The sequence below is a fragment of the Jeotgalibacillus marinus genome (assembly GCF_040801915.1).
In the GTDB taxonomy this organism is placed as follows: Bacteria; Bacillota; Bacilli; order Bacillales; family Jeotgalibacillaceae; genus Jeotgalibacillus; species Jeotgalibacillus marinus.
Genome location: NZ_JBFMIA010000008.1, coordinates 57,672 through 115,342, shown reverse-complemented (window position 1 = coordinate 115,342; position 57,671 = coordinate 57,672). Strand labels below are relative to the sequence as shown.

Annotated in this window: 41 protein-coding genes, 2 pseudogenes and 2 riboswitches (2 of these 45 cut by a window edge); of the genes and pseudogenes, 10 read left to right on the top strand and 33 right to left on the bottom strand. The window is 37.9% G+C overall.

Annotation, left to right across the window (positions count from 1 at the left end; all coding sequences use genetic code 11):
• From AB1471_RS10560 to AB1471_RS10540, 5 genes are all read left to right on the top strand, one after another.
• Window positions 1-278: the final stretch of a GerAB/ArcD/ProY family transporter gene (locus AB1471_RS10560; RefSeq protein WP_367779725.1), read on the top strand. Its footprint begins 841 nt before the window's first position; 278 of the gene's 1,119 nt are visible here — the last part of the coding sequence; its start codon lies beyond the left edge, outside the window; the stop codon is at window positions 276-278.
• Between the two features lie 426 nt (window positions 279-704).
• Window positions 705-2,288 (top strand): spore germination protein, encoded by a 1,584-nt coding sequence (locus tag AB1471_RS10555; RefSeq protein ID WP_367779724.1) that lies wholly within the window; start codon window positions 705-707, stop codon window positions 2,286-2,288.
• Window positions 2,285-3,505: a Ger(x)C family spore germination protein gene (locus AB1471_RS10550; protein WP_367779723.1), complete on the top strand. Its 1,221-nt coding sequence runs from the start codon at window positions 2,285-2,287 to the stop codon at window positions 3,503-3,505. The genes AB1471_RS10555 and AB1471_RS10550 overlap by 4 nt, the downstream gene beginning before the upstream one ends.
• A gap of 277 nt (window positions 3,506-3,782) precedes the next feature.
• Window positions 3,783-4,901: a GerAB/ArcD/ProY family transporter gene (locus tag AB1471_RS10545; protein WP_367779722.1), complete on the top strand. Its 1,119-nt coding sequence runs from the start codon at window positions 3,783-3,785 to the stop codon at window positions 4,899-4,901.
• A 573-nt stretch (window positions 4,902-5,474) separates the two neighbouring features.
• Window positions 5,475-5,825 carry a helix-turn-helix domain-containing protein gene (locus AB1471_RS10540; protein WP_367779721.1) on the top strand — a complete coding sequence of 117 codons (351 nt, stop codon included), beginning with the start codon at window positions 5,475-5,477 and terminating at the stop codon, window positions 5,823-5,825.
• A gap of 14 nt (window positions 5,826-5,839) precedes the next feature.
• On the opposite strand, the gene AB1471_RS10535 is transcribed toward AB1471_RS10540, so the two are convergent.
• From AB1471_RS10535 to AB1471_RS10485, 11 genes are all read right to left on the bottom strand, one after another.
• A complete protein-coding gene (locus AB1471_RS10535; protein WP_367779720.1) occupies window positions 5,840-5,998 on the bottom strand; it encodes a hypothetical protein in 159 nt (52 codons plus the stop codon).
• Window positions 5,999-6,386: 388 nt separating this feature from the next.
• Complete coding sequence (gene map, locus AB1471_RS10530; RefSeq protein ID WP_367779719.1) at window positions 6,387-7,127, bottom strand: type I methionyl aminopeptidase; 741 nt, start codon at window positions 7,125-7,127, stop codon at window positions 6,387-6,389.
• 450 nt (window positions 7,128-7,577) lie between these two features.
• Complete coding sequence (locus AB1471_RS10525; protein ID WP_367779718.1) at window positions 7,578-8,957, bottom strand: SLC13 family permease; 1,380 nt, start codon at window positions 8,955-8,957, stop codon at window positions 7,578-7,580.
• 16 nt (window positions 8,958-8,973) lie between these two features.
• Entirely contained in the window at window positions 8,974-10,473 is a 1,500-nt protein-coding gene (locus AB1471_RS10520) for a tripartite tricarboxylate transporter permease (protein ID WP_367779717.1), read from the bottom strand.
• Window positions 10,474-10,489: 16 nt separating this feature from the next.
• Window positions 10,490-10,948, bottom strand: a complete 459-nt coding sequence (locus AB1471_RS10515; protein ID WP_367779716.1) for a tripartite tricarboxylate transporter TctB family protein — start codon at window positions 10,946-10,948, stop codon at window positions 10,490-10,492.
• A 73-nt stretch (window positions 10,949-11,021) separates the two neighbouring features.
• Complete coding sequence (locus tag AB1471_RS10510; RefSeq protein WP_367779715.1) at window positions 11,022-12,032, bottom strand: tripartite tricarboxylate transporter substrate-binding protein; 1,011 nt, start codon at window positions 12,030-12,032, stop codon at window positions 11,022-11,024.
• 154 nt (window positions 12,033-12,186) lie between these two features.
• Window positions 12,187-12,858: a response regulator gene (locus AB1471_RS10505; RefSeq protein ID WP_367779714.1), complete on the bottom strand. Its 672-nt coding sequence runs from the start codon at window positions 12,856-12,858 to the stop codon at window positions 12,187-12,189.
• A gap of 12 nt (window positions 12,859-12,870) precedes the next feature.
• Window positions 12,871-14,457, bottom strand: coding sequence for an ATP-binding protein (locus AB1471_RS10500; RefSeq protein WP_367779713.1), 1,587 nt, complete (start codon window positions 14,455-14,457; stop codon window positions 12,871-12,873).
• 171 nt (window positions 14,458-14,628) lie between these two features.
• Entirely contained in the window at window positions 14,629-14,835 is a 207-nt protein-coding gene (locus AB1471_RS10495; protein WP_367779712.1) for a hypothetical protein, read from the bottom strand.
• A gap of 855 nt (window positions 14,836-15,690) precedes the next feature.
• On the bottom strand, window positions 15,691-16,422 hold the full coding sequence (locus AB1471_RS10490) for a type 1 glutamine amidotransferase (RefSeq protein WP_367779711.1): 732 nt from the start codon (window positions 16,420-16,422) through the stop codon (window positions 15,691-15,693).
• On the bottom strand, window positions 16,419-17,828 hold the full coding sequence (locus AB1471_RS10485) for a MurT ligase domain-containing protein (protein ID WP_367779710.1): 1,410 nt from the start codon (window positions 17,826-17,828) through the stop codon (window positions 16,419-16,421). The genes AB1471_RS10490 and AB1471_RS10485 overlap by 4 nt, the downstream gene beginning before the upstream one ends.
• Before the next feature lie 611 nt (window positions 17,829-18,439).
• Between AB1471_RS10485 and AB1471_RS18345 the strand changes: the two are divergent.
• Window positions 18,440-18,611: pseudogene (locus tag AB1471_RS18345) on the top strand (GntR family transcriptional regulator); the annotation flags it as partial.
• Between the two features lie 341 nt (window positions 18,612-18,952).
• Here the strand turns inward: AB1471_RS18345 and AB1471_RS10480 are convergent.
• The 3 genes and pseudogenes from AB1471_RS10480 to thiT form a co-directional block, all read right to left on the bottom strand.
• Window positions 18,953-19,525 carry a DUF6241 domain-containing protein gene (locus tag AB1471_RS10480; RefSeq protein ID WP_367779709.1) on the bottom strand — a complete coding sequence of 191 codons (573 nt, stop codon included), beginning with the start codon at window positions 19,523-19,525 and terminating at the stop codon, window positions 18,953-18,955.
• Between the two features lie 56 nt (window positions 19,526-19,581).
• Window positions 19,582-19,917, bottom strand: a pseudogene (locus AB1471_RS10475) (transposase); the annotation flags it as partial.
• Between the two features lie 447 nt (window positions 19,918-20,364).
• Entirely contained in the window at window positions 20,365-20,922 is a 558-nt protein-coding gene (thiT, locus tag AB1471_RS10470) for an energy-coupled thiamine transporter ThiT (RefSeq protein WP_367779708.1), read from the bottom strand.
• A gap of 140 nt (window positions 20,923-21,062) precedes the next feature.
• A riboswitch (TPP riboswitch) is annotated at window positions 21,063-21,164 on the bottom strand.
• A gap of 289 nt (window positions 21,165-21,453) precedes the next feature.
• Here thiT and AB1471_RS10465 point away from each other — a divergent pair.
• Window positions 21,454-22,476, top strand: a complete 1,023-nt coding sequence (locus tag AB1471_RS10465; RefSeq protein WP_367779707.1) for an FUSC family protein — start codon at window positions 21,454-21,456, stop codon at window positions 22,474-22,476.
• 273 nt (window positions 22,477-22,749) lie between these two features.
• Here AB1471_RS10465 and metH read toward each other — a convergent pair whose 3' ends face one another.
• The 3 genes from metH to AB1471_RS10450 form a co-directional block, all read right to left on the bottom strand.
• Window positions 22,750-26,196, bottom strand: coding sequence for a methionine synthase (gene metH / locus AB1471_RS10460; RefSeq protein ID WP_367779706.1), 3,447 nt, complete (start codon window positions 26,194-26,196; stop codon window positions 22,750-22,752).
• The gene (locus AB1471_RS10455) at window positions 26,174-28,036 is read right to left on the bottom strand and encodes a bifunctional homocysteine S-methyltransferase/methylenetetrahydrofolate reductase (protein WP_367779705.1); all 1,863 of its coding nucleotides are present in this window, start codon (window positions 28,034-28,036) and stop codon (window positions 26,174-26,176) included. The genes metH and AB1471_RS10455 overlap by 23 nt, the downstream gene beginning before the upstream one ends.
• A gap of 218 nt (window positions 28,037-28,254) precedes the next feature.
• Window positions 28,255-28,388: riboswitch (SAM riboswitch) on the bottom strand.
• Window positions 28,389-28,816: 428 nt separating this feature from the next.
• On the bottom strand, window positions 28,817-29,473 hold the full coding sequence (locus AB1471_RS10450) for a potassium channel family protein (protein ID WP_367779704.1): 657 nt from the start codon (window positions 29,471-29,473) through the stop codon (window positions 28,817-28,819).
• A 1,174-nt stretch (window positions 29,474-30,647) separates the two neighbouring features.
• Here AB1471_RS10450 and AB1471_RS10445 point away from each other — a divergent pair.
• Window positions 30,648-31,205, top strand: a complete 558-nt coding sequence (locus AB1471_RS10445; RefSeq protein WP_367779703.1) for a hypothetical protein — start codon at window positions 30,648-30,650, stop codon at window positions 31,203-31,205.
• Window positions 31,206-31,240: 35 nt separating this feature from the next.
• Here the strand turns inward: AB1471_RS10445 and AB1471_RS10440 are convergent, their stop codons facing one another.
• Window positions 31,241-32,368 carry a DEAD/DEAH box helicase gene (locus tag AB1471_RS10440; RefSeq protein WP_367779702.1) on the bottom strand — a complete coding sequence of 376 codons (1,128 nt, stop codon included), beginning with the start codon at window positions 32,366-32,368 and terminating at the stop codon, window positions 31,241-31,243.
• Window positions 32,369-32,646: 278 nt separating this feature from the next.
• On the opposite strand from AB1471_RS10440, the gene AB1471_RS10435 reads away from it, so the two are divergent.
• Window positions 32,647-33,597, top strand: a complete 951-nt coding sequence (locus AB1471_RS10435; protein WP_367779701.1) for a cation diffusion facilitator family transporter — start codon at window positions 32,647-32,649, stop codon at window positions 33,595-33,597.
• A gap of 535 nt (window positions 33,598-34,132) precedes the next feature.
• Here the strand turns inward: AB1471_RS10435 and AB1471_RS10430 are convergent.
• The 3 genes from AB1471_RS10430 to AB1471_RS10420 all read right to left on the bottom strand — a co-directional run bounded on the left by AB1471_RS10430 (window position 34,133) and on the right by AB1471_RS10420 (window position 39,315).
• Window positions 34,133-35,974 (bottom strand): ABC transporter ATP-binding protein, encoded by a 1,842-nt coding sequence (locus AB1471_RS10430; RefSeq protein WP_367779700.1) that lies wholly within the window; start codon window positions 35,972-35,974, stop codon window positions 34,133-34,135.
• Window positions 35,955-37,694: an ABC transporter ATP-binding protein gene (locus tag AB1471_RS10425; RefSeq protein ID WP_367779699.1), complete on the bottom strand. Its 1,740-nt coding sequence runs from the start codon at window positions 37,692-37,694 to the stop codon at window positions 35,955-35,957. Before AB1471_RS10425 ends, AB1471_RS10430 begins: the two co-directional genes overlap by 20 nt.
• A 163-nt stretch (window positions 37,695-37,857) precedes the next feature.
• Complete coding sequence (locus tag AB1471_RS10420; RefSeq protein WP_367779698.1) at window positions 37,858-39,315, bottom strand: potassium/proton antiporter; 1,458 nt, start codon at window positions 39,313-39,315, stop codon at window positions 37,858-37,860.
• Between the two features lie 268 nt (window positions 39,316-39,583).
• Between AB1471_RS10420 and AB1471_RS10415 the strand changes: the two genes are divergently transcribed.
• Window positions 39,584-39,874 (top strand): DUF6509 family protein, encoded by a 291-nt coding sequence (locus tag AB1471_RS10415; protein ID WP_367779697.1) that lies wholly within the window; start codon window positions 39,584-39,586, stop codon window positions 39,872-39,874.
• Between the two features lie 236 nt (window positions 39,875-40,110).
• Here AB1471_RS10415 and AB1471_RS10410 read toward each other — a convergent pair whose 3' ends face one another.
• From AB1471_RS10410 to AB1471_RS10355, 12 genes are all read right to left on the bottom strand, one after another.
• On the bottom strand, window positions 40,111-41,007 hold the full coding sequence (locus AB1471_RS10410) for an ROK family protein (protein ID WP_367779696.1): 897 nt from the start codon (window positions 41,005-41,007) through the stop codon (window positions 40,111-40,113).
• Complete coding sequence (locus AB1471_RS10405; RefSeq protein ID WP_367779742.1) at window positions 41,004-42,425, bottom strand: glycoside hydrolase family 1 protein; 1,422 nt, start codon at window positions 42,423-42,425, stop codon at window positions 41,004-41,006. Before AB1471_RS10405 ends, AB1471_RS10410 begins: the two co-directional genes overlap by 4 nt.
• Before the next feature lie 103 nt (window positions 42,426-42,528).
• Window positions 42,529-43,980, bottom strand: a complete 1,452-nt coding sequence (locus AB1471_RS10400) for an ABC transporter substrate-binding protein (RefSeq protein WP_367779695.1) — start codon at window positions 43,978-43,980, stop codon at window positions 42,529-42,531.
• A 29-nt stretch (window positions 43,981-44,009) separates the two neighbouring features.
• Window positions 44,010-44,864 carry a carbohydrate ABC transporter permease gene (locus AB1471_RS10395; protein WP_367779741.1) on the bottom strand — a complete coding sequence of 285 codons (855 nt, stop codon included), beginning with the start codon at window positions 44,862-44,864 and terminating at the stop codon, window positions 44,010-44,012.
• Window positions 44,865-45,043: 179 nt separating this feature from the next.
• Complete coding sequence (locus tag AB1471_RS10390) at window positions 45,044-45,982, bottom strand: ABC transporter permease (protein ID WP_367779694.1); 939 nt, start codon at window positions 45,980-45,982, stop codon at window positions 45,044-45,046.
• Window positions 45,983-46,125: 143 nt separating this feature from the next.
• Window positions 46,126-47,646 carry a response regulator gene (locus AB1471_RS10385; RefSeq protein ID WP_367779693.1) on the bottom strand — a complete coding sequence of 507 codons (1,521 nt, stop codon included), beginning with the start codon at window positions 47,644-47,646 and terminating at the stop codon, window positions 46,126-46,128.
• Window positions 47,639-49,423 (bottom strand): sensor histidine kinase, encoded by a 1,785-nt coding sequence (locus AB1471_RS10380; protein ID WP_367779692.1) that lies wholly within the window; start codon window positions 49,421-49,423, stop codon window positions 47,639-47,641. Before AB1471_RS10380 ends, AB1471_RS10385 begins: the two co-directional genes overlap by 8 nt.
• Window positions 49,424-49,443: 20 nt before the next feature.
• The gene (locus AB1471_RS10375) at window positions 49,444-52,560 is read right to left on the bottom strand and encodes an alpha-mannosidase (protein WP_367779691.1); all 3,117 of its coding nucleotides are present in this window, start codon (window positions 52,558-52,560) and stop codon (window positions 49,444-49,446) included.
• 23 nt (window positions 52,561-52,583) lie between these two features.
• The gene (locus AB1471_RS10370; RefSeq protein ID WP_367779690.1) at window positions 52,584-53,192 is read right to left on the bottom strand and encodes a YesL family protein; all 609 of its coding nucleotides are present in this window, start codon (window positions 53,190-53,192) and stop codon (window positions 52,584-52,586) included.
• A 109-nt stretch (window positions 53,193-53,301) separates the two neighbouring features.
• On the bottom strand, window positions 53,302-55,269 hold the full coding sequence (locus AB1471_RS10365; RefSeq protein ID WP_367779689.1) for an endo-beta-N-acetylglucosaminidase: 1,968 nt from the start codon (window positions 55,267-55,269) through the stop codon (window positions 53,302-53,304).
• Between the two features lie 51 nt (window positions 55,270-55,320).
• Window positions 55,321-56,634, bottom strand: a complete 1,314-nt coding sequence (locus tag AB1471_RS10360) for a glycoside hydrolase family 125 protein (protein ID WP_437342358.1) — start codon at window positions 56,632-56,634, stop codon at window positions 55,321-55,323.
• Between the two features lie 2 nt (window positions 56,635-56,636).
• Window positions 56,637-57,671 carry the final stretch of an alpha-mannosidase gene (locus AB1471_RS10355; RefSeq protein WP_367779687.1) on the bottom strand. 1,686 nt of this gene lie beyond the right edge of the window, so the window shows 1,035 of its 2,721 coding nt (coding positions 1,687-2,721); the start codon falls outside the window, past its right edge; it ends in the stop codon at window positions 56,637-56,639.

The window sequence follows — 57,671 nt, the reverse complement described above, 5'->3', positions numbered from 1 at the left end:
TTGGCGCTTTTGTGAAGATTTGTGTTTATCTTTATGCTGTATTGATTGGGCTAGAAACCATCACTAATCGTCGTTATCGAACATTTGTCTATCCATTTGCACTACTTGCTGCTTTTTTGTCAATTATAGAATCTCCGGGTCAGCAAACTAATTTAGCTGTAGCTTTGGAATTTGTATTTATGCTCCACATACCATATGCATTTATCTTTCCTGTCCTACTAGCTGTAATCCTTTGGTGGAAGAGGAAAAAATCGATGAATGCACCTCTGAAATATTAACACTTCTCCATGGTGATTTTGAAGAAATCTGATACAGTGCGCATATAATATGATCGTATGGAAAAAATAAAGTCATTCAACTTTGGAGTGGGTAATATGGTTACAGTTAGCTTCATTCTGGTTTTGATGATATTTACGTTTGTTTATCCAATGATATTGTCCTACGTAGATCCTAACATCACATATTTGGAATACTTCTCTCAAATTCTTCATTTACAAATAGCAGTAAATTCAAAAATTTTTGGCATTATTTTTTTATGTTTAGGCTTGCTTACATCCATTTATTCGGATGTACGGAGGAAAAAGAATGAGGAAAATTAATTTCCTCTAGAACTAACGATTAAGAATTTTTTCTTCAGAAAAAATATTCTTTGTTTTAAGCTTTCCTACGACCAAAAAATCCTAAACTATATGGAGAGATTCATCATGAAATGGACAAAGATGTTATTTACAAGAGAGAAAAATTCAGAAACAAAAAGTTTGTCGACCGAATTGGATGATATCACAGAAAATGTTAAATCAATATTTAAGGATATAGAATCAAATAAGAAAGTACTCAAAAGTCTTTTCGGGGAAACAATAGACTTTGTTATTGATGACGTTCAACTGGGGAAACGAAAAGGTATGATCTGTTATTTTAATACAACAATAAACATAAATCTTTTAACCGATGTTGTTTATAAGCCTATTCAACACAGCAACGAAATTAATCTTAATGATGGAATTGAGAAATTAGAAGAGGTTGTTTTTTCAGGTTTACCTGTAGCCGTTACTGATACATATCGTGATATTATAAAGAATCTTTTGTCTGGTCACATAGTAATATTTATTGAATCTTTTACAAAAGTTTTAAGTATCCAAGTAGCAGACGTAGAAGAACGATCAATAACAGAACCTACATCTCAAACGGTTATTCGTGGACCTAAAGATGGTTTCGTTGAATCAATCCATACAAATCTAAGCCTAATTAGAAGAAGAGTTAAAAGTCAATATCTGCGCTTTGAAAGTATGACAGTTGGTGACGATACATTAACATCTGTAGCTATTTGTTATTTGGAAAATATAACAAATGAGGACATCTTGAATGATGTTCGGAAACGATTGAATGGTATGAAAGTAAAAGGTGTTTTTGATTCCGGCGTTGTCGAAGAATTAATTACTGATCATCCATATTCGCCATTTCCCCTTATGTTTAGTTCAGAACGTCCCGATACAGTGGCGAGCCATTTGATAGAAGGGAAAGTTGCGATTGTCGTGGATGGTTCCCCCTTCGTATTATCAGCACCTACTGTTTTTGTTGATTTTTATCATACGACTGAAGATTATACGAATAAATATTTTTTCGCATCATTTATTCGTATAATCAGCTATGTCGCATTTTTCATGTCGTTGACATTATCTGCCCTTTACATTGCATTCACAACTTTTCACTATGAATTAATCCCAACGCTTCTATTAGTAAGTTTTCAGGTCCAAAGTGATGGAGTTCCTTTTCCAGCTGTAATTGAAATCCTAATGATGGAGCTAACTTATGAAATTCTTCGTGAAGCAGGGACACGGATGCCTCGGGCTATTGGTCCAACAATCTCTATCGTGGGAACGTTAGTGATTGGACAAGCGGCGGTTGAAGCGGGTGTAGTTTCAAGCTTTGTTCTTATTATCGTTGCATTGTCTGCTATTAGCAGCTTTATATCAACAGATTATACTTTTTCAGCTTCTTTAAAACTACTTCGCTTTTTCTTGATTATCATGGCCGGTTTTTTAGGTCTATATGGAATTTTATGGGGATGGTTTATCATTTCTATACATATGGTTAGCCTGAAATCTTTCGGGGTCCCGTATGCATCCCCTATTGCACCTTTTATATTACAAGACCATAAAGATGCTGTTTTAAGACTTCCTAATTTTAAGACTGTAACTCGTCCTAGCTATATGAAAACAAAAAAAACGAACGGGAATAAATCTCAAGACGGTTCTTCTTCAATGAAAGAGGGCGATAATTGGTCATGAATATAATTAAACAACTATTTGTTTTTGTTACTGCTATTGTTTTTTTAACAGGTTGTTGGGATGCGAAGGAATTAAATGACATCGCAATAATAGCAGGTATAGCGCTCGATGAAGCGGAAAATGGAGAAATTATGTTATCCATACAGTCCATGAATCAAAAAGAGTTCGCGGAGGGAGAAAGCCCTAGTAATGCACCGGGAGTGATGTATTCCCTTCAAGGAAATTCGATTTCAAATTTGATGGCAAAGATAAACAACATCGAAGGAAGACAACCTATTTTTTCTCACACAAGGATAATGATTATTAGTGAGAGCATAGCTAAAAGAGGAATAAAGGAATATTTGGATGTATTTGAAAGGAATCCAGAATTTCGCAATAATTTAATTATTTTAATAGCAAAAGATTCACGTGCAAAAGACATTTTAACAGTTACTTCTCCTACACATGGCCTAGCTACTTTAAAATTATCTAAACAAATGGACATGTTTCATAAAAATTGGTCTGGAATTACAAATGTTGAACTCATACATTTTATAGATAATTTAATAAGCAAAGGTCGTCAGCCTCTTATGGGGGCCATTACGTTGAAAAATAAATCAAACATTGACGATTCAACTACAAATTTGCAGAATATTGATCTGAATCAAAATGTCGAATTAGTGGGAGCATCTATTTTTAAAGATGACAAGTATGTTGGGGATCTAAATTTAGAGAACACTCGTAATTATTCGTGGACTCAAACAACTTTTAACGGTACTAATTTAGAAGTTCCTTGTGAGGAGAACAAATTAAAGGAGGAAGATTATACCTCTATAAAAGTGCTACGCGGAAAAAGGAATATAAACACCAAAATAGTGAATGATAAACCTATTATAAATATTACAATATCTGGATCAGGAATCATACAAGAATCCCAATGCTCTGCGAATCTTAGTAGCCAAGATGTCCAGGATGAAATCACAAGAAAATCAGAGACACTAGTAAAAAATAGTGTCGAAAACACCATAAATTTCATTCAGAAAGAATATGGTTTGGATATTTTTGGATTCGGGGAAGTAGTAGAACGGCAAAACTATAAGGAATTTAAAAAATTGGCAGATAATTGGGATGAGCATTTTAAGAATGCTGAGATAAACGTTGATGTCAAAATGTATATACACAGTGAAGGCAAGCAAGTAGAAAGCTTTATAACGAATCTAGACGAGGAAGATGAATAAAAAATCATTAAGTCGATTATGAAAACTGGGTAATACTATACTCCATCATAAGAAAAAACACCTCTCAAAAGTCGTTATTCAATCATTAACGAGGCGGGGGTGTTTTTAATTTTAATTTGGTACTTGTAAGTTTTGGTCAATCATGAGTGTACCCATATATTTATCGTTAGGAATCGAATTATTTTTTATACTAATTTTTACAAATATTATTGTATAGGTTGGGGGTAGCAGGGAAAAATAATGAAAGGATTGTTAAGAAATACGTCGGAGGAATGTTATGAAAAGCATACAAGAAGAAGGTATTTCTCTATGGCAATTATTTGTTTTAATCTTTGTTTTTGGAACCGGTACCACTTTTTTAGTAGGTGTAGGAAAAGGTTTAAATCATGGGGAGTGGCTAGTGCCCTTAATTACTCCGATATTCGCAATTGGTCTAATTTTCCTACATCACTTCATTATTAATTCAGCAGGACAAAACAAAACCTTTTTTCAAATCATTCAAATTTGTTTAGGAAAAAAGCTCGGAAATCTAGTTATTTTTTTTTATACCATTTATTTTCTTTATATGTGTGTATATATTTTAATGAATTTTGTTTTTCTTATGGAAATTACAATGCTTGAAAAAACACCACTAGCCATAATTTCTATTACATTTATTCTTGCTGTTGCTTACACATTGTATCTTGGTTTAGACGTATTGGCACGCTTAACTGAACTATATTTCCCTATATTTTTTTTAAGTGTACTTGGCGTTGCAATCGGTTTAATTTTTTCGAAAGAGATGGACATACAAAACCTCTTTCCTATACTCCCAGATGGTATAGGGCCAATTTTTCACGATATTTTCAAGAGATCATTATTGTTTCCATACGGTGAAATGATTGCATTTACAATTATCTTCCCAAAAGTAATACAAAAAAATTTTATGAGGAGGGTTTCTATTGTTACCATTATCGCCATTGGTCTCTTCTTATCCTTTGGTGTGCTACTTGAGATCCTCACACTAGGTTCTGAATTACGTAACCGTTCACAATATCCTTTTGTATCAACCGTCCGTGAAGTGGAGGTTCTTGAATTTATTGCGAGGATTGATATTTTATATATTTTTCATCTTATGTTTGGATCTTTTGTGAAAATTTGCTTATTTTTTTATGCTGCATTGATTGGGCTTGAAACTATCACTAATCGTCGTTACCGAACATTTGTCTACCCATTTGCACTACTTACTGCTTTTTTTTCTATTATAGAAGCTCCAAGTCAGCAAAGTCATTTAGCTATAGGTATGAAATTTGTATGGATCCTCCAAATACCGTACACTTTCATCTTTCCTGTCATACTTGCTGTAATCCTTTGGTGGAAAAGGAAAAAATCGATGAATGCACCTCTGAAATATTAACACTTCTGCTTATGGGTGATTTTGAAGGGTTCTGATAGAGTGTGGAAAAAAAGTTTGAGCTTTGGAGTGGGTAACCCAAGTGCTAAAAGCACTGATTGACTCTGCGTATCAGCATTTAACGTTATTGGGATGAGTTTGTTCAAAAAGGTTGTACCATAATCAGCAAAACACTTCCCATTAAAAGCGCTATCATAATAAAAAATCCCTGTATAGTATTTAAAACCAATTTGATAATTTAGAGTATTTTAGGTAAACTGATTTATGTGGGCGTGCCATCTAAATAGTACACTTCGTGCTTTAAATATCTAAAAATATTGATCGACTATAGAAGTTAGGTACTTTTATTTTTATTCCGGGAATTCGTCTTCCTTGTGTAAAGCTACTGATTAAATTGAATTCGCTGATGTTTTGTGAGACTTGCTCGCGACTATTAACACCACGTAATGAATTAGTTTTCATGTGTATATTTTATATATGGTCTTCCTAAAAAACACAACATGTATTATTAGCACCCTAATAATATAGCACATTTTATTAAAGTGTCAACAGATTTTTAATTTGAGGTGACAAATAATGAGTACTTTTGGAAAAAGACTACGATTATTAAGAAATGAGAAGAAACTAAAACAAGAAGAGTTAGGTGAAAAAGTAGGTATAACTCAAGGAGCTGTAGGTATGTACGAACGAGGTGAGCGTGAACCATCTCTTGAAATGATTGAAAAACTTCGTGCATTCTTTGGAGTTACAACAGACTATTTATTAGGGGTTTCTACAGAAAGACACCTATCAGTTTCTCAATTTAAAGAAACATCTCGTCTATATACGCTCTTGCAATCAATTACAGATGATAAAGAGCGCAGAGATTTAGAAAGACAAATTCTCGACTATGCTAAGTACCTAACAAACAATAAATTGAAAACGTGATAAGGAGCTACCGATTACGAATATGTAACGGTAGCTTTTTTCTTGATTTTTTGGAAGATTTCAAGACACTTTTTGTCTGAACTTATAACTAACTCTGCTAGAGAGAAAAATGTTTCTGCTTCTGTTTCTCTTTCCAATTTTACCTCTTTTACTTCAACAACACTTTTTTTCATGAATCATCCCTCTTCCCATCAAAAAGTTCATGAAATAAGTTATCAACATTTTAATTTATAAGCTATTTTTAAAGGTATTGTTACTGTTAATCTCAATTTAATATATTATTGCAAAAATTACAAAGGTAATTATTTCTTCTATCGCTAAATATTCCTTTTTTCTATTTTTTAAAAAGGAATACAATGCGGGAAGAACTAGGGGATTATGATAAAAATACAGATTACAGAAAAAAGGTCAAGTGGGATGGATACACTATTTCACTAACGGGCCCTTTATTTAATAGAGACTACGTAAAAAAAACGGGAAGTAAAAATTCTTCCCGTTTCACCTATTATTATTATGATTTTAAAAACTTAGGTCTTGGTTAATTATCTTCATGTCCTTATCTTATTTAGTCAAAATAATTGGCTCACCTTTCGTGATCACGATCGTATGTTCAATTTGAGCAACTAGGCTACCATCTGGAGTTTTGTAGGTCCAGCCGTCACCTTGCTCCTCGACAAAATCCGCGCCCAATGAGATAAATGGTTCGAAGGCTATAACCGTTCCGTTTTGCAATAACTCATTATCCCACGCATCATAGTAGTTAAGCACATGATCAGGTGCTTCGTGCAATGATTTGCCTACACCATGTCCAGTTAAATTCCTGATGACCTTATAACCATTTTCACGTGCGACACGTGAAACAGCTTTTCCTAGTTGATTCTTTTTCGACCCTGCTTTTGCTTTTTTAACTGCTTCCCAAAATGCTTTCTCAGCCGTTTCACAAAGCTTGATTAGTTGTGGGTTTTCTCCAATTAAAAATGAAATCCCTGTATCTGCAAAGTAGCCATCTAGCGAACCAGAAACATCGATATTGACCAGATCACCATCTTTAATCACTCGATCACTGGGGATTCCGTGTGCGACTTCATCATTCACACTAATGCATGTATAGCCTGGAAAATTATATTCACCTTTAGGACCTGAGATGGCACCGTACTCGGCAAATTTTTTCCCAGCAATCTCATCAAGTTCTTTCGTTGTAATACCTGGTTTCGTTGCAGCTCTCATTTCGTCACGAATTTCAGCAACAATCGCGCCAATTTTTTTTAGCGCTTCAAGCTCTTGATCTGTTTTTACAATCATACTTCTCTCTCCTTGCACCTATTATCTGTTCACTATATCATATTTCAACGGTCCCTCAATGTCACTCTTCACGAATACTATGAGTAGATTTTTAGTAGAATTAATTTCAAGTAATAGCAGACTTTATAGGAGTTTCTATTTGTTTATGTTTAAATTATTGTTTGGTCATTTCATTATTACATGACTTTATAAACCTTTCAATGCACTCAAATAATTGTAACGTAGGATGGTGAAAATGTACTAGTAGAAACCAACTTGATCATCAAAAATTATTATGGTTTTAAACACCGCTATTACTAAATCGTTACATCTACTAAAAAACTAGCACTAAGATGAGTCATCTCGGTGCTAGTCGTTTACCTTTTGTAATACTTTTCGCGGTGGTTTTTTCGATTGTTTCGTCTAGGGCTTCGTAGTCGTGGTATTGAATCACATTCAACTTTCCTCCATTCACCATATGAAATATGCCCACAATACAGCCACGCTGACAATTACCACACTCGTGATTACCCCAATTGTATACTGTTCTTTCTTCGTAAACACACCTGTCTCATAGGCATAATATGTCGTCGGTGAATGAATCGGCAATATCATGACACCTCCGATAATCATCACTACTAAAAGCGCAAGAGCTGTCACCGACAACCCCAAAATTTCTGCATAAGAGATGACAATTGGAAATATCACAATCATCGCTGTCGATGGGACGACAAACATGAACCGTAGCACAAATACAAATATCCCGATGAACACAATCTTCGTCAAATCCCCGGCACCTACTGGCAACAACTGAAGCAACTGCTCCGCAAGCACTTGTGCTGTTCCATTGGCTTCAATGATTATCCCAAGTGAAAAAGACGCTCCAAGTAATAAAAAGTTCTCCCAATCATATGTGCGGATTAGTCCGTTTGTTATCCATCCAATTTTCGGCCATGCATAATATGCCACGAGCAGCATGGGTGGCAAAATGAGCGGCACGAAGTCTTGACTCACAACCATCCAACATAGAATCATTACTACAAACGGCACCATCGTTACCCAAAACTTCTCAGGCAAGACTTCTTCAGACTCAATTTCTCTAGCATGACCTAAAATGACCTCATCGCTCGTTGTTTTTTTAAAATAAAACCAGACGATCACGCTAATTAGGATCATTGACAACCACAATGGAGGTGCTATTCGAAGAAACCAGTCCAACCAACTGAGATTTACATGTGCAAAGTCTTGCAACAACTGTGCCGCTAAAATCGTAAATCCACCACCAGTGAACACCACCATCGTCGATTTCTGGTTCATCATGCCAATCACATACATACTATATTTCCGAAAAAAACTATATGCCCCAAAACCATAATGGGTATTCATCCGCTCAATCAACGGAAGCATAATCTTGAACCGGGCCACAGCAGATGGCAAAAAGATTGGCATGACCATAATCAAAAGTGGCATTCCGAGCAAAATGCTCTTCGCACCACCTTTACTTAACCTCAAAATAATTCTAACGAATACTTGGTCTACGCCAGCTCTCACTAAAGCTTGACTCACGAGCGACAAGATCAAGATAAAATACAGCGCAGTTGATGAAAATCCGACGAATGCTTCATCTGGATTTTGGACTAACTGAAAAGCTAAAATGCAAGCTAATAAAAGAATACTTGATGCACCTATTGGCAATGGGGCTACCGTCCACAAATAAATGGCAAATGCTAACAAGCCCAATGTCCACCGTTGTTCTACTGAAAAGTCGCTTAGAAGGCCTGATTGCCACCACCACAATATACCGAACAAAAGTAGGGAGAATAGAAGCAAATGAACTCTTTTTCGAACCATCTACCTCAAATCCTTCCTAGACTTTCGATATGTATCTATTTTTTCTCCACTTTAGGATTCCCGGAACCAAAAATGACAACAATGAAATAATGATCAAGGTCAATGGTAAAGGACTGCTTACAAAAATACTCAAATCACCATTTGAAATGGTCATTGACTGTCTAAATGACTGCTCCATCATACCTCCTAGAATAAACGCCAATATGAATGGCGGTGCAGGGAACGAATAAATCCGCATCAAGAACCCAATCAAACCAAATACCAATAACATGTACAAATCAAATACGTTAAAACTTATGGAATACACACCGATTAAACTAAACATAATTACAAGTGAAATTAACATCGGTCGTGGAATACTTAAAATTTTGGCCAAATACGGAATGAGTGGTAAATTTAAAATCAATAAAAACACATTCCCAATGTACATACTTGCAATAATCCCCCAGAAAATTTCTGGTCGATCCGTCATGAGCAATGGACCCGGTTGTACATCGAGTACTAAAAATGCCCCTAGCATCACAGCTGTTGTACCAGAACCCGGGATCCCTAAACTTAGTAGAGGAACAAAGGCACCATTCGTCGCCGCATTGTTCGAGCTTTCTGGAGCAGCTACACCTTTGATCGATCCCTTTCCAAATTCCTCTGGTTTTTTCGAAATTCGTTTTTCAAAAATATAACTAATAAAGGAAGCAATCGTTGCACCGGCACCTGGTAGCACCCCAAGGATAAATCCAACAAAGGACTGCCTAGTAACTGGTCCACTCATTTCTTTTAAATCCGACTTTGACAATTTCAAACTCCCTAGCTTTTGACTATCACTGAGAGAGCGATTTCGTCGGTTCAACACCAACATACATACTTCCGCTATCGCAAATAACCCTAGCGCAATGATCAGAAAGTCGAATCCATCTAATAAATTAACGCTGTCAAAGGTAAATCGTTGGGTACCTGTTTGCGGGTCAATACCAATTGTTACGACCATAAATCCAACAACTGCAGAGATAAGTGCTTTAATTGTTGACCCTTCTGATAAACTTGAAATCGCCGATAACCCCATTAACATCAGCGCAAAGTACGCCGGTGGTCCAAACGAAATGGCGATGCTTGATAACGCTGGTGCGAGCATCATCAGCAAGATGACGCTGATCGTACCACCTATAAAGGATGAGATTGCAGCTATGGCGAGTGCCTTACCGGCCTGACCATTATTAGCCATGGGGTAGCCGTCAAATGATGTGGCAACCGTACCTGCAATTCCTGGTGCATTTAACAAAATGGAAGACGTTGATCCACCAAATACAGCTCCATAATACACACCCGCCATCATGACAAGTGCAGGGGCAGGGTCCATCCCATATGTAATGGGGATCATAATAGCTATCGCACTAATCGGCCCCAGACCTGGCATCATCCCAATCAGTGTACCAACAACAACACCAATCAACACAAACATAATGCCTTCTATACTTAAAGCGACCTGAAATCCAGTCCATAGACCTTGGAATGCATCCATCACAAGTCTCCTTTCTCTAAATAGGTAAGATTCCTTTTGGTAACACAATTCCTAATGCAAAGACAAAAATACCGTATAACGCCACTGGGAATAAAATAGACACGATCAAATTTGTTTTCCATTTGTCATACCCTAAAAACCACGAACATACGAAGATAAATAGCGCCGTCATGATGACAAAACCAATGAGTTCAAATAATAAAATATATACAAAAATCATTGCAAAGACTGTAACTAACACAAGCACTTCCTTTTTAGGAATCGCTCTCTTCTCTTTCTCCGCATCTGTTTCGATTGCTCTTGAAAAAAATAAGCATACGGACAACACAAGTAGTAACCACCCAAGCCCCTTTGGAATCACATCTGCATCAATGGCTGTATACGGATACGAAGGCAATTGATAACTTAAAAACAAGTAACTAGCCGCCAGTAAAAATAACACCAAACCAATTCGTTGATTCATTGTCTTTAACATCAAAACCCCTCCCAATCAATAGAGAAGATTAAACTAATTGGACATCCAAATAGTTTAATCTTCTAAAGAAGAATTACTCTCCTAGCCCGATCTCATCCAGCAATTCTTTAATCGATTCTTTCTCTTCATCCAAAAACACTTTATATTCCTCATTGTTCATATACATCTCATCCCAGCCATATCTTTTACGAACTTCCGCAAATTCTTCAGATTCACTCAGCTCTTGGAATTTTGCTTCGTAGTAATCGATTGCTGCTTGATCCATGTTCGGAGGTCCAAAGAATCCGCGCCAGTTTACAAATGTCGCATCAATCCCTTGCTCAATAGCGGTCGGGAAATCAGATAGGATATCTCCCTCTAATCTCTCTTCAGAAGTAACCGCTAATACTTTAACGTTTCCTGCACGCACTTGTTCAACCGTTTGCGACACACTAGTTGAATACACATCGACACTTCCATTTAATAATGCCGTCAATGCTCCACCCTCTTGTTCGGATACATAATTTACTCTTGTCACATCCACACCACCTGCTTTTGCAATTCGTATGAACTGCATGTGATCCATACTACCAGGTGAAGAGTTACCTATGACTGTGACACTTTCTGGATCTTCTTTCATCGACTCAAATAAGTCGTTTAAGTCGTTCCATTCACTATCTTCATTTACTGCAAATACAGCGTAATCCGCAATGAGATTGGAAAGTGGAGTAAAATCCTCATGACCATATTCAGATTGACCATTTAATGGAACGAACATAATCGGTGGTGAAGAAACAAACAAATTGTAAGGGCTATCATTTTTTTGGTGAACGTATGCCCAACCAATGGCACCACCCCCACCTTCTTTATTAATGACCGCCATATTCTCATCAATTATTCCTGTTTCTCCAAATGTCTTTACAACCTCACGTGCAGCAGTATCCCATCCGCCACCAGCACCCGATGGAGCAACGACTTCTATCGGCTTAGAAGGTTCAAACGCACCTCCTTCAGAAGTGTCACCATCGCCTGCGTTATCACTATTACAAGCCATCAGTACGAATGCAGATAAAATCATAACAAAGAACAACAATCTCTTTTTCATGTAAAACATCCCCCATCTATTAAATTCATAACTAGAATTATATAGTTGTATCTTCTTAATGTAACCGTTTACAATTTAAGTTTCTTAAAATTCATTGATTTTATTTTGTTCATAAAAACCACAAAAAAAATAACCTATCCGAAGATAAGTTACCTCATTTCCCATAATAATGACGTTCTGGTCGTCCAACGATTCCGTAAAAGAGCTTTGCATAACAATAGTCAACTGAAACCAGATATTCCAAATAACGTCTTGCTGTTGTACGAGATGCACCCATTAGCTCTCCCATTTTTTCAGCCGACGTCCCATCAGGAGAAATGTTCAATATTTCTTTCACTTTCTCGAGTGTTAATGGGTCAATCCCTTTATGCGATATTTTTTTCTCTTTTCGTTCTCCCACAAATCCAAAATAACGATCGAGAAATGATTGGTCTATCTCACTCACTTCTTCAAAAGTTGCTCTTTCCTCTTTATATTGCTTAATCGTAGCAACAAACCGTTCGAGTCTGGCAGGTTTAATAATGATATCTTTCACACCTTTTCGAATGGCTTTCTCCATGTACAGTTTTTCAGTTGCAGCAGAAACAAGAATGATATCCGCCTTTTCATTATTTGCATGAATCTCTTCAATTAAATCCACACCCATTCCATCGGGCATATAGTTGTCGAGTAATACTAGATCTACCGCATGTTCTTTCACAAACGCAATGGTCTCTGCGCAATTGGTGACTTTTCCTACTAAATTTGTCCCTTGGACTTTCGCTAAAAACTGTTCATGTATACCTGCTACACGGAAATCATCTTCCGCGATCAACACCTGAATCATTCCACAATCCCCCTATTGTGTCACAACTTTTGGTAAATACACCGTAAAAACCGTGCCTCCTTGTCTCTCTTGATGAATTTCAATGGATCCTTGTAGCGCATCAATGGCGCTCTTCACAATGGACAATCCATACCCACGATCTTGTTTTCCTTTTGTGGAGTAGCCTTGTTCAAACAATTTATTTATATCTTCTGGTGGTATCCCTCTCCCGCTATCCGTTAGTTCGATTACAATGTCATTCCCTACGTCAGTGATAAAAAAACGCACCTCTTTTTTGGGTAACGAAGCCACCTCTTCAATCGCATTATCTAGTAAATTCCCTAAAATATTAATGATTTTTAAGATATTCATATGCTTGGGCAACTCATTGAGCGAACTATTTTCATCGATATGTAACTTTACCTTGAGTTCCGAAGCTTTTCCTAATTTACCTAATAATATCGCCTGCACTTTTTTGTCTTGGATCTGATCGAGCATATGCCTCATCTGATATTCATGATCGTTTGTCTCTTCTTGAATTAAATCGATTACTTCCTCATATTGTCCAAGCTGCAATAAACCAGAAATAGCATACAACTTATTTGTGTATTCGTGCGTTTGAGCACGCAACCCTTCTGAGTATTGTTGAATCTCTGATAACGTATTCAACATTTCCTCAACTTCCGTCTTGTCCCGAAAACTCGCTACCACACCGACAACTTTGCCATCATCTTGAATCAACGTACGATTGATTATAAGCATCTTGTTCCCAATCAACATCTCTTCATCTTTAGTCGTCACACCGATTTTAAGCATTTCTTTCATTCTTACATTTGGAATGACTTCTTCTATATGCTTATTAACACTACGTTTATCTAAATTTAAGATTTTCTCCGCCGATTGATTCATTGTCGTAATCCGACCATCACGATCAAGCGCCACGACCCCTTCAATAATCGAAGATAAAATCGCTTCTCGGTCACGGTATAAAGCTGAAATTTCACGGGGCTCTAATCCCATTGTATCTTTTTGAATATTCCTCGCAAGAAAAATACTACCGGTTAATCCTAATAATAAAATAATGAACGAAAAAACGATGACTTCAATTATATTTCGAGTAATCATTAATTGAATATCCTCTATCATATAGCCGACCGAAACGACCCCAATAACTTCGCCAGCTTCATTAAAAACTGGCGCTTTTCCGCGCATACTTGGTCCAAGAGATCCTACCGCTTCCGAAATATAATACTCCTCATCTACTAATGCTTGGGCATTATCACTACCAATCATCCGTTGTCCAATTTTACTTTCATCAGAATGTGAATAACGTACACTTTCTACATTCCCTACAACAATAAACTCAGCTTCCACTATCGAGCGTACGTGCTCTGCGATTGGTTGAATGACCAGAGAAGGGTCTTCATCATCAAACGCTTTAATTAAACTGGGCATCATCGCGACCGTCGTCGCCACTTCGAGCGCACGTGACCCTATATTTTCTTTTGTATCTTGCATCTCTTTATAGCCAAGAATAATGCTGATCGCAATCGTAATGCCTAAAATAATCGTGACGTTAAGTAAAATAATTTTTGTCTGAAGAGAGAGATTTTGAAACATGAGATTCCCCTAAATTCGACTTTTTCTGATTATTTTAGTATATCATAATTTAAAAAGTTCACACATCGAAATAGGATTATGACATTTCTCTTATTAATTAACCTAAAAATTTGATATTTACCAATTTTAATCAAATTTTTCGAAGAAAACCCCTAACCATTTGGAGAGGGGTTATTCATCGTTATTATTTTCTTCCTCTATCTTTTCAAATCCCTTATTAATCAGATTAACAACTGCTTCAAAACGATTACTAAACCAGTTTTCAAATCTATAATTATCTATCATCTCAAACAGTTCCTTTTCAATTGTCCGATGATCTATTAGAATCGCTAGAGGTTCATCAAAGTCAACGGAATGAAGGAGTAATTTTTCTCTCAAGCGAGACCGTCATATTGTCGGTCTTTTTTTCACAATTACTATAAATTAAAATTATCAATAGCGGTGTCGATATCGTCCTGAAAGATACCAATCATGTTATGAGGTGAAAATTCCACGTCGTATTTGTCAAGTATAGTACGACGTAGAAATGATTATGGCAAACTCTAGAACGTTACAATGTGGGGGAGAATCAAGGAAAACATGAATTTCCAACGTTAATCTTACTTATCTATTTTGAGATATGTATATGAGAAACTATAAACTATAAAGTTCGATAGGACCCATTATCAATAGGGTTCTCTCTATATAATACAAACCTCATAACGTTGTAAATTGTCAAAACTCTGAAGCTACTCTAACATATACACCTATCTACCTATAAGTAATAATCTACGGTAACAATCGTTATTAAAAGAAAACCCATTATTTTAGGTAATTGGACTTATCTTTTCTGATCTCTCTATTTTGTAGAACACCGTCGAAATATAGTGTGTGTTCTGGAAGTACGAATGAAATAATTGCTTATCATGTTTCCGAAATAGATCTTGTTTATAAAAAGACGATAGAAAAGTTTAAGGAAGCTACTACATCCAAATCAGTTTCACAATGAAATTGTTGGAATAAGCTCCGATCGAACCCTTCTTTGATCATTTTATAGATGAAGTCGAATATAAAGGATGCAAGAGTTTATGGGGATTAAAGGAATTAACTGACTTATATATCGAAGAATACAATCAACATCTATATCAATGGGAATTAAAAAGATGACCCCGAGTCACGAGGTCATCTCTTAGCTACCTAGTCAAATTTATTAAACTGTCCATTTTATAGGTTCAGTTCACATTTAGATTAGGTTCACACTTTCTTTTCATGTACGTCCCATAGGTGGCGGTTCGCAGCGTTTTCTAGTTCGTTCTGCTCGTAGGGAGGAAGGGGGTTTCCTGTTTTTCGTTTCCACGCCGCTTCGAGTAAAAAGTCGGTTAAGGCAGGGTTTTTCGGAAGAACAGGTCCATGCAGATATGTCCCGATCAAATTATTATAGAGAAGCCCTTCTTTTTTATCTTTTCCATTGTTTCCATGACCTGCCACGACATCACCCAAGGTTTCATAGTCATGATACGTGCGTCCTCCGTGGTTTTCAAAGCCCGCTATGCGGCCAAAGCGAGGCGATTCAAGTAAGATATTGCCAATGAGCCGCTCCCTTGGACCAGAAGAAGGGGAATGGGTGTAAAAATCCAACACGCCAAGCCCTTGGAGTTTTTTTCCATCAGGTAATTCATAATACTCTCCTAAAAGCTGATATCCTCCGCCAATGGTAAGGGCACTCACTCCGTCATCAATTGCCTGTTTAAACTCTCCTTTAATGCCTCGTAGATCATCCGTACAAAGGGCCTGTAGTCGATCAGGTCCCCCGCCGATAAGTAAGACATCTGCTTTTGTTAAATCTACCGCACTGGCGGCTTTCACATCAACGACATCGAGGGTAATGCCTCTCCATTCAGCTCGTTTCTTTAGTGCGATCACATTACCTCGATCGCCGTACAAATTTAATTGATCACTGTAAAAGTGAAAGAGGGTTAGATTCATTTTTTCTCACCTTCGTTGTTTTTTTGTAAGTACTTTCGTACAGTGGATAAAGCCGTATAAGTAGGTACGTAATATGTGGGCGTAGCTTCTCTGAAGGATTCCTCCATGGCTTGTTTCTTGTCTTCAATGACGACAATAGACGATTCGTCCACCCCTCCATATTTAAGACGCAACGCCATTTCTTGTGCACGGTTGCCACAACAAATGAGACGCGTATACTCGGTTTTCGCGATTCGTTCAAGGTCCGTATCCCAAATCCATGAAATGTCTTCGTCGTGGGTTTTTTCGTCAAAGGCAAAGACCCATTGTTTGGCTTGTTTTTCTTTAATCACTTCAGACAAGGTAGTGTCCATACCCACAGGATTTTTTACTAAATTGAGCAAGCGCGCCCCCCCGTTAATGTTAAACCGTTCCATCCGTCCATTGGAAGAACGATAATTCATAATGCCCCGAGCGATCACTTCTTCTTCGATCCCCAGTTCACGTGCCACCGCGATGGCAGCGAGTGCGTTATACACATTGTAGACGCCCTCAATGGACAGTTGATACAGCTGTTCATCTACCCGAAAGGAAAGATCTCCTTCTTCAATATGCGTGCATTCATATGAAGGGGTCGGTCGTTTAAAGCCGCACGTGCAATGAAACAACCCTAAATGTCCATAATGAAGATGGTCGTAAGTTAATTCGTTTCCACAATCAGGACAAAATTTCGACTCAGCCATGCTAAACGATTCAAAGTCATAGGCGTTCGGATGAATGCCAAAATGAACTTTAGGATTCTCAAGACTCTCCATTCGCATCACAAGGGGGTCATCTGCATTTAACACGAGTGTGGCGGGAGTGGGCTGGATTCCTTTTTTAACTTTTTCAACGAGTAAATCTATTTCTCCCACGCGACCCAACTGGTCTCGAGAAAAATTAGTAACTAAGGCATACGTTGGAGTGAGTTCCTTTAAGACGAGAGGAATGTTGCTCTCATCTATTTCCATGACAGCATATTTATAGGGTTGATTCAACTTGCCATTAATAGAGGCACTATCCACGTAACATGCAGTCACTCCTGAAAGGAGATTGTTTCCTAGGGCGTTATGAATGACCGGTTTTCCAGTTTCATGTAAAATCGCTGCGAGTAGATTACTAGTGGTAGTTTTTCCATTGGTTCCCGTGAGCACAATGGTAGTTTCGACTTGGTTGGCAAGTTTCGTTAATATGCGACGATCCACTTTCCGTGCGATTACCCCAGGGATGTTCCCTCCACCTTTTCCAAGTAACTGACTCCCTTTTTTGGCTATCTTGGCGCTTAAAATCGCCATGACTGCTCTCGTTTTTGGGAACTTCCCGATTGCTCCCTGATCATTCGCAGATTCTGCCGCTCTAATTTTTGTCGACTCTTGTTGATTATTCATACAGCAATTCTTCCTTTCATTCCTAAGGTGATTTGTACATCTAACTATAATTTTGTCGAAATATTCGCCAATGCAATTCCTAGACTTAATGGCAATGTTAGAAGAGTAATAGTTTTTATGTTATTCTCCCCCTTTTTTGTTTTTCAATTAACAATTTGGTTAGGCTAAAACTAATTATAAATTGTCATGTGTGTTTCATGTGAATTTTACGTTTTACGTGTGTTTTTTAAAAAATTTTTTATTACTTCCTTGTTTTAAAGAGAGTTTCCCAAAAAATACGACACATATTTCTCTTTATTTACCTTTCTAACGCCAAGTATCTCTCTTTTTTTCTTTTGTCTTGGGGTTTCCCTATTTATCTATTTTATTTGCTTGTTCTAGATTTTAAAAAATGAAATCTCTTATAAATGACAACTCACTAGATATAGTGATACAAGACATTAAATGACTAAAGATCAAAATGAACATGTGATAATACATCGCTTTTTTTGGAGTTCATAATCACTTATCATACCCCACTTACTAAAATATTTCAATAAATTACTCTTGACTAACTATATTGCTAACGTAATACAGATGGTGCATTCTTTGTGGTTAGGAGGTTGCTGACGTTGACGTTAGAAACGAAAAGTCGAGTCACTATTTATGAGCAGTTGATGAACAGTTGAAGATGTTGATGATGCGAGAAGTTTTAAGTGAGGATGATCAGCTGCCGTCGGTACGGTCTCTTGACAGGAGTTGACAATCAATCCGAATACGATTCAGAAGGTGTATCGTGAGCTTTTGTAGGAATAATTCATTTATTAAATTCCATATAAAGGGATTTTTGCAGGTATAAGTTTAGGGTTACTTGCTTTTATTCTACTTTTTGTTTTAATGGTATTAAATCAGCCATATTCGGTTTAGCAGGCTTTTTGCTTTTAAAATAACCTCTTACTATAAAAAAGAAATAATTTAACAAAAATATACTTATTTCTTATTTCTACAAATTAATTTAAATGCTTTACTTTTAGAATAATCTTTAAAAATCACACAAATTGCACCTTTTGGATTACCTGTAATATATGTTTCAAACAGTTCTAAAACATCCTTTGCTTCTAAATCAATGAAGTACTGCACAGATGTTAATCCAGTTTTTTTATCATCCCTTTTAATTCATCCCAATACAAATTAAGAATGTAATTGTACTCAGCCTTCTCACTTAATAGTCCTTCTGCTTCACCAACTATACCACCTTGTAAGTCCCAAATAAGATTATGGTCGTAATCTGCTTGTGAAAAATCTCCTATCCCCCACCGATCAAGTATGTCCATATAAAGATCATAATGCGTTAAGTGATCCTCATTTTCACGGACTTGTTCACGTAAGACTTCAATCCGTTTCTCCGTCATTAATATATTCATACTAGCCCATTTTTCTTCTGCATCAACTTTTTGATGAGACATCCCATGTATAACGTTTTGCACCACATCATCAGTAACTTCATCTTTTATAACAGTGTCATCTACACCAAAGTTTATCACTTCAATATTATTCTGTAACGTTTTATCATCCGTCTGTGCAACAATGTCAGCAATGTGTTGCGGTAACTCTGTTTCACTTACTGTCCTATTTTTCACAGTTAAAAACAAAACTCCGATACCCAACACAATAATAAGTACAGATAATAAGATAACCTTAAACGTAAAATTAAACACCAAACAGCCTCCCTCATTATTTTTTTCAGTTACAGCTATGTATTTACTGACTTACGTTATTTAGCGGGTATGTCAACACTAAAATAGACAGTTTTTTTAGGGTGTAAATTCTTGTAATCTCTTGTGCTCAAATAGCCTAATCCTCCATGAATCCTTGTTCCATTAAACCAGTTCACATAATCAAATAGTTACTCTTTAAGTGGGCTATCGATTCGAAGTGACGTTTTTTCACAAACTCTGTTTTGATGATTTTAAATGTAGCCTCCGCAACCGCGTTATCGTATGGGCACCCTTTCATACTCAAAGAACGCTTGATTTCAAATGTTTCTAAGGCTTCATCTAATCAATTTATTCTTGAATTCACTTCCGCGATCCGTATGAAGCTGATTCAAGCTACTCTTTATTCATCCTATTAATTGACTTAAAAAATATGAATTCAATATTCAACTCTAGGAAATTATGTGTTCCGTAATATCAAAAAAGCCCATCTCGAGTGAACGAGACAGGCTTTAGGTTATGCAATTCTTGACACTTTAGATAATAATGAAACTGGAAAATAAATGCCTTCGAGAATACTCTTCGAAGACACTATTTAATTTATGAATTTCTGCTAATCTCCATGTTAAAATTTCTTTCCAATATCTTTTGACTTACTGACTTATCCTATCCAGAAGTGATCTTCCCTTTAAAAGATAATTTTAGAAGGCTGTGAAATAGAAAGTTTATCGGTTGTGTAAAAGGCATATTTATAAATATTAGATACCCTAACAAAAAGGAGAAACCCGTATATTATGGATATCGTTATTGCCAATTGGTTAAAAATTCAAAGCCATTTAACATTACCTTGTTGTAATTCTTGGTACAGTAGATAGTAAGGTAACAGTCACGATTGCTGTAAGAATAAAGGCAGGTCCTAAGTAAGAACCGTTATAAGCTAAAGAATATTGCCATGCTGGTACGCCTGGTGATCCTGATCCGAAGAAAATAACACCTGCGAAAAAGTGACAAACAAACCGCGGAAGGATTCCAACAAATGTTGCTAAAACAATAAATCCAACTGCTTTTCTCATTTTCCCATCACTCATCGTACGTTGAACTACCCCAGAAAAAATCCCTGACAATCCAACAACAGTATAAGCGATTGGATAATCAAGAACTCCTTGAACAGGGTCAATAATATACGATCCTCCAAGTACGACTTGAAGAGTACCGACTAAAAACCCTGTCAACAAACCTCCTTTAAGCCCCCAGCGCAACGCCATTAAAATAATCGGCACCATCGCAAAGCTAACCGAACCACCTTGTGGCCAAACGGAAAATGAAAGCTTGTCCAAAATAAGACCAATTGCAGAGAAGATTGCTATTTCAAGTAAATATAAAAGCTTAGTACGTTCCATTCTGATTCCTCCTTTTGCATGTAGCTCGCACGAAGGGAATTCAACAGTTGCCATTTTACTACTTTATTAGAAAATCATTAATCTCAAAGTACATAAAAAAAGAAATGTCCTAGAATTAAAATCAAGACATTGCATACCGCTCCTGTTTCCATCCACATTCCTACGTAAGCATTAACTTACAGGTTCAAAGGGTCTGAACAAGATGTTCACTCTCAGCCATTATGGCTCCCCTTGTGGCAATTGCATCTACACCATTGTAGCGCCTTTTAAAAATATTGTCATCTAAAAATTTCTCCTTCGTCTCATGCTATCCTATGCTATACTTGTAGAAAATTGGAATTTACAAAAGCAAAAACTGCTCATTTAACCCCGACAAGCATAGGGTGCGCAACGCAAGTAGGCGCTTTTTTCCTACTAGGTTGTGCGGCTAAACCAGAGAAGCCTTAAAGTACAGAGCTGGATGATTGAATATGTATAATAAGACCATCTAAATACTATTTTACAATGTTTCTATAAAGGATGTTACCTCGTATGAAATGGATTACCAATCGGTTTGTCGGAGGGCGAATCGTGAAAACTGGTGTTGCAGTGTTTTTAACTGCACTCATTTGCCAATCACTTAATCTACCCGTCATTTTTGCTGTCATTACTGCCATTGTGACGATTGAACCAACCGCTGCTGATTCAATTCGTAAAGGGTTGATACGCTTTCCTGCTTCATCCATTGGTGGAGCCATTGCAATGCTTACAACTTTTTGGCTAGGTGAAATTGCTTTAACCTATGCGATCGCATCAGTCGTAACCATTTGGTTGTGTCATAAACTACGTCTTGATGCAGGGATGCTTGTGGCTACATTAACAGCCGTTGCGATGATTCCTGGTACTGAAGATCACTTTTTCCTAACCTTTTTAACACGGTTAGGAACCACGGGAATTGGTCTATTTACTTCTACTATTGTAAATTTTGTTTTATTACCACCAAAATACGAGCAACAAATCAAGCATCAGTTGGATCAATCTCAGCACGAGTTTGCAAGAATTTTTGAGCAACGGTTAGAAGAGTTATTTACTGGGAAAATCCGTTCACGTGAATTAGAAACGACTGCAGAGCACTTGCGCTACAAGCTTGAGCGCACAGAAACTCTTTGCCGGTTTCAACTTGAAGAATGGCAATACCATAAATACAAACGAGATGAGATGCGCACGGTTCACTTGCATCAAAAAAAGATCTATTTGTTAAAACAGTTAACCTATCATTTAACCAATTTAATAAGCCTGCCATTGGAGGAGCGTCCTCAATGGACTGAAAAAGAAATAGCAGATGTTAGGCTGCTTATGTCTCAGTTAATCGAACGTGTTCACAGCACACAACATATGGAACCAGTCGATCGCGCCCCCCTTCAAACGATGCGAAGTGCATTGAAGGACCAAACAGATGAAGAAGAGCTTCCTGTAAAAAGTTATATTTATTTTGAATTACTGACTATACATGCCCTACTCCGTAAACGAAAAGATTTCATCCGCGTGCCAAGTGCTACGCCGTCTGATTTATAGTATAAAAAAGCCGCTTCCCTGAGGACTTTGCTGGGGAAACGGCTTTTTGTTCAAATTACTATAGGTAAATAGTCACTAAACGTGGATAACGTGAGAGTATGCTTCGATAACGGAAACCTTAACTTCGATAAACGAGTTCTAAGCTTCGGAAAACTGCACATAACCGCTGATGCCCCCACCATAATCTGTAGTTATGTCCCTGATTCTGTAAATACACATCGCATGATTGATTAGAATTATCGTGCTTGATTGCCTCTACCTTCGCGTTCAATCCTACAAAACATTAAAATACCTAGCCTCCGGATGAGCAAAAACAATCGCGGAAACCGAGGCTTCCGGCTCCATCATATACCCATCTGTCAGTTCAACCCCGATTTCCTGGGGCTGAATCAATTTAAACAGCTTTTCTTGATCCTCTAAATTAGGACAAGCTGGATAGCCAAATGAAAAACGTTGGCCTTGATACTTAGCACTGAAACGCTCTTGCATGGTGAAGTCCACAGCATCCGGGAAGCCCCAGCGATCACGCATTTGCTGGTGAACGAGCTCTGCAAAGCCTTCTGCTGTTTCAAGAGCAAGTGACTGCAATGCATGGCTTTCCAAAAAGCGTCCTGCATCTTTATAAATTTGCGCTTTTTCACGTATACCACGACCAGCAGTAACAGTGAAAAAGCCAACATAATCAAGTTCACCGCTATCGACTGATTTTAAATAATCCGCCAAACATAGGAACGGTTCTCTAGGTTGACGTGGAAACGTAAAGCGTTCAATCTCGCGACGATGATCGGTCGGATCATAAATAATCACATCATCCCCGTTCGATTGTGCAGGAAAGAATTGATACACAGCAGAAGGTTGAATAAGTGATTCTGCTTTTACTTCAGAGATCAAGTTATCCACTACAGCTTTAATTTTCATCGTCTTCTCATCTTTTTCTGCCAGCAAGCGTGACACTTTTCCTTTTACACCTAAATGATGCCCAATCAGCATTTGCATATTAATATAGGCCTCTACGTGAGCAACGGAGTATGAATTCAGCACTCTTCGTTTTAAGTCTGAAGGAGTGAACACAGGTACATCTGTTGAAACGGCTGGACGCGTTTTAACTGCAATAACCGATTTCTCTTTTTTTTCATAAGGAACAGCACTAGCAATGGCATCACGTTTCGCTTGTCGTTCTTTAACTAGCTGCACTCGCTCCAGCTCGTCCTGCAATTGGTTTGCAAGCGTGAGTCCGTTCATCGCATCTTTCGCGTAAAGCACGAGCCCCTCATAGTTTTGCGAAATTTTTGTATCCACAAATTTACGTGAGAGTGCTGCCCCACCAACTAAAATCGGAATCTCCAAACCCTCTTCTTGCATATCACTTGCCGTAATCACCATTTGCTGAGCAGACTTTACGAGTAATCCAGATAAACCCACAAGATCCGGTTTCTCTCGCTTAATTCCTTCTATTAATACAGTAGGCGTGACTTTGATACCAAGGTCCACAACATCATAGCCATTATTGCTTAATATGATGTCGACCAGGTTTTTTCCGATATCATGCACATCCCCTTTTACTGTTGCAAGGAGGACTTTTCCTTTAGATGAAGACATATCGGATGCATCCATATGAGGTTCAAGAAAAGCTACTGAGGCTTTCATGACCTCTGCACTTTGAAGCACTTCAGCAACGATTAACTGATTGGCATTAAAAAGACGCCCCACTTCTTTCATTCCCATCATAAGCGGTCCATTAATAATGCTTAGAGGTGCTTCGTATGCTGCTAATGCTTTTTCTAAATCAGGTAGCAACCCCTCTTTTGTCCCTTCAACGACGTAATAAGCTAGGCGTTCCTCTAGTGTCATATCAGGCATAGTAGATTTCATTTCTTTTTTCTTTCCACGATAAAATTCGGTAAAGAGTGCGAGTGATTCGTCTGTTGTATCAAACAACAGTGTTTCTGCCATCTTCACTTCTTCTGTTGAAATAGATGCGAAACGTTCTAGTTTTTCAGTATTAACTATTGCGTAATCAAGCCCTGCTCGTGTGCAGTGGTAAAGGAATACAGCGTTTAATACTTCTCGACCAACTGGCGGTAAACCAAATGACACGTTGCTAATGCCTAATGTCGTTTGCACCAATGGCAGTGCTTCTTTAATCGCTTTGATCCCTTCAACCGTTGCTTTCGCTGAACCGATGTACTGCTCATCTCCTGTTCCAACTGGAAATACAAGTGGATCAAAAATAATATCTGAAGGATTCACACCATAATCTTCTACTAAAATTTGATACGAGAGTTTGGCAATTTCAAGCTTGCGTTCTACAGATACACCCATTCCAATTTCGTCTATTGTTCCCACAACAACCGCTGCACCAAACTTTTTAACTAAAGGAATAACGGCATCAAATCGCTCAAGACCATCTTCTAAATTGATCGAGTTAATAATCGCTTTCCCTTGTGAATATTTAAGCGCTTTTTCAATAACCGCTTCATCCGTTGAATCAATCACGAGTGGAACTTTCACTTTTTTCACGACTTCCTGAATAAATTGTTCCATATCATCTAGTTCTTCACGGTCAGGATCGGCTAAACAAATATCGATGACATGTGCGCCCCCTTTTACTTGTGCACGAGCAATTTCAGACGCTTCTTCTATCTTTCCTTCAGCGATTAATCGTTTAAATTTACGCGAGCCAATCACATTTGTGCGCTCGCCAATCATAAGGGGACGCATGGATGGATCGTCATACACAAGGGGTTCAATTCCTGACACGGTGTGTACTTGCTTTTTCACGATCTGTCTAGGTTTAAATTTCTTCATTGATTCGGCTAATGATTTGATATGAGCTGGCGTCGTACCACAACACCCGCCAACAATATTTAGCCAGCCTTTTTCTGCAAAGCCTACAAGCTTCTTGGATAATGAGTCGGCTGTTTCATGATATTGTCCCTCTTCATCAGGCAATCCCGCATTCGGATAACAGCTAACGTACGAGTTGCTTAAATCGGAAAGTGATCGTATATGATCTTGCATAAATTCAGGACCCGTTGCACAGTTCAGTCCGACGGAAACTGGGTTCATGTGCTCAACACTTATATAAAATGCTTCGATTGTTTGTCCAGCAAGTGTCGTACCCATTGGTTCAATCGTTCCTGAAATCATGATGTGAAGCTCTTTACCTGTTCGTTCATATGCTTCTTGAATACCTAAAAAAGCACATTTAACGTTTAAAAGGTCCTGACTTGTCTCAACAAGTAACAAGTCTGCTCCACCGTCAATCAACCCTCTCGCTTGTTCAGCGTAAGAAGATGTTAGCGCCTCAAAGGTTGTTCCCCCTGTAACGCTAAGTGTTTTCGTCGTTGGACCCATAGACCCAGCGACAAATCTTGGTTGAACAGCTGTTGACCATTTAACTGCGGAGCGTTTGGCAATTTCAGCACCAAGTTTGCTTAATTCATACGCGTCTTGCCCAATATCGTACTCTTCAAGCACCACACTCATGCTTCCGAAAGTATTTGTACAAACAATGTCTGCTCCTGCCGCAAAATAAACATCGTGGATTTGTTCAATTAAATTAGGTGCCGTTCGGTTCAAATTTTCATTACAGCCTTCTAGTTCTTCTCCACCAAAATCATCAGTACTCAGCTGAGCTTCTTGAAGCATCGTGCCCATTGCTCCATCCATAATGAGGATTTTTTTCTCTAGTTGTTTAATGAATAACGTTGGACACATTCGAAATCCCTCCAGCTCTTTTGGCAGCTTGTTCATTTGCGTATCTTGTTAATTCAACCGTGGTCTCATAGCGCATAAATGGTGTAATTAAGTAAATGCCGTTAAACAACTCGAGCGCTGCATCAATCAATGCTTTTGTGATCAAGATGCCTTCTTGAGCTGATTTTTCTTTATCATCAGATACTTTTAACATACGTTCACGAACCTCATCTGATAGCTTAATCCCTGGAACTTCATGATGTAAAAACTCTGCATTTCGACTACTCGTGAGTGGCATAAGTCCAATGTACATTGGTTTTTCAATGTGTTTTGTATGGTCATACACATCCAATAGCTTTTCTTGTGAAAAGACAGGCTGACTCATAAAATAATCTGCTCCAGCTGCAATCTTTTTCTCCATACGCACCACAGCACGTTCGACACTTCGTACGTGAGGATTAAATGCAGCGCCGATTGAAAAGGAAGTTGATTCTCCTAAATCTTTACCAGACATTGAAATGCCTCGATTTAACTGTTGGATCATTTCAATCAATTCAAATGAAGACACATCGTACACAGATGTTGCTCCAGGGAAATCCCCAACCTTTGTCGGATCACCTGTTACCGCTAAAATATCGTGCAACCCAAGCGTATGGAGCCCCATTAAATGAGACTGGAGACCAATTAAATTACGGTCTCTACACGTAATATGAACAAGTGGCCTTGCGCCAACTTCTTGCTTGATCAGGTGACCAAGAGACTCATTTGATACACGTGGACTAGCGAGAGAATTGTCCGCTAGTGTAATCGCATCAGCCCCCGCGTCCTTCAGTGCTTTTGCCCCTCTCATAAAAGCATCTGTGTTCAGTTTTTTTGGGGGATCTAACTCAACTACAACAGATGGTCGAGATAAAACAATGGATTGCAAAGGCTCAGGAATCACACGTGACTGCGATCGTACTTCAATTTTTGGTTTAGGAACGATGATCTGCTTTTCTTCTATCGGAACAGCTCCTTCTAACGCTTGAGAAAATGCGCGAATATGATCGGGCGTCGTGCCACAACAACCTCCAAGCAAACGAATGCCTTGTGCTTGAAAAGACTTTGCGCACTCTCCAAAATAATCTGCATTGTTGTTATATTGAAGCGCTCCATCAGAATAGGACGGAAGACTTGCATTAGGATACGAAGATAAAAAAGCGTGTTTGGGCAGTGGCACCCTTTCTAACGTTCTAAGCATATGAAATGGACCTTGGCGACAATTGATTCCAACAACATCGGCACCAACATTTTCTAATCTTTTCAAAGCCTCCGTAATCGGTGTACCGTCTTGAAGCACTCCAACTTCTTGAAGAGACACTTGTGCAACGATTGGAAGATCCGTTTCCTTGCGAGCAATTTGTACAAGTGTAGACAGCTCTGCTAAATCATAATAGGTTTCAAATAACAACCCATCCACGCCCTCTAAAAGCAAACAATAGAGCTGTTCTCGAAACGTACGTTTAATTTCATCTAATTCAATGAATTGTGGGCGAATACCGCGTATACCGCCAATCGTACCAAGAATATGCGTACCTTCAGTAGCAGCGGCTTTCGCATTTCTAACAGCGGCACTATTGATTTCTTTCACCTGATCCTGTAGACCGTATCGTTCCAGCTTGTGATAGTTGCCACCATATGTATTCGTTTGAATTACATCTGCTCCTGCATTGATATAAGCTGTGTGAATGCGTTGGATATGTTCTGCTTGAGAAATGTTTAACTCTTCAAAACATTGATCCGTGCCGTATGAATAGAGCAGCGTTCCCATCGCTCCATCTGCAATTAAGATTTTTTCCTGAAGCGCATCCAAAAAGTTCATGTCTATTCCCCTCTCTTATTTTTGTATTGCACTCCAATGTGGAGCCAGCTCGTTTTGTAGCTATTTGCTTAAAACTATTTCTGGAACTTTAGCGGGTTCTTCCCTTCATATGAAAAAGGATTACTTACATTTAAACCGACAAGTCTTTTTTAAATCTGTATGCAAAAAGGCCTTCTTATTTATCATTAAGAAGACCTGTACGTATAAGCTGACAACTCTCCTTATCTTCCTTGCACGCAAACAAATGTTTACAGGCAAGATGGAGTTAGCACCTTTTCAAATACTTTTAAAAAAAGATTGAAGGTTGCTGAGGTTTCGCAGGGCCTTGTCCCTCCACCTCTCTCGATAAGAATACAAACTATTTATTCAATTAAGATTACTCTACTAAAAATACACAATAGCGTCAATACTCAAAAATAAAAAAATTCTACGCCTACTCTGTAATTCCTGACAGCCACTATTCCACTTCATTATCATCGAATACATCCACTAGTAATCACTTGAGGTGTGTTTTCGAAGTTTGTTAGCTGTTTATCTAAGCTCATGACCTGTTTATCGAAGCTTGCATCCACTTTATCAGCTGTTCATGATAATTGAACTACCTTTTCAAAAAAAAACGTTCTCAACACGCGAGAACGTTTTTTCTTTCACCCTGCAAGTACCTTTTGGGAATAGTATTTTTTACTATGGACAGGTCGTGTGATTTAATAGCAAGTCCCCACAATAAAACCACGATTAAGATTGGGGTGACCTGAATGCTCCAACTTTTTTCACACATCATTACACCCCTTGCTTTTCAAATCGATGCAGTTTACGATTTTCGCCGATAACAATCAACATATCATCTTTTAAAATCTTGTCTTCACCAGTCGGCGAAACGATCATGTCGTGCGATCGGTATATGCCAACAATATTACAACCAAATCGCTTTCTTACATTTAAGGTTGCAAGCGTCTTGCCAATTATTTTTGGTGTAGCTTTTATTTCAACCATCGAATGTTCATCTGTAAGCTCAACATAATCAATTAAATGTTCAGAGGTTATACGGTGTGCAATTCTTTTAGCCATATCTTTTTCTGGTCGGATTACTCGCGTTGCACCAATTTTCTCGAGCACCTTTTGATGATAAAGGCTTGATGCTTTCACCCAAATTTCTTTTACGTCTAGGTCTGTAAGAATAAGCGTTGTTAAAATACTTGCCTCAATGTTTTCTCCAAAAGACACAACGACTAAATCAAAATTTCGTATCCCCTCTTGTATCAGGAGTTGCTCATCTTGTGCGTCTCCACGGATAACATGAGTAGCAATGTCGCTGAACCGATCCACTAGCTCTGGGTCACGGTCCATCGCAAACACTTCCGCTCCAATATGATGAAATTCTTCAACTAAATGACCACCAAAGCTTCCTAATCCTAATACAGCAACTTGTTTTTTCACGTTGATCCATCCTTTTCTATAACACGCGTTCTAAAGCACTACTATTCTTAACTAATGTATGAGTAGAAAACAAAAGCGCAAACGGCTTATTCAGGCAAGCATAAGACGCACAACACAAGTAGACGAATTTTGTTTACTTGATTGTGTGACCGACTCGAGAAACTGACCGCTAGAGCACAATGATGAATTTTCACATATTTAGTTATCAGCATTTATTTAAAATATTATTTCCTAAATAACAAAAAAACTACTTACCGACTAGAAAAATTCTTCTCGAATTTTCCTGAGTTGATGTCATGAACAAACTATAACGAAATATAATTCCTATATAACATTTTAATATGACTCTTCTTCCGGACTCGTAGATGATTTTCTCTTCTTTTTATTAGCCATTGTATTCACCAGTAAACTAAAAAGATAAACCCCATGAAAAGAATATTTTTAAACACACAAAAAAATTTTAAAAAATGTACGAAAGTTATGGTTTCTGACGCTGTAAGAATTACGACAAGTAAAATCATTGAAGTTATAAGAGAGAAATATATTTTAAATTGATTTTAAAAAATTAATACAAATCCAATCAGTACAAAAATCTGAAACCACTTTTCAAATATTAGTTTCCCCTTTTCTTCATTCATATCCACACGAAACTTTAAGAAAATTCTGAAATATCTTAAAAAGGAGAATGATGTAAAGTGGATCTCGCTTTCGAAAAAACGAAATTTAGCGACTTTGAATCTCACTATGAAAGCTATAATACTCCCCTTAAGCCTAAGAGTAAAGGGGAATGGAAAAAAATAATGTAAAGTCTTTTCTGCGTTTCTATCAGGTAAGGAAAACTCAATTGCATTTTTAGATACTAATAAGATTGAACCTAATGGAATAACTGCTCCAATAATTTTTAGTGTAGTAAATAAAAAACAGATAATTATATTTGTGAATGCATAGAAATAAGTATAACTAAGAACAAGAACTGTCACCACAGCAACCAGTTTGATACTACTCTACCTTCGCCTTGTTGCATAAAGGTCCTTCAATAACAAACCCAATCAACATCCATTTTTTTCAGAAATCATCATTCTATATATGACAAAAAATCCAAAAAATGAAACTTCGCCTTGATTCGTGCGTATAGGATTAGAAGTAGACCTTTAAAAGGATCAGGAGGTAAGCGATGAAAACACGGTCCATTTATTTGCTTTTAACCAATACTAAAACCCTTTTCACACGCTGCATTAAATATTTCACGCAGGCTGAATACAATCATGTTTCGATTGCTTTTGATTCAGAACTAAATGAACTATATTCTTTTGGACGAAAAAGTATGGTGTGTCCGCTATTTTCAGGTTTCGTTCAAGAAAATATTCAAAACGGCATTTATAAACTAAAAAGTAATACCTCTTGTTTACTGATGAAGCTAAGCGTGACGAAAAAAGAGTGGCGATCCATTCGTCAAGCAGTCGATCATTTTATATCAAATAAGAATCTATATAAATACAACTTAATTGGCTTGGTTGGATTTTTAATAAATCGAGAAATAAATCGAAGCAACGCTTTTTTCTGTTCTCAATTCGTGGCGACTGTTTTAAAAAATGTAGAAGACCCGACCAACGCACGAAAGCCTGGATTAACCGCACCGCACGATTTTTTGGCTATTCCTAACAAACACATCGTATATGAAGGATTGCTTCGAAATTATCGACAGAAAAAATGCATAATGCTCGCAGAATAAAGGATTCCCCCCTTCTCTGCGAACATCATGCTTTTTTATTCCTTCTTATCTAGTTGCCATTCACCGCGATAAATCGTCACAGGTTCAAGCTCAATCCCAAGCTGTTTCGCAAATCGCTTTACTTGTTTTTCTTCATAAGGTGTAACCAAAGAAAGAACTGTCCCACTCTTTCCGGCACGCCCCGTACGACCCGAACGGTGGATATATTGATCCAAATCCTCCGCAACGTCCATATGAATAACATACGTAACATCCTTAATATCTAAGCCACGTGTTGCAACGTCTGTTGAAAGCATCAATGGTAGTTCCCCTTTACGAAACTTCCTCATTGAAGCTGCTCTTTCTTCTTTGTTAAGATCACTATGAAGTGGTGCGATCTCCATATTTTTAAAATTAAGCTTCTCTGTTGCTATCAGAACGTCACGTACTTCGCGCATAAATGCTAATGATTTTTCGCTTTTCATTGACGACATTCTAACAACTTTTCGAATCAAGTCAATTTTCTCTCTTGCTTCACAAACCATGTATTGATGCTTTACATTACCCTCAGCAACAAACTCAGTACGATCTATGCGTACAAGTTCAGGGTTTTTCATCATCTCTCGCCCTTGCACTTCAGTTTCTTTTGGAAGGGTTGCTGAGAACATGGCAAGCTGACGCTGATCAGCCAAGGTACTTTTAATAATATCACTGATAGAACCCTTGTGTTCAGGCAACAAAAGTTGATCTGCCTCGTCTAAAATAATTGTCTTCATTTCATGCGTTTTAAGCTTTTTTTGTTTAATCAGTTCCAAAATTCGCCCCGGTGTTCCCACAACAACATGAGGTTGTTTCTTTAATTTCTCCAGCTGCCTTTTAGGGTTAGCTCCGCCAATAATCGAAGTTGCACGCACTCCACTCGGCGTGCCCCATGATTGAATAACATCAAGAATTTGCATCGACAACTCTTTGGATGGCGCTAAAACAAGTGCCTGTGGAAGCTTTTTTTTAACATCCATCTTTTCAATCACCGGAATGGCATATGCAAGCGTCTTCCCCGTTCCAGTAGGCGACTCAACAATCACATCACGCCCTTCAAGCATCTGCGGAATCACCTGATCCTGCACAGCAGTCCGGTTACCAAAACCAGCCTCTTCCCAACTTCCCTTCGTACGAACGAACATTAAATCCACACTCCGATCTATCAATTCATCTCTCCATTATACCACCGTTTTGTCGAATGTGGAAATCACTTTAGCACAATAAAGTCGCTTATCTCCTTTATCGCACTAAATTTTCTTTAAACCACACCATGACTACATTGCAGGGTTTTAGTGGATGTTTTAAGATGTTTGAGCGAAAACTTATTATAGTGAGGCTTTTAATGCTCGTGGTTTCTATTCAAGAGGGGATAGTAGGAATATGATACAAGTATTGGTAAAGATTAAAAGGAGGTTGGGTCATGGGTGAATTATTTGGTTTGCTAAAAGAAGGAAATAAACCCTCTTTATTAGCCGCTTTTGTTAATACGTTTATCGCTTTTTTAAAACTGGGCGCATTCTTTTTAACAGGGAATGTAGCAATGTTTGCTGAAATGATGCACTCATTTGGAGATGCGGCGAATCAATTTTTCGTTTTTATCGGTTCAGCTCTATCTAAAAAAGCGCCAACAGAACGTTTTCCTAAGGGATTTGGTCGTCTTGTTAACCTTGTTTGTCTTGGTGCCGTTATCATCGTGGGAATTTTATCATATGAAACAATCAAGGAAGGGATTAATCACCTTAGACACCCGGTGGAAAGCACTGGTTTTTTAATTAGTTTAGGGGTTCTTGGCATTGCTGTTATTCTGGAATTATTTGTTCTGTTTAAAGCAGGTAAAGAGATCCTTCATGAAGTAGGTATTAGCGCTTCTGGAGTAAATCCCTTAACAAAAAGTTTTGCTCATTTAAATCGTGCAAAGCCAGCAACGAAGCTTGTTTTTATGGAAGATTTAGTGGCAACAAGCGGTGGGTTACTCGCGATGATCGCCGTCATCATTTCTCATTATTCAGGTCTCGGCCAAGTAGAAGGACTCGCATCGATTATCATTGGTTTAATGATGTTTTATGTTGTTGGCCGAGTTTTCCTTGAAAATGCACGAGGAGCAATCGGGGAAACAGATGATATTATGCGTGGGAATATTGCTGATATCGTCCTTGCAGATTCATCGATTAAAGACATTCAACGGCTTGATGTCATTAAAGAAGGCGAACACCTTCACGTAGAAGTGGAAATCGAAGTGGACCCAACATTGACAATTGCAGAAGCAGACGACATTAAAGACCGGTTAGAACACCTCATCTATACCCAAAAAGGCGTGACAAGCGTCGTCATTGAATTTGATGAAGACAACCAAATAAGGGAATGGACGTAACAAAAGCCCTACCAGCCCATTCGCCTATCGATCTAACCAACACAAAAAAAACCTGACCCAAATTTCAATGAGCTAGGTTTTTTTGCGCTGAATCGCAAAACATTCATTGTAAAAAACAAAGAGGGTGCAAATCATGCGCACGTATCCACTCCTTAAATTCCTTCTGCTATCGCTCCAGTCAGACATTACCGTGGACACTTCTCTCAACTATTACCTCTCTGCCATAACTGGTCAGCTCTATTTGCACTCATACCTAATAAGAGGATAGAAATGATAAAAAAATAGAACCAAATTTCTACATTCTGCGCTGCTAATATTATAGCTATTATATTACATATGAAAGTACTAATTAATCTTGTCAAAAATTTTCTATCTTTAAATAAAATTCTATTCCAGGCCACCTCTATCCTCATCCTTTCTTAATCCTAAATACATAATTTCTCAAACCTATATGCCAATATACCGTAACCTCAATCGCACCATTTAGCAACCTCATCTGAATGACCATCAACGTGAATGAGACCGCCATACGCAATTAATCGCTTATCATTTTCTCTTTCAGCTGACTGGCATGTAAATCGGCGTAGAAGCCGTTTTGTTGAAGTAGTTTTTGATGGGTACCTCGTTCAATAAGTTCACCGTTGTTGAGAACGAGGATTTGGTCCGCATTTTGGACTGTGTTCAGTCTATGCGCAATCACAAAGCTAGTGCGTCCTTCCATCAGTCTAGACAATGCTTCTTGAATGTTAATTTCTGTGATGGTGTCTATACTACTCGTTGCTTCATCGAGTACAAGGATTTTCGGATCAGCTAACATGGCGCGTGCGATTGCTATGAGCTGACGCTGTCCTTGGCTAATACCTTGGCCATCAACTTGTAAATAGGTATCAAACTGTTTTGGCATTTTTCTAATAAAGGAAGCTGCATTAGCGAGTTGGGCTGCTTTCTCCACTTCTTCATCTGTTGCATTCAAACGCCCATAGCGAATATTTTCACGGATCGTTCCTTCAAATAAAAACGAATCCTGCAGCACAAACGCCATATGACTCCGTAAGCTTGAGCGTGTGATCGTCTGAATATCTCTTCCATCCATTGAAATGACACCCTCATTAGCATCATAAAAACGTGACAGCAAATTAATCATCGTGGTTTTACCGGCTCCTGTTGGCCCAACAAAAGCCACTGTCTCACCCTTTTCAACGGAAAAACTAACATCGGTAATCGTGTCTTCATCTTTTTCATAACCAAATGAAACATGCGAAAAGTCAACACGACCGTGAAGCTCATCCACATCTACTGCATCTTGCTCATCTTTACGCTCTTCTTCTTCGCTCATAATATCAAATACACGTTCAGCTCCCGCTACCGCGGATAACAATGAGTTAAATTGATTGGCTAAATCATTAAGAGGCCGTGTAAACTGCCTTGAATATTCCACAAAAATAACGATCACACCGATTGATACGACTCCGTTTAACGCAAGCACTCCACCAACAAGTGCGATCGCTGCGAAACTTAAGTTATTTAAAAAATTCATCACTTTAGGAATAAAACCTGAAAACGTTTGAGCCCAAAAACCAGCAAGCCTTAAACGCTCATTTCTTTCTTCAAATTGATAAATAACCTTCTTTTCTTGTGAAAATGTTTTAATAATTCGTTGGCCTGAAAGGGTTTCTTGAATGTACCCATTTAATTCGCCTAGATTTCTTTGTTGCTCTTTAAATAAACGACCTGTTCGTTTCGTAATCCATTTCAAACCAATATACATAGCTGGAATAACAAGCATTGTAATGAGTGTTAACAACGGACTCAAGTAGAGCATGACGCTAACTGTCCCAACCAACGTTAATATACTTGATACAATTTGAATCACCGAACTATTTAACGTTGAACTCACATTTTCCATATCATTCGTCACACGACTCATCAATTCACCATGTTGTCGTTTATCAAAAAACGGAATTGGCAGCTTATGAAGATGATTGAACAGCTGTGTTCTCATAGTAAACACCGTGTTCTGAGCAATGCGGATCATCCATAACGCTTGGAACCAAGTTGCTAAAGAGTGAATCACATAAATGATGGCTAATATCCATAACAAGCGAATCAAGCCATCCGTATCTTGCTTAACTATAAAATCATCAATCCCCATACCGACTAAAAAAGGACCAAGTAGTGCCATTGATGAGCTAATCACGACCATCACTATTACGAGAGATAGCTTTACTTTGTTCATTGCAAGATAGTGCCAAATTTTCTTTAGCGTACCACCAAAATTTTGTGCTTTTTTCTTACTTTTTGCCTTGCTATTTGCTTGATCTATTTCTTCTAGTGATCTTTTTTTGTAACGAAATGGTTTAGTAACCTCGTTGAACAAGAGTGAACGTCTCCTTCCCCACTTGAGACTCAACAACTTTGCAGTAGAGATCTGATGTTTCGAGAAGTTCACGATGAGATCCTTCTGCCAAAAGTATTCCATCATCAAGCAACAAAATATGATCAGAGGCCATTGTCGTACTTATTTTTTGTGTAATCATGACCGTCGTACATGACAATTCAGACAGCGCTTCAAGCAACTTCGCTTCTGTTTTCATATCGAGCGCACTTGTACTGTCATCCAATAGTAAAATGGTCGGTTTTCGCACTAACGCTCGGGCAATCGAAATACGTTGCTTTTGACCACCAGAAAGATTAACACCTTTTTGCCCAATTAAGGTGTCGTATTGTTTAGGTAAAGTCATAATCGTGTCATGAATTTGGGCCCTCTTTGCAGCTTCCTGAATATCTTCGAACGTTGCATGCTCATCTCCCCACGCAATATTTTCACGGACACTTCCTGTAAACAACATTACTTCTTGAGGAACACAACCAATTTGCTGACGTAAATGTTCGAGTTTAAATGCTGTAATATCCCGGTCATCAATTCTAATTTCCCCATCATCAACATCATAAAGCCTCGGGATCAATCCAAAAAGCGTTGATTTCCCTGATCCTGTAGCCCCTATAATAGAGACTCTTTCGCCAGATTTAATCGTAAAGGAAAGGTTCTTGATCACATTAATGTGCGATTCGGGGTAAGCAAATGAAACATTTTGAAACGAAATGTTGCCATTTTTTATTACACGATTTTCACTTAATTCTTTATCAATTAGATCAATGTCAGTTTCAAGTACCTCGCTAATACGATCACCAGAGGCTTTAGCGCGTGAGAGCACCATTATGATCATCGTTACGATTGATAGTGCTCCAGTCATTCTCATCGCATAGTTTACGACAGCAACAACGTCCCCGACACTGGCTTGGTTTGACGTAACCCCCACACTTCCATACCATAAAATCACTAAAATACTCACGTTCATCAGCAATAAAATAGCCGGCATTGTGACTTCGATCAACCGTAAAGCTGACACCGTTTTGTCCATTAGTGCATCACTTGATCGTTTAAACCGTATCATTTCGTGTTGTGCACGGAGAAACACTTTAATCAAACGAATGCCCACAAGATTTTCTTGCATAACATTATTCACGTGGTCAACTTGTTGCTGGACCTTTTTAAATAACTTTCCAGCTTTACTCATGATACCAACTAAGAATAGGATTAAGAGTGGAACAGTGATCACTAAAACAAGTGCCAATCTTGGATTGATTAAGAACGCCATGATCATACTACCAATAACGAGCAACGGTGCTCGCATCATAATTCTCAAGCCCATAAAAACTGTGTTTTGTAGCATCGTTACATCATTTGTAAGTCTCGTGATTAGTGATGATGTAGGAAATCTGCTGAAATTTGTGAAAGAAAATTCCTGAACCTTATCGTAGAGCCTTTTTCTTACATCAAATCCTAAGCTTTGACTAACGTGAGAAGAATAAAATGAATTCGTCACACCCGCTGCAAATGCCACAACTGAGCACCCTACAAGTACGCCACCCCACAATAACACGACTGATAAATCCTGTTTTAAAATACCCTCATCTATAATGTAAGCAATCAACAAGGGCTGAACAAGCTCTACTGTCAGCTCCATTAACATGAGAGTCAGCGCGATCGCAATCGCCACACGATAGGGTGTTAAAAATGAAAAAAGTCTCTTCATAAAGGCCCCGCCCTTCAATCTGCCCAATTAATTATAGCGCAAAATTTCAGATGGTTAATGTCAAAGTAATTCGCAACTCGAAATCCCCACCCTAAAATTTACAAAAAATCGCAAATCACTTTTCAATAACTAGGAAAGTAATTTGCGATTTTTGAAGTTGATTTTATCCTACTGCTGGTTTCTTTTGATAAAAACTCATTTTAACTAAATCTCTTGTTTTCTTTTTAGTCAATACGTAAAGTGTGTCTCCTACTTCAACCAATGTTTGACCAGTTGGTGTGACAATCTCTTGATCACGTATGATCGCTGTGATCAACGTATCTTCTGGGAGTGTGATTTCGATTAACGACTGACCCGCTACTGCTGAATGTTTTGGAATCGTTAGTTCAATCATTTCCGAATCAGTTTTACCTAAGCTGACGAGCTCCAAACTGTATGGATTCGCTTGCACCTCTTCACCCGTTAATCCGAGTTTATTTCCTAACCAAGATAACGTTCCACCTTGTATTAGCGCCGAAGTCAAGACAACGAAAAATACAGCATTGAAAATGAGTTCCGCATTCGGGACTCCCGCGACAATTGGGTAGGTTGCAAGTACGATAGGGACCGCACCTTTTAAACCAGCCCAAGACACGAAGGTTTTTTCTTTAAGCGTGTATTTCATTCCGAGCATACTGAGAAATACGCCAATCGGACGAGCAACGACCATTAAGATAATCGATAGTACAACACCTTGCCAAATGATGCTTATCAAATGCGATGGGAATACGAGTAGTCCAAGCAAAATAAACATGACAATCTGCATCATCCAAGCAAAGCCTTCGTTGAACCGTAAGATAGAAGTACGGTACGTTAAATCGCTATTTCCAACAACTACGGCCATGACGTATACAGCCAATAGTCCACTACCATTTGCCTCCGTTGTAAATGAATACGTGAAAACGGCGAAAGATAAAGCTAAAACAGGATATAAACCAGATGAATCCAGATTGATTTTATTTATAACGGTGACCGTTAATTTACCAAATAAAACACCTAAAATAAGTCCTAAAATCATTTGAAGGAAAAATCCACCCATCAAACTTACCAAAGAAGTTTCTGGAACTTGAATCAACTCAATAAACATAACTGTTAAAAATACAGCCATCGGATCGTTTGTACCTGACTCTGCCTCAAGTGTAGAGGTTAATCGCTGTTTTATATTTTTATTTCCTAAAACAGAAAAAACAGCTGCCGCATCCGTCGAACCAACGATGGCACCAAATAACAACCCTTCGAGCCATGATAAATTTAAAATAAGAACGGCTGCAACGCCTATAACACCTGAGGTAATAAGCACACCAAGTGTTGCGAGTGATGCTGCCGGTCGAATAATTGGACGAACACTATGCCATTTTGTTTGAGAACCACCATCAAACAAAATAATGATAAGGGCAAGAATTCCTATTAATTGGGAAAACTCTGCATTTTCATAAAATACAAATTTGCTTAGAATCATCCCCACTATTAAAAATAACACAAGTGAGGGTAGACCTAGTCGAGAGGAAAATTTCGTGGCTAAAACCCCAATGATAAGCATTGAAGCCATTAAAAGAATCAAACCGTCAATCGTAAACGCCACAGACTCACTCCTTCAAGTTATTTATAATCTTAATTATAGCAAACTTTTAATTCTTACACTGGTATCAGGTCTTGGATTTCTATACTTTTTGCGTATACCTTAGTGAAAGAAGTACCTCCAAACGTATTTGGATCATCGTAAGAACAGCGAAGCATGAAATCTGTTTAATCAAAATTACTGACATCATCTAGCTACTTTTCCTTCAAAAGAATACTTTCCCATGTTTTTTCTGTATACTATATCAAGTAGAACAAGAAAGGATGATACCATGATTACAATTACGGAATACTCCGTTGATTTATTAAAAGACCCTTTTGGCATCTTAACTGGAGAGCGCTATGAATTTACGCTTGAACTTGATGTGCCTGAAGACGATGAGCTATATTCTGAAACAGGAATTGATGTAAGAGTTCTTTACCGAGTTGAAGATGGTGTAGAAAGCATCGTAAAGTATGAATTGATTGATAAAAAAACAGCTCAACCACTTGATTTTGAATTAGAGACAGAGGAACTAGCGATGATTGAATCATTTTGCAACAACAACTTACCAAAACAATAATATGAAAAAGCTTGGATCTATTATTAATATTAAAAAGCTTTTGTAACATCACAAGAAGGTCATATCTAAGGTAACACGATTGAACTCCACCCACTTCTTCCGGGAAAATAGATAAAAAACAATGACCGTTTCCAGAATTCGAATAGGAAACGGTCAATTAGATGAGAATATATCTTCGAATACTCACATCTTGCTAGGATTGTGCGTCAGTCACCGATAACAAGTGAGACGAACAATTATTTTCCCTGACTCTTTAAGAAATGATATAAAGCCCCTATTTGACCTGACTGATTTCCGAATTGACAACGATCAATATTAGTCATTTGCAAAATATGAGGATTAATCCTTTCGAGTCGTTCCTTAATTAAGTGAACGAAGTTTTTTTGTACACTAACCCCGCCACCAAATAAGATTTTTTCAGGAGCAAACGCATGAACAGTGTTTGCCGTTCCAATCGCTAGTACATCAAAAAAATAATTAACTTCCTTTTGTATTAACTGATGACCTTCTTCAAACAGATGAAAAATTTGCTCTCCATTTAAATTCTGATCCATTTTATTATTAATTCGATCAAGTAAATTCCATGTTGAGCCTAATCGACTAAATGTCTGTTCTTCCGTTAACCTCGTTAATGGCAGTGACGTATTAAGCATCATTAAACCCATTTCCCCTGCCATTCCATCAACCCCATGGTGAATGTTACCATTTAAGAAAATCCCTCCGCCAATACCTGTTCCGATTGTTAAGCATACGAAATTTTGACACTCTTTAGCATTCCCTTGCCACTTTTCAGCTAATGCCGAACAGTTGGCATCATTTTCTGCTTCTACCAGAAGACCCAGATCTCTCAGCCTAGTCTTAATATTTACACCGATTAAATCTGTGACAGAACCTGCATAATGAATATCGCCTGATGATGGCGTTATGGCACCTGGCACACTTAACGCTACACCTTTGATTGGGAATTGTTCTTGGTCTTGCCTGATGATCTCTATTAATAAATGAAATAGTTCACCACTCCCTTGTTCAGGTGTGATACAACTTGTTGTTTTGTAAACTTTCGCTACTTCATCCATTACAGAGTGTTTAATTGACGACCCACCGATGTCAAATACAGAATAATAGTTTGTCATCTTGTAACATCCTTAAAACCGTTAAGATCAGAGAGTTCCCGAAACCATTTCCCACTTTTTTTCACCGTTCGTTTATAATCATCAGCAAGATTGACAGAGACCAACCCATAACGATTTTTATAGGCATTTAGCCAAGACCAATTGTCCATGAATGTCCAAACATGGTATCCTTTAACATTCACTCCCTCTTCAATCGCTTTATGAACCCACTTTAAATGTTCCTTATAAAAATTGATTCGGTAATCGTCTTCTATGCTTCCATCTGTTCCGATAAAACGTTCTTCATTTTCTACACCCATCCCATTTTCTGCAATAAAACAGTCAATATTATGGTAGTTGTTTTTAATATCAATCAGAAGATCATAAATCCCCTTTTCATAGATTTCCCATCCGCGGTACGGGTTCATTTTTCTCCCATGCATTTCATAATAATCAAAGTAGCGTTCGGGCAAAAATGGTGCTGAAGGATTAGAAAGATGTTCTTTCGTCTTCACTCTTCGTGGCTGATAATAATTTATTCCTAGTAAAGAAACAGTATTTTCTTTAATAACAGCCAAGTCCCCCTCCTTTATCACCGGGGTAAATCCTTCACTGTGGATTATTTCAATGAGCTCTTTTGGAAAAGTTCCTTTTACAGAAGGGTCTAAGAAAGAACGATTGAATAATAAATCTGCTCGATCTGCAGCCTCCACATCCGATGGGTGTTGACTTCGTGGGTATGAAGGTGTCAGGTTTAGGATGATGCCTATTTTGCCACCGAGATTCATTCTTTTATAGATTTCGATTGCTTTTGCACTCGCTAGAATCTCGTGAAAAGCTGCCTGAACGGCTTTGCTAAAGTTGCATAACGCAGGATAATGAAAACCATATAAATACTGACCTTCAACTGGAACTACTGGCTCGTTATGTGTAAACCAATACTTTACACGATCCCCAAATAACTCAAAGCATCTTTGAGCATATCTAACATAGGCTTCCACTACCTCTCGGCTTTCCCATCCTCCCATCTCTTGCATCGATAAGGGCATATCAAAATGAAAAAGATTAACGAACGGTTCGATATCCTTACTTATCAATTCATCGATTACATCATTATAAAATTGAATGGCTTGTTCGTTCACATCTCCGTTTCCATTCGGTATCAATCTTGACCAAGAGATAGAGAAACGAAAACTATTATGACCTACTTCTTTCATTAATTGAATATCACTTTTATATCGGTCATAAAATTGGGAAGTTTGCTCTGGTCCCACTTCATTAAAAAATCGATTTGGTTCGGTTTCATACCAATAATCCCATATATTCGGACCTTTATTTCCTAGTTTAGCAGCACCTTCCATTTGGGTTGCAGAAGAAGCAGACCCCCACCAAAATCCCTTTGGAAAATAATAATCCACTTGTTTTTGTTTCAATTCCAGTACACCTCTTTTTCATATGGTTAGTTAAAAAGTTAACGGATGATAGAAAAGACGGTAAATAACGACAACTGTCGATCTTCACCGTCTTTTTTTAGTTATTCTTTTATGATTGCTGATCTTCTCTCCACTCATCATACTGTTTTTGCATTTCATTCAATACTTTTTCAAGACCAGCTTCTTCAAATTTTTGGTTTGCCTTTGGTAAGTATTCTTCTGGATCTACTGAACCAGTTAATAGTGGTTTAGCGAACTCATTTGTTACGTTTGAGATAGCAGCAAGCTCTGTACGAACTGGTGATGGATCAAAGTGAAAACCTAAAGTAGGTGCAGGTGTAGATTTTTCATTAAACTCTTTAAATGCATCCCATTTATCCTCTGGTTCATCTTCGTATAACGGTAAGATAAATTGGTTACCTATGGCAAAGCTCGGCATATTGAAACTTTCTATACGTGCAGGTAAGTCTTTGATTTTCCCATCTTCCATTTCTTCATAGTGAACATCTTTAATTCCCATATCTAGTAATGTACGCAATTTTGGATCCGTGTTTAGCAAGTTTAAGAATTCAAGGGATTTCTCAGGATTTTTAGACGTGATAGAAATTGCTTGCATAGAACCTGTAACCGAACCATTTAACGTAACAGGATCACTCTCTGGACGGACCACTACATCATATCCTGCAGAACGTGACCATTGAAGTTCTGCGTATGGTTGATAAAATTCTTTACGCATAAACCAATTTTCTACTTCTAATGGATTTGGGTCTGTACTTGTTGCTGCATCAGCTCGAATATAGCCTTTTTCGTAATAATCGTGCATCGTTTTCAACTTGTCTAGCATTTCTTGTGTTTCATATGGATTGATAATCTTATGATCATTTGAATCTAAAGGAATGGCGAATGGATGTTTATCATCGATAATATAGTCAAATGGCATGTCTGGTGGAAAGAATGTTGCGATTGGATTAAAGTTTGGCTCATTTTCCTTAATCGTTTTCAAAAATGGCTCAACATCTTCTAAGGAATTAACCACTGAAAGGTCCATATTATATTTATCAGCTAGTCGTTCGTTAAAAACGAGTACACTCTGCTGTCCTACTTCTTTGTTCGTTGGAACAGCATATAAATGCCCACCAACCTTTGCTCCTTCTAAGAATGCAGGATCAATTGCATCCTTCAAATCTTTTCCATACTCGTCTAGCATATCGTCAAGTTCTACAAAAGCCCCTTTACGTGCATTTAATACATAATTATTAGCCCATGAACTTGTAAAAGAAATATCAAATGGTTCACCAGAAGCTACAATAACCTGCATCCGCTGATCATAATCTCCCCAATCGAGCATAGTTAAATCAATCGTTGCATTAATTTTTTCTTTCGTATACTCATTGACTTCTTCCATTACTTGATCCAGATCTTTTTGTGGTGTGCCGATCATGTACCATTTAATTTCATAAGGATCTGAATCTTCGTTATCTGCTGCGTTACTGCTACATCCCATAAGAATCGCTGAAAGACTTAGCATCAAGACTAATAATAAAATAAGTTTATTCCCCATTATAAAACCTCCTTTTGTTTTTTTAGAAATTATTCTTTCACACCACCAATGGTTAGCCCTCTCACAAAATACTTTTGGAAGAAAGGATACGCTATTGCTATTGGAAGTGTCGAAATAACTACCATTGCCATTTTCGCCGCATCTTGTGGAATATCACTTAAAATTCCTTCTTGCTGCCCCCCTGATAAGGCATTTTGTCTAATAAATTCAAGGTTATTTTCAATTTTCATTAATAGTGATTGTAATGGAATCAAGTTCGGATCATCAATAAATAGTAGTGCATTAAACCAGTCATTCCAATAACCTAATGTACTAAATAGGGCTATCGTTGCAATCCCTGGTAAAGACAGAGGCATGACAATTTGGAAAAAAATCCTTAGCTCACTTGCACCATCTATTCTAGCTGATTCTAGCAACGGTTCCGGAATCGTTCTTTGGAAAAAGGTTCTCATAATTATAATGTAAAAAGCGTTGATCAAAAGAGGTAAAATCAAGGCCCAAATAGAATCACGCAACTGTAGAAATTGAGTTGCAACAATATAAAAAGGAACTAAACCTCCATTAAAAAGCATGGTGAAAAGAGCAAAAAAGGTGAAAAACTTACGATATTTAAACTGCTTTCTAGAAATGGCATATGCATAGAAAGAAATCATTAATACACTTATGATAGTCCCAATGACCGTGACTGTGATGGTAATAAAGTACGACTGGAACATCTGATCCTTCATCTGCCATAGATACTCGTAAGCTTCAAAACTCCACGTCTCAGGTATAAGACGAAACCCTTCTCGAGCAAGTGTTTCTTTGTCACTTAATGAAATGATGATGACGTAAATAAAAGGAAAGATACACAATAAAGCAAATATACCCAGAATCATATTCATGACTACATTAGAAAAGCCGCTAAAGCTATGTAGATCCTTATTACGTTTTTTCTTTTTTTTCGGAGGGATGGTCTGCCCTGATAAGTTACCATCTGGTTTTGTCACTTGTTCATTCGATAACTTTCTCTTCATAGATTCTTCCTCCTCCCTAGCCGATTGTCATGTGTCTTATCGAATTTTTAAAATAAGGCATATTCTTTATCAATTTTTTTCACAAGATAGTTTGTTAACAATACTAAAATAAATCCAACTACTGATTGGTAGAGTCCCGCCGCGGTACTCATACTAACCTCTCCCATCGTTGTTAATCCCCGGTATACAAAGGTATCGATAACGTTAGTAACGGGATAAAGTGTCCCTGAATCTCTAGGAACTTGGTAAAATAGCCCGAAATCGGAATTAAAAATCCTACCGATATTCATAATTGTTAAAATGATCATTAAGGGAGTAATCATAGGAATCGTGATAAAGCGGATCTGATTCCATTTGTTAGCCCCGTCAATCAGTGCGGCTTCATAATAGTTTCTATCGATTCCAACAATGGCAGCTAGGTAAACGATACTTCCATATCCGACACCTTTCCACATGCTCATAAATACAAGGATGTATGGCCAATATTCCGGCTCGCTGTACCAAGAGATGGCATCGACGCCAAACCAACTTAAGGTATTATTGATCAATCCTTTATCTACACTTAAAAAAGAAAAGACAAAATAACTAACAACGACCCATGATAAAAAGTGTGGGAATAACATCCCTGTTTGATAAATTTTCGCTAATTTCTTGTTTGCTATTTCGTTTAAAACGATCGCAACAAACACAGCGAGAACAAGTCCGAGGAAAATAAAAACTAAGTTGTATAGTATTGTATTACGAGTAATGATATAAGCGTCATTCGTGCTAAATAAAAACTTAAAATTCTCAAATCCTACCCATTCACTATTAAGTATACTTGCAAAGAAACCATCTGGATCGTACCGGAAGTTTTTAAACGCTATTACCGTTCCAAACATAGGAAAATAGGAGAATAACAAAAACCATATTGTTCCAGGTAATACCATTAAAAGCCATACGCTATTATCCTTTATATCTTTTAGAAAATGGTTCACACGATTCATTTCGCTCCCCCTTCTCTCTTTTTTGAAAACCCTTACAATATTATTGTAATAATAATAAGAGAGTGAAAAAAGTTAATAAAATATAGATTTACTGTCATTATTAAACTTAAAAAGGCCAGTCTATAATAGACTGGCCTCTTTGACTAGTTAAACTGCATACTTCGCCATTCCGTTGGTGTAACTCCAACACTTTTTTTGAATTTTTTATAAAAGTAAGTAGTGTCTGAATACCCCACACTCTTCCCAATTTTTCCGGCTTTTTGATGAGTACTTTTTAAAAGTTCCTTTGCTTTCTCAATACGATGTTGATTAATATATTCAGAGAACACAATACCAAGCTCTTTATGAAAAAGCTGCCCTAAATAAATGGAATTAATATGGAATCTTTGACTTAACGTTTTTAAGGAAATCTCTTCATCATAATGATCATGAATATATTCCAAGATACTTTGTATAATGGAGCTTCTTTGAACGGTTTGTTTTGGAAAGGCTTCAATTAATTCATTTAGATATTGCTCTACGATTTTTCTTAGTTCCTCCAGAGAGTGAGATTTCAAGATTAAATCTACCCATCTCGTTGTCGGATAAAACTTGGCATTCGGCGTTAACTTTTGAACAGATATCACAAGTTCAATCATCGATTGGCGGATGATTGAAGGAGGGTATGTATGATCTCCCTCTGCGAATTGTAGAAAAGTGTCGTCCAGCCAAGTATTCGCTTTTTCAATATCTTCGTTTAGTACATACTTCGTTAGTTGGATGAAATCCTGTTGTTTCACGTAATTGTTATCGTAAAAATGTTCCATTATTTTTTCTGTAATAATCGTATTGGGTTCTAATATTAGCTGATAGGTTGCAAGCTCGCTTGCTAAATCATAGCTTTTTGGTAATTCAATTGCTGATGATACAGAACGACCTATACTAAGATAAAAATAATCAAAGTGGTCTGATTTATGAAGGTAGACCTTTAACCTCTCAATCGTTTCCAGCTGATGTTTCTCATTTTGTTCTGAAAGAATAGCAACAAAGTCATTATCAGGACTGATGATACAAACGGAGTCTATCAGGTCCTCAATTTCAGTACGAGCTTTAGACAATGCTTCTTGGTCAAGGTACGCATTCCATCCAAATTGGATCATCGCTACGGTTAATACCGGATCACTTAATGATAAATGATATAAATCTGCTCGTTGTCGCCACTCTTTTTCATCAATCTCATGGTTAAGTAGCCTCCATACCATGTTATCACGTAAAACGTAAGAAGCACGATTGCGATCCTCTCTCGTGTCTTTCTTTTTCTTTTCAATCACATTTTCTATTGTGTTAATTAATTCTTCCTCGTTCACCGGTTTTAATAAATAATTTTCGATCCCAAGCTTAAGACCTTTTTTGATATATTCAAATTCTTGAAATCCAGAAAGTACTATATACTTCGTGTCTTTGTTAAGTTCCTTGCAATGAAAAATTAACTCAAGGCCTGTCATTTTTGGCATTTTAATATCCGTTATCATAATATCGAAGGTGTTTTCTTGTAATAGCTGAAGAGCATGGGAACCATCGTACGCTTCACCTGCAATTTCTAGGCCGTAATCCTCCCAAGGAATTAACGCTTTCATCCCTTCAATAATTAAAGGTTCATCATCTACTAGTAAGACTTTATACATGGCTGTCCCCTCCATTTCCTGGTATTTTAACGACTACAGTGGTTCCTTTACCTTCAATACTATTTATCTCTAAACCGCAGCCATGGCCATATTTTAATCGAATTCGTTGATGGATATTTTTAAGACCGATTGAGTTGGAATTTACAGCTTCCCCTTCAAGATTATTCTGGACTTCTCGCAGTCGATTTTCAGATATGCCCGTCCCGTTGTCTATAATAGATAAAAATAAATAATCGTTTTCTTCCACTAAACGAATGGTTAGTTGATTTTCATTCTTATCATTTTGAAAACCGTGGATAATAAAATTTTCTGCAATTGGCTGTAAGATGAATTTCAGAATATTACGATTTAAAAATTCTTCAGAAATATTAATATGCAATTGTAAACGGTTGGGATAACGTGATTGAACAAGGTTTACATATTGTTTAACATGCTCTAATTCACTTTGGATGGTAACAAATTGGCGAGCATCTAGTGAATAACGGAATAATTGCCCAAGAGTATAAATCATTGAACTAGTTGCTTTCGAACCATCGATAATAGCTTTCATTCGGATTGCTTCTAGTGTATTAAATAGAAAGTGAGGATTAATTTGAGATTGAAGCGCTTTCATTTCAGCTTCACGCTGCTTTATATTCATAATATAAACTTCATCAATGTACTTATTTAGATCCACTAGCATATTATTAAAGCTACGAGAGATTGTTGACAATTCGTCATAATGCTGATCATGGGGAATACGCACGGTTAAATCCCCTTCTATCACTTGCTGAATCGTTGTCTCAATGGTACGAATTCGCTTAGAGTAAGATTTCATGGCGAAAAACGTAATAAGAATAGCCATTACCGCAAAAATACAGGTAAGAATAAGCAATGAACCACGAATCACCGTTAACTTATCAATTTCATGTTCTGGAACGCTTCCTATCAATAGAAAACCATGCTCCTCACTCGCCAAGGTGTTTATATGATACGTATCCTTATCCCATTTCATTTTTTTGGTGGCACTCTCAAAATCAAGGGATTGGATTAGACCTTGATTATTGCTTTCATTCGACTGGAAGTAGATTTCGCCTTCCTTGTCCAATATATAATAAGTACCCTCTGATTCTGTTTTTGTTAAAGAAATAATTTCTTCAATACCCTCTAAACTATAAAAAACACTTATTTTTCCAAGCTCTGATAAAGTAACCGGATCATTTAACGTTCGTTTAAATTCGATCATATTCTTTAATTCTCGAGTATCGCTCTTATCATTTGTTATTTCCTGAACACCATCTGTATTAGTTGGATCAACTAGATCCTCACTTTGAAGTCGTTTCGAATTATTCCAGAGAAAATGATTAATAACATATGAGTATTCATAGTTGCCTTCAACACTACTTAAAATAATCGCAACTACTTGATTGTCTTGACCAAAGTACTCATAAAAATAATTATCCATATTATTCGCTACAAAGGAAGAACTGTCACTGTATTTGTTCAGCCGAAACTCTAAGTACTCACCATAGTCATGTTCAAGAGCATATGAGATATCAAAGATTAAATCACCACTCATATAAAGCTCTTTCAATGCATTGTCCGTAAAATCTTTTTTGCGCTCAATATACGATTCAATTCGTTCAAGTGTCCTCATATTCGAATCCATTTCTTTCTGTACAATCACTTCAGAGTAATAATGCGATATCGTAAATAGTAAAGTAAGCATCGTAATCATAATGGTAATAGATAACATGAACAAGATTTTATTGAATATTTTATTCTTTAACTGTTCCATATCGAATTAGACTCCTTCGATCAATATAAAACAATCGTTTTTATTTCGTAGGGCTTTACTAGAAGTTCTATTGAACCCGTTTGCACATTCCTGATCGGAGCTTCCATGAGGTCCGTCTCTACCCACTTTTCAAAAGGAGTAGTTAACTTTAATTGGATCGTTCCTCTTTTACCTTTATATTCATGTAGACGGATGACGATCCCTTCCCCATTTTCCTCTCTTTTAATGGCGTCAATAATCACGTGATCTCCGTCTACCTCAAGCCACGTTTGATTGTCCAAAGTGACCTCACCCTGTTCAACCGTTAGAGGATTATTCAAAAACCATGCTTGCTCGACTGTACCGGCTTCCTTCCAATCCCCTTCATGAGGAAATAAGGAGTAGGCAAACTCATGATGGCCTTGATCTGCCTGCGGGTCAGGGTATGTAGCGGACTTGATGAGGGATAGCCTCATGTAATGATCTTTAATGTCATATCCATATTTACAATCATTTAAAAGACTCACTCCATAACCCGTCTCCGATAAATCAGCCCATTGATGACCCACTGTTTCGAAACGAGCCATGTCCCAACTCGTGTTCCAGTGTGTTGGTCGTTTGACATTTCCATACTGAATATCAAAGGTTGCTTCTACCGATCGAATATCTACAGGGAAACATACCTTTAAAAGCTTTTGTTGTTCATGCCAATCGACTTTAGATTCAAAATCGATTCTGCGATGATGTGCATAGACAATCATATCTTGCTCAATGTATGAATTTCGATAAGTCCACTTTAGACGAAGCACGGAGCGTACAGGCCCATTTTCAATCCACTCTATTGTTTCGAGTTCCTTTACTTTTTCCATCTTTTCCTGATAAAAAATATCAATATCCCATGCGTCATGGGCAAGTGGCTTATCTTCAAATACTTGTAGCACGTTTCCGGTTTCATTCGGTGATAATACTTCCCGATCCGCTTGTTTATCAAATAAACGGGAGATTTGTCCCTGGTCATTTATTTGTATTTTATAAAAGGGTGTTTCTAATAATCTATTTCTATAGGTAAATGGAGTTTTGGCTTCCTCTTCAATCCCTTTTACAAATTGAAGATTCGTCACACCAAATGAATTTGCTTCTGGTATATGAATAATCCAGCCGTCTGTAGATTGTTGTGCTGGAATCTTTTCATGTATGGCTGTTTTCCATGCTCCCACTTCTCTAGTTGAATCAGTGTATGGAATGATCACTTCGCGGCTGTTTTTCCATTGAGAACTATTGAACATTGAGAAGTATTCATTGTTTTCTGTCACTAGTCCTCTAATAGCATTCGAAACCAACTCATTACCAAGCGTTTCTGCTTGTTCATACTCTATTTTTGAATCTTCGTATACCTCGTGAATCGAAGAACCTGGAATAATATCATGGAATTGATTACGGAGGATGATTTTCCACCCTTCGTCGAGATTCTTCTTGTGATATTGCTCCCAACCGTTTACTAATCCATTCCATACACTCAACCATTCAGCTTCACGATAGCGAAGTTCAAGCTTCCTATTCATTCGCTTATTATGTGCTTGGCTTGTATAGGTACCACGGTGGTATTCCAGATACAATTCACCATCCCAAGTGTGGTTATATTCATTAGTATTCTCAACCTTTTTATGAAGCAAGTTAAAATATTCTCCCGCAGTTGTGGTCTTTACATGAGGCAATCCCGGCATCAGATCCAAGCGTCGTCTTAACTCAAGCATTTCTCGGTTAACCCCGCCGCCTCCATCCCCATATCCATACGATAATAAGAGGTCTTGATTGACTTCTTTGTTACGATAGGACTTCCAACTGCCATTGACCGTTTTAGCTGTAACTAAACCATTATAAGTATAGAACCACGAATCCTCAGGGTTCCAAGGCTCTGGAGTTGTAATAAAGTGGGTTAAGATTTCCGAACCATCAATCCCCCGCCATGTAAACGTATCATACGGCATTCGATTGTATTGGTTCCAGCTAATTTTGGTTGTCATCATTGTTTTTAAACCAGATTTTTTCAAAATTTGAGGCAGAGCCCAACTATAACCGAATACATCCGGAAGCCAAAGATACTGACTTTCTACCCCAAATTCCTCAAGTAGAAATTTTTTACCGTATAGGATTTGTCTCACAAGCGCTTCCCCACTTGGAATGTTGCAATCCGCTTCCAACCACATCGCTCCTTCTGTTTCCCAGCGTCCCTCTTGAATCCGTTCTTTCATTTTTTGATAGATCTCAGGATAATCTTCTTTGATATATTCATAAAGTTGGGGCTGGGTTTGGAGAAATAAATAGTCAGGGTATTGTTCCATCAGTTTAAGAACAGTGGAAAACGACCTTGCTGCTTTTTCACGGGTATGCTTAAGACGCCATAACCAAGCAACATCAATATGAGTATGGCCGACACAGTGTACCGTTACATTAGAGTGCTTTTCAAATTGTTCAATTCGTTGTTGTAGATGTTGTTGGGCCGTTTGACAGGATTGATAAAACTCATCACTCCCAGGTTCTCCCCAATTGACTAACTGAAAGACTTCATTTAAACAACTTGTTAACTGTTGTCTCTCCGGTCGCTCATTAGAAAGTTCCATAATCGTTTGATACATGGCAAGGGAAGAATAATACAAATCATCTACCGATTCATCCAGCCATGCAAGCTGAGAATTTTCCAATTTATATTCCTGTTCCTTCGGTTCTCCCCCACCTTCTAGGCCCGACCATAATCGGAAATCCAACGATACTTTTTCACCACTAAACTCCTCATGAAAAAAGACTTCCTGGTGATTGGAATCGACTCCTTGATATGGATGATCATTGACAAATAATAATGATTCAAATCCAGAATTATTCCCGCCACCTGTACGTCCAAAATCAAAAAGCCCTACCACTTTTCTTTTTTGCCATTCTGATGGAACCGTCACATCAGCGTGCAGCCAAAGATAACGATCTCTTCCTTTCCAACGCTCTCCGACATGCATGACATGATTATGATCGGATTCGAAAGGATAGGTGCCTATTTCTCCATTATCTTCTGAACAGGAGAATGAACTAATCTTTCTAGCATCACGGTAACGATAGTTTGATAATTCATTAATTCTTGCTTCAAATTTCCTTTCGACTAAAAACAAGGTGATCCCTCCTCATCGGTCTTTTAGCTTACCGCTTCTTCAAGTCTACGGAAGCGTTTCATACAAACATTAATAATCCAATAAGCCATCAAAACCCCAGAGACAAATGGAATCAAGCCAGGTAAGTTATAAATAAGATATCCTATACAAAATAATCCCACTATCATAAGGAACGTGGTGGTTGGACTAGCAATGGCATAAATAAACGCCTGCTTAAAATAGTCCCTCATTGATAATTGGTAATGGACGTATAAAGGAAAGAAATAAATAATCGTAAAAACAAAAACGAGAGATAAAAATAGAAAAAACACATATAGAAAGATCGAAAAGACACCTGGCATCATTTCTGCGACTTTCAAATCAAAATAAATAAATAGACCGAGTAAGACAAATATTAAACCAGCAAAGTTGCCTCTAAAAAATTCCTTCTTAAACGTTTCTTTGTAAATTTTCCATGGTGAAATATCAAAATTCCCCATGCTCCACTTTCTTGTTACTGTAAATAACGCAATCGTAGCAGGCATGAACCCGAAAATTCCCAGCCCCGCTCCGATAAACAATAGCCAAAGAAGATTGACCCATACAAGACGTGTGACCCATTCACTTGTTTGCTGTAAAATGTTTCCGAACATGATGATCACTCGCCTTTCTTGATGTATTAGAAGCCAAGAAGAACCTAACCTCCTTGACTCCTATTTGTTTTAACCATTGGTTGTTACAGCTTCAACTACTTATGAAAACTCATGGTTTAGGATACGAAGGCCATTCAAATGTAAACGTTGTTCCTGTGCTTCGTTGATTGTGCTCATTCACCGTCACGAGCTCTAATGTAGTCGTTGTCTCTTCCCCAACTCGAATCAGTTCAGAAATATAATATGCTGTATTTGGTGTAGCCCCTATCCATTGTTTGCTGCCATCAGGCATGACGCGATAGATTTCGTAATACTTAAAACCCTCATCATCGGCAGTCCAACTAAATCCAAGATCTGCATAAATAGATTCCTCAAACTGCTGTTCCAGCCAGTTCACACTTGAAGGGGAGTTTGGATTATCATTATTTGATTTTCTATCATAGATTTTCAGCTCGCCGATATTAATTGAAAAATCCTCTATTTCTTTGTTGCTATCGAAAAATAACGAAATGGCTGCGATCTGCTTCCCTTCAAACTTTTTCAGCTCCAACTTGTCTGTCGTCCATTCACCATTCCCACGTATCTCAACATCTAAATAGGTGAATTGATCTGGTTCGTCATCATAGCTAATGCCGATCTTCATATTAGGTGATGAAGATGTTTTATAGGTAATAGAGATCTCTGAATCTTTCTCAATCGGTAAGTCTGTTTTATAAAGCATAAGATTTGTAGCATTTTCCTTATTTAGCTCTCCTGACACCTTTAATGAGGAACCGCCATAATAAGATTCTTCCCAGTCAAAGTCCGCATCAAGAGGTGATCCTTCGCTGTCACGAATCCAGCGCCATGTTGGCAAAATGTCTTGTAGACTTCGATTATTCCATTCTTCCTCTAATAAGGTTATACCATCTACAGAGAAGGAGCTCCCACTCCCAGTATTAAAATTCGTTACGAATGGCACTTCATTGATCACGGTTTTCGCAGAAAAATAATGGGCTAACCCTTTCCAATCTCCATTATTAACTGTCTCGCTCGGATCCCCACCTTCTCCAACCCAGAAGAGATCTTCTTTATTTAAGAAATCTTTAATCGTTGAAGTCGTTTTAAACGCCCAATCAGGTCTGTAAATACCTAGGGAAGTATATGGATCTTGACCTTCAGGAAAAATGCCTTCCCAGTTGATTCTCGTTTCTATTCCTCTTGCCTCTACATCAATGCCAGTGTAGAGATCATACGGGTTTCTCCCTAACTGTTTGGCTTTTTCATATGAGCTCCTTTGACTATTCCACCAGAAATTTAAAAACATGCTGTCCGATCGTTGAAAAAACTCTTTATTTTGATCCGTCAATGCGTTTTGCCAAGAAATACTTCCGTTCTCAACCATTGAGTCATACCACATCATGTGCATGCTTTCAGGTTTATTCGTTTGTAAATAAGCAAGGAATTCCTTCATTTTCTCCGCAGTTTCCTGTGTACCACCTGCTGTTTCCTGGTTAATAAACCAGCCATCGAAACCGTAATATTCCGCTACTTCAATTAATTTATCAGCAGCAGGAAACGTTCCATCGCTGTTCTGCGTTAGCATCTGTTCTAACCACTCAAACTTTCCACCGTATACAATTGGTGGGAAAAAGACATTCCCTAAAATCGGAACACCGTTCTTGTGAGAAGCATCAATGACATCCGCACTCGGCGGAACGATAATCCCTTCACCAGAAGAGCCAGCCCAATAAACCATTAAATCGACATATTGCCAATAGCTAAATGTATTCGCAAAAAATTCTTTGCCCCCTTGTGAAGGGACTCCACTCGTATGAGGGTTAAGTGCTGATAAGGCCGTAAGTTGAGCTTCTGATTGCGCATGCTCATTGACGTTATACAGCACATCACTCTCTTTTAGCGGGATAGTACTTTTATTGAAAATGGCATCTGGATCATTGTCAGGGCTCCACTCTAGAAATTCTTCGGGAAACCAATAGGATGATTCAGGTTGGGCAGCAACACTTTGATTAGATACAAAAAAAACAAGAAACAGTAGTGAAAAGCCAACGGTTAAACGAAATTTATTTACTGTCATTACTTCACCCCTATGTCGTATTTGCACCGGCTCTCTGGGTCATAGAATCATTTAACAGTTAATTTTTTTGTGTAATGGACTCCCTTTTACGGCTAGTCCACATAAACTTAAGACAAATTCACTGAACATGGAATTGGCCCATGAAAACCAGTCTCTTGTAAACTCGCCTGGGTCATCCGTATTGAACCCCTCATGCATGAAACCAGTGCCCCCTTCTGACTCTTTCATCACCTCCAAGATTTGTTTTCTTTCGTCCTCTTCTATGCTTGTCATCCCCTGAATAGCTAAAGCAATATGCCAGATATAATGATCCGGTGTATGAGGACTCCCGATTCCACTTGCTACTTTTCCTTCATAATAATAAGGATTGTCACGACTTAACAAAAATTGACGTGTATTGGCATACCTCTTATCCTCAAAATCACACCATCCAAGATAAGGCATGGACAGAAGACTTGGAACATTGGCATCATCCATTAGATGATAACCACCTTTACCGTCTGTTTCGTATACATACATTTCCTGATGAACTGGATGGTTAAGAAGAGCATAGTGCTCGATTCCCATTCTGATCTCAGAGGCTAATTGTTCACACTCTGTTTTTAATTCTTCGTTATGCAAAACCTTTTCGCCTATCTCCGCCACGTAACCCAAAACAACAGCTGCGAACATATTGGCTGGCACCAAATAACCGTATAGACAAGCATCATCACTTGGACGGAAAGCACTCCATGTCAACCCTGTTCTAACGGTATCAGAACCTCTTCCATCGCGAATCAACGTATCCGATTGTCGAACATTTTCTCGTTCAAAGCGATAAGACGACTTTTCCTCGTGCTCCTGCTCGGTCTTCCAAACATGAAGAATGTTTTTTATTGCTTGGACAAAGCTCTCATCAAAGTGTTCTGTTTTACCCGTTGATTTCCATAATAAATAGGAAAGCTGAATCGGATAGCAAAGTGAATCAATTTCGTATTTTCGCTCCCAAACGATCGGTTTCATGTCCGTTTGATCTGACTGATATCCATTTCCATTAGGTTCTTCATTAAACGCATTAGCGTAAGGGTCTTCATTGATATAGCGAATTTGACGTCGCACAACCCCTTCAATGAGATTGGCCATTTCCTCGTCTTCCTCTGCCGCAATCAGATAGGGCCTTACTTGTGCGGCAGAATCACGAAGCCACATGGCGGGTATATCTCCTGTTATGACAAAAGTTGTCCCATCTTCTTTTGGCTTTAACGTTGTTTCATAGGTATTTAGAAAACATTGCTCAAACATGGTTTGTAGCTTTTCATCATCCGGGAACGTTTCTTTCACTCGATCAATTAATTTTGTTAATGAAGTAGGGGTATTTTTTATCACTGTCATCGCCCTCCCTCTCCTGTTGAAATCCCAATAGTGAATATTTCATATGGGTTTACCGTTTGACTGCTCGCCTTTTCTCCAAGATTTCTTATGGATTCTTCTATAATATTGCTTTGATAGTAATTGTGAGCTTTTTTACTTTGAACAGAAAGTAAAGATTTAGTTCCTGAAGGATTAAAGAATCGAACCATAATATCATCCTTTTCCTCTGCTAATTTCAAGCTAGAAAAGGAAGATTTGTCTCCTCCCCAACTTACAAACTCCCCACTTAATGGGACAGATCCTTGATGAATATCCGTTTGAACCGTTACGTCAGGTATTTGAAAATCATAGGCTATCTTATAGGCTTCCGAATCAATAACAGACTCTTGATGTGGGATAAGCATAAATTCGACATGGTTTTCTCCTAAACACTGTGCCCCCGGTGTTGGGAAGTATCCCCAATCTCCTAATTCCGAAACAGAACGCAAAATGGTCACAGCGATGGTCGTGTCTTTTTCAAGAATTTCATACTCATTCAGCCCTTTATTGGCAATCGTTAAGCCAACTTGCTCGTCTGAAACGGAGACAAAAGCCTGTTGATGGTGATCGAAGCTAGGATTCTCCCATTCTATTTCAGGATGGTTCGGACGTTTCACTACTTCGAAAATACTGTCAGCATAATGATGATCGGTTTTCAAATTGGTTGGAAATAACACACGGAGACGATGATCTTTTGATTGATTGTTGATGGTTACTTTCACCTTAGGCCCTCTTGCATTTGTTTCGAGTGTTAAATGTGTGACCATTTCAAGTATAGTCGTTTCATTCGAACGTGCGGCATTACGATCGGGATGCCAAACAAGGTTATTTTTTTCTTCTTCAAACGTCTGTCCAGCTTCCTGTGGAACTTCCCATACGTGTTTGATTTCAATACATGAACGGATACTAGAATCTTCAATCGTTCTGATCTCCGCTCCAAGTTTTTCCGTTGTCAGTGGGACTTCACTAGCAGGTTTTTTAAACATATATTCATTTCCAATATCACTAGTATT

Coding starts and splice junctions, on each gene's coding strand:
- AB1471_RS10555 (WP_367779724.1), top strand. CDS start 705: ATGAAATGGACAAAGATGTTATTTACAAGAGAGAAAAATTCAGAAACA.
- AB1471_RS10550 (WP_367779723.1), top strand. CDS start 2,285: ATGAATATAATTAAACAACTATTTGTTTTTGTTACTGCTATTGTTTTT.
- AB1471_RS10545 (WP_367779722.1), top strand. CDS start 3,783: ATGAAAAGCATACAAGAAGAAGGTATTTCTCTATGGCAATTATTTGTT.
- AB1471_RS10540 (WP_367779721.1), top strand. CDS start 5,475: ATGAGTACTTTTGGAAAAAGACTACGATTATTAAGAAATGAGAAGAAA.
- AB1471_RS10535 (WP_367779720.1), bottom strand. CDS start 5,998: ATGAAAAAAAGTGTTGTTGAAGTAAAAGAGGTAAAATTGGAAAGAGAA.
- map (WP_367779719.1), bottom strand. CDS start 7,127: ATGATTGTAAAAACAGATCAAGAGCTTGAAGCGCTAAAAAAAATTGGC.
- AB1471_RS10525 (WP_367779718.1), bottom strand. CDS start 8,957: ATGGTTCGAAAAAGAGTTCATTTGCTTCTATTCTCCCTACTTTTGTTC.
- AB1471_RS10520 (WP_367779717.1), bottom strand. CDS start 10,473: ATGGATGCATTCCAAGGTCTATGGACTGGATTTCAGGTCGCTTTAAGT.
- AB1471_RS10515 (WP_367779716.1), bottom strand. CDS start 10,948: ATGTTAAAGACAATGAATCAACGAATTGGTTTGGTGTTATTTTTACTG.
- AB1471_RS10510 (WP_367779715.1), bottom strand. CDS start 12,032: ATGAAAAAGAGATTGTTGTTCTTTGTTATGATTTTATCTGCATTCGTA.
- AB1471_RS10505 (WP_367779714.1), bottom strand. CDS start 12,858: ATGATTCAGGTGTTGATCGCGGAAGATGATTTCCGTGTAGCAGGTATA.
- AB1471_RS10500 (WP_367779713.1), bottom strand. CDS start 14,457: ATGTTTCAAAATCTCTCTCTTCAGACAAAAATTATTTTACTTAACGTC.
- AB1471_RS10490 (WP_367779711.1), bottom strand. CDS start 16,422: ATGAATCTAACCCTCTTTCACTTTTACAGTGATCAATTAAATTTGTAC.
- AB1471_RS10485 (WP_367779710.1), bottom strand. CDS start 17,828: ATGAATAATCAACAAGAGTCGACAAAAATTAGAGCGGCAGAATCTGCG.
- thiT (WP_367779708.1), bottom strand. CDS start 20,922: ATGGAACGTACTAAGCTTTTATATTTACTTGAAATAGCAATCTTCTCT.
- AB1471_RS10465 (WP_367779707.1), top strand. CDS start 21,454: ATGAAATGGATTACCAATCGGTTTGTCGGAGGGCGAATCGTGAAAACT.
- metH (WP_367779706.1), bottom strand. CDS start 26,196: ATGTGTCCAACGTTATTCATTAAACAACTAGAGAAAAAAATCCTCATT.
- AB1471_RS10455 (WP_367779705.1), bottom strand. CDS start 28,036: ATGAACTTTTTGGATGCGCTTCAGGAAAAAATCTTAATTGCAGATGGA.
- AB1471_RS10445 (WP_367779703.1), top strand. CDS start 30,648: ATGAAAACACGGTCCATTTATTTGCTTTTAACCAATACTAAAACCCTT.
- AB1471_RS10440 (WP_367779702.1), bottom strand. CDS start 32,368: ATGTTCGTTCGTACGAAGGGAAGTTGGGAAGAGGCTGGTTTTGGTAAC.
- AB1471_RS10435 (WP_367779701.1), top strand. CDS start 32,647: ATGGGTGAATTATTTGGTTTGCTAAAAGAAGGAAATAAACCCTCTTTA.
- AB1471_RS10425 (WP_367779699.1), bottom strand. CDS start 37,694: ATGAAGAGACTTTTTTCATTTTTAACACCCTATCGTGTGGCGATTGCG.
- AB1471_RS10415 (WP_367779697.1), top strand. CDS start 39,584: ATGATTACAATTACGGAATACTCCGTTGATTTATTAAAAGACCCTTTT.
- AB1471_RS10410 (WP_367779696.1), bottom strand. CDS start 41,007: ATGACAAACTATTATTCTGTATTTGACATCGGTGGGTCGTCAATTAAA.
- AB1471_RS10400 (WP_367779695.1), bottom strand. CDS start 43,980: ATGGGGAATAAACTTATTTTATTATTAGTCTTGATGCTAAGTCTTTCA.
- AB1471_RS10395 (WP_367779741.1), bottom strand. CDS start 44,864: ATGAATATGATTCTGGGTATATTTGCTTTATTGTGTATCTTTCCTTTT.
- AB1471_RS10390 (WP_367779694.1), bottom strand. CDS start 45,982: ATGAATCGTGTGAACCATTTTCTAAAAGATATAAAGGATAATAGCGTA.
- AB1471_RS10385 (WP_367779693.1), bottom strand. CDS start 47,646: ATGTATAAAGTCTTACTAGTAGATGATGAACCTTTAATTATTGAAGGG.
- AB1471_RS10380 (WP_367779692.1), bottom strand. CDS start 49,423: ATGGAACAGTTAAAGAATAAAATATTCAATAAAATCTTGTTCATGTTA.
- AB1471_RS10370 (WP_367779690.1), bottom strand. CDS start 53,192: ATGTTCGGAAACATTTTACAGCAAACAAGTGAATGGGTCACACGTCTT.
- AB1471_RS10365 (WP_367779689.1), bottom strand. CDS start 55,269: ATGACAGTAAATAAATTTCGTTTAACCGTTGGCTTTTCACTACTGTTT.